Origin of the sequence: Pseudomonas sp. SWRI51, from assembly GCF_014268825.1 — a bacterium.
Classification (GTDB): Bacteria; Pseudomonadota; Gammaproteobacteria; order Pseudomonadales; family Pseudomonadaceae; genus Aquipseudomonas; species Aquipseudomonas farsensis.
Map to the genome: position 1 here is coordinate 1 of NZ_JABWRG010000009.1, position 52,946 is coordinate 52,946.

Annotated in this window: 69 protein-coding genes and 1 pseudogene (1 of these 70 running past the window's edge); 38 read left to right on the forward strand and 32 right to left on the reverse strand. The window is 60.6% G+C overall.

Going from position 1 to position 52,946, the window contains the following annotated elements; genetic code table 11:
* The 3 genes from HU720_RS05215 to arsH form a co-directional block, all read left to right on the forward strand.
* Positions 1-471, forward strand: a 471-nt coding sequence (locus HU720_RS05215; RefSeq protein ID WP_272968872.1) for an ArsB/NhaD family transporter, incomplete at its 5' end; no start/stop codon positions are given.
* Between the two features lie 27 nt (positions 472-498).
* On the forward strand, positions 499-969 hold the full coding sequence (locus HU720_RS05220; RefSeq protein WP_186517869.1) for an arsenate reductase ArsC: 471 nt from the start codon (positions 499-501) through the stop codon (positions 967-969).
* Between the two features lie 13 nt (positions 970-982).
* A complete protein-coding gene (gene arsH / locus HU720_RS05225; protein WP_186517871.1) occupies positions 983-1,684 on the forward strand; it encodes an arsenical resistance protein ArsH in 702 nt (233 codons plus the stop codon).
* Positions 1,685-1,818: 134 nt separating this feature from the next.
* Here the strand turns inward: arsH and HU720_RS05230 are convergent, their stop codons facing one another.
* Positions 1,819-2,040 carry a hypothetical protein gene (locus HU720_RS05230; protein ID WP_186517873.1) on the reverse strand — a complete coding sequence of 74 codons (222 nt, stop codon included), beginning with the start codon at positions 2,038-2,040 and terminating at the stop codon, positions 1,819-1,821.
* A 320-nt stretch (positions 2,041-2,360) separates the two neighbouring features.
* Here HU720_RS05230 and HU720_RS05235 point away from each other — a divergent pair, with 320 nt between their 5' ends.
* Together HU720_RS05235 and HU720_RS05240 are read left to right on the forward strand one after the other, a co-directional pair.
* The gene (locus tag HU720_RS05235) at positions 2,361-2,597 is read left to right on the forward strand and encodes a hypothetical protein (protein ID WP_186517876.1); all 237 of its coding nucleotides are present in this window, start codon (positions 2,361-2,363) and stop codon (positions 2,595-2,597) included.
* Between the two features lie 103 nt (positions 2,598-2,700).
* The gene (locus HU720_RS05240) at positions 2,701-2,955 is read left to right on the forward strand and encodes a hypothetical protein (RefSeq protein ID WP_186517878.1); all 255 of its coding nucleotides are present in this window, start codon (positions 2,701-2,703) and stop codon (positions 2,953-2,955) included.
* A 1,013-nt stretch (positions 2,956-3,968) separates the two neighbouring features.
* On the opposite strand, the gene HU720_RS05245 is transcribed toward HU720_RS05240, so the two are convergent.
* The 12 genes and pseudogenes from HU720_RS05245 to HU720_RS05300 form a co-directional block, all read right to left on the reverse strand.
* Positions 3,969-4,181, reverse strand: a complete 213-nt coding sequence (locus HU720_RS05245; protein WP_186518008.1) for a hypothetical protein — start codon at positions 4,179-4,181, stop codon at positions 3,969-3,971.
* A gap of 77 nt (positions 4,182-4,258) precedes the next feature.
* The gene (locus tag HU720_RS05250; RefSeq protein ID WP_186517880.1) at positions 4,259-5,053 is read right to left on the reverse strand and encodes a DNA adenine methylase; all 795 of its coding nucleotides are present in this window, start codon (positions 5,051-5,053) and stop codon (positions 4,259-4,261) included.
* Positions 5,054-5,159: 106 nt separating this feature from the next.
* The gene (locus HU720_RS05255; RefSeq protein WP_186517883.1) at positions 5,160-5,666 is read right to left on the reverse strand and encodes a DUF2514 family protein; all 507 of its coding nucleotides are present in this window, start codon (positions 5,664-5,666) and stop codon (positions 5,160-5,162) included.
* On the reverse strand, positions 5,663-6,292 hold the full coding sequence (locus HU720_RS05260) for a glycoside hydrolase family 19 protein (RefSeq protein WP_186517885.1): 630 nt from the start codon (positions 6,290-6,292) through the stop codon (positions 5,663-5,665). The genes HU720_RS05255 and HU720_RS05260 overlap by 4 nt, the downstream gene beginning before the upstream one ends.
* A 39-nt stretch (positions 6,293-6,331) precedes the next feature.
* Positions 6,332-6,781 carry a phage tail assembly chaperone gene (locus HU720_RS05265; RefSeq protein ID WP_238337634.1) on the reverse strand — a complete coding sequence of 150 codons (450 nt, stop codon included), beginning with the start codon at positions 6,779-6,781 and terminating at the stop codon, positions 6,332-6,334.
* Positions 6,778-7,548, reverse strand: a complete 771-nt coding sequence (locus tag HU720_RS05270; protein ID WP_186517886.1) for a hypothetical protein — start codon at positions 7,546-7,548, stop codon at positions 6,778-6,780. Before HU720_RS05270 ends, HU720_RS05265 begins: the two co-directional genes overlap by 4 nt.
* An 89-nt stretch (positions 7,549-7,637) precedes the next feature.
* Positions 7,638-8,147: pseudogene (locus HU720_RS05275) on the reverse strand (phage tail protein); the annotation flags it as partial.
* Between the two features lie 151 nt (positions 8,148-8,298).
* Positions 8,299-10,107, reverse strand: coding sequence for a terminase TerL endonuclease subunit (locus HU720_RS05280; RefSeq protein ID WP_186517888.1), 1,809 nt, complete (start codon positions 10,105-10,107; stop codon positions 8,299-8,301).
* Positions 10,067-10,396 (reverse strand): phage terminase small subunit P27 family, encoded by a 330-nt coding sequence (locus tag HU720_RS05285; protein ID WP_346656555.1) that lies wholly within the window; start codon positions 10,394-10,396, stop codon positions 10,067-10,069. Before HU720_RS05285 ends, HU720_RS05280 begins: the two co-directional genes overlap by 41 nt.
* A gap of 274 nt (positions 10,397-10,670) precedes the next feature.
* Positions 10,671-10,991 (reverse strand): HNH endonuclease, encoded by a 321-nt coding sequence (locus HU720_RS05290; RefSeq protein WP_186517890.1) that lies wholly within the window; start codon positions 10,989-10,991, stop codon positions 10,671-10,673.
* 104 nt (positions 10,992-11,095) lie between these two features.
* A complete protein-coding gene (locus tag HU720_RS05295) occupies positions 11,096-11,599 on the reverse strand; it encodes an SHOCT domain-containing protein (RefSeq protein ID WP_346656556.1) in 504 nt (167 codons plus the stop codon).
* Between the two features lie 116 nt (positions 11,600-11,715).
* Positions 11,716-12,039 carry a phage holin, lambda family gene (locus tag HU720_RS05300; RefSeq protein ID WP_010954710.1) on the reverse strand — a complete coding sequence of 108 codons (324 nt, stop codon included), beginning with the start codon at positions 12,037-12,039 and terminating at the stop codon, positions 11,716-11,718.
* 200 nt (positions 12,040-12,239) lie between these two features.
* Here HU720_RS05300 and HU720_RS05305 point away from each other — a divergent pair, with 200 nt between their 5' ends.
* Both HU720_RS05305 and HU720_RS05310 read left to right on the forward strand, forming a co-directional pair.
* Positions 12,240-12,473 (forward strand): DUF6555 family protein, encoded by a 234-nt coding sequence (locus HU720_RS05305; RefSeq protein WP_186518010.1) that lies wholly within the window; start codon positions 12,240-12,242, stop codon positions 12,471-12,473.
* A gap of 22 nt (positions 12,474-12,495) precedes the next feature.
* Positions 12,496-12,714, forward strand: coding sequence for a hypothetical protein (locus HU720_RS05310; protein WP_186517894.1), 219 nt, complete (start codon positions 12,496-12,498; stop codon positions 12,712-12,714).
* Between the two features lie 107 nt (positions 12,715-12,821).
* Here the strand turns inward: HU720_RS05310 and HU720_RS05315 are convergent, their stop codons facing one another.
* From HU720_RS05315 to HU720_RS05355, 10 genes are all read right to left on the reverse strand, one after another.
* Positions 12,822-13,211 (reverse strand): antiterminator Q family protein, encoded by a 390-nt coding sequence (locus HU720_RS05315; protein WP_186517896.1) that lies wholly within the window; start codon positions 13,209-13,211, stop codon positions 12,822-12,824.
* Positions 13,212-13,216: 5 nt separating this feature from the next.
* Positions 13,217-13,534, reverse strand: coding sequence for a hypothetical protein (locus tag HU720_RS24240; protein WP_238337636.1), 318 nt, complete (start codon positions 13,532-13,534; stop codon positions 13,217-13,219).
* Positions 13,531-13,755 (reverse strand): hypothetical protein, encoded by a 225-nt coding sequence (locus HU720_RS05320; protein WP_186517898.1) that lies wholly within the window; start codon positions 13,753-13,755, stop codon positions 13,531-13,533. The genes HU720_RS24240 and HU720_RS05320 overlap by 4 nt, the downstream gene beginning before the upstream one ends.
* Complete coding sequence (locus tag HU720_RS05325; protein WP_186517899.1) at positions 13,749-15,050, reverse strand: site-specific integrase; 1,302 nt, start codon at positions 15,048-15,050, stop codon at positions 13,749-13,751. Before HU720_RS05325 ends, HU720_RS05320 begins: the two co-directional genes overlap by 7 nt.
* Entirely contained in the window at positions 15,047-15,472 is a 426-nt protein-coding gene (locus HU720_RS05330; RefSeq protein ID WP_186517900.1) for a VRR-NUC domain-containing protein, read from the reverse strand. The genes HU720_RS05325 and HU720_RS05330 overlap by 4 nt, the downstream gene beginning before the upstream one ends.
* A complete protein-coding gene (locus tag HU720_RS05335) occupies positions 15,469-15,765 on the reverse strand; it encodes a DUF1364 domain-containing protein (RefSeq protein ID WP_186517901.1) in 297 nt (98 codons plus the stop codon). Before HU720_RS05335 ends, HU720_RS05330 begins: the two co-directional genes overlap by 4 nt.
* On the reverse strand, positions 15,747-15,959 hold the full coding sequence (locus HU720_RS05340; RefSeq protein ID WP_186517902.1) for a hypothetical protein: 213 nt from the start codon (positions 15,957-15,959) through the stop codon (positions 15,747-15,749). The genes HU720_RS05335 and HU720_RS05340 overlap by 19 nt, the downstream gene beginning before the upstream one ends.
* Positions 15,956-16,639, reverse strand: coding sequence for a replication protein P (locus tag HU720_RS05345; RefSeq protein ID WP_186517903.1), 684 nt, complete (start codon positions 16,637-16,639; stop codon positions 15,956-15,958). Before HU720_RS05345 ends, HU720_RS05340 begins: the two co-directional genes overlap by 4 nt.
* Entirely contained in the window at positions 16,636-17,364 is a 729-nt protein-coding gene (locus HU720_RS05350; RefSeq protein WP_186517904.1) for a DnaT-like ssDNA-binding domain-containing protein, read from the reverse strand. The genes HU720_RS05345 and HU720_RS05350 overlap by 4 nt, the downstream gene beginning before the upstream one ends.
* 241 nt (positions 17,365-17,605) lie before the next feature.
* Complete coding sequence (locus HU720_RS05355; RefSeq protein WP_186517906.1) at positions 17,606-17,815, reverse strand: Cro/CI family transcriptional regulator; 210 nt, start codon at positions 17,813-17,815, stop codon at positions 17,606-17,608.
* A 116-nt stretch (positions 17,816-17,931) separates the two neighbouring features.
* On the opposite strand from HU720_RS05355, the gene HU720_RS05360 reads away from it, so the two are divergent.
* The 6 genes from HU720_RS05360 (at position 17,932) to HU720_RS05385 (ending at position 22,129) form a co-directional block, all read left to right on the forward strand.
* A complete protein-coding gene (locus tag HU720_RS05360; RefSeq protein WP_186518011.1) occupies positions 17,932-18,714 on the forward strand; it encodes a S24 family peptidase in 783 nt (260 codons plus the stop codon).
* A 919-nt stretch (positions 18,715-19,633) separates the two neighbouring features.
* On the forward strand, positions 19,634-20,485 hold the full coding sequence (locus tag HU720_RS05365) for a ParB N-terminal domain-containing protein (RefSeq protein ID WP_186517908.1): 852 nt from the start codon (positions 19,634-19,636) through the stop codon (positions 20,483-20,485).
* Positions 20,486-20,488: 3 nt separating this feature from the next.
* Entirely contained in the window at positions 20,489-20,872 is a 384-nt protein-coding gene (locus HU720_RS05370) for a helix-turn-helix transcriptional regulator (protein WP_186517910.1), read from the forward strand.
* A gap of 19 nt (positions 20,873-20,891) precedes the next feature.
* Entirely contained in the window at positions 20,892-21,161 is a 270-nt protein-coding gene (locus tag HU720_RS05375; RefSeq protein WP_186517912.1) for a hypothetical protein, read from the forward strand.
* On the forward strand, positions 21,158-21,685 hold the full coding sequence (locus HU720_RS05380; protein ID WP_186517913.1) for a hypothetical protein: 528 nt from the start codon (positions 21,158-21,160) through the stop codon (positions 21,683-21,685). Before HU720_RS05375 ends, HU720_RS05380 begins: the two co-directional genes overlap by 4 nt.
* 81 nt (positions 21,686-21,766) lie before the next feature.
* On the forward strand, positions 21,767-22,129 hold the full coding sequence (locus HU720_RS05385) for a hypothetical protein (RefSeq protein ID WP_186517914.1): 363 nt from the start codon (positions 21,767-21,769) through the stop codon (positions 22,127-22,129).
* Positions 22,130-22,255: 126 nt separating this feature from the next.
* On the opposite strand, the gene HU720_RS05390 is transcribed toward HU720_RS05385, so the two are convergent.
* On the reverse strand, positions 22,256-22,762 hold the full coding sequence (locus HU720_RS05390; RefSeq protein WP_186517915.1) for a hypothetical protein: 507 nt from the start codon (positions 22,760-22,762) through the stop codon (positions 22,256-22,258).
* A gap of 153 nt (positions 22,763-22,915) precedes the next feature.
* Here HU720_RS05390 and HU720_RS05395 point away from each other — a divergent pair, with 153 nt between their 5' ends.
* Positions 22,916-23,698: a DUF2786 domain-containing protein gene (locus HU720_RS05395; protein ID WP_186517916.1), complete on the forward strand. Its 783-nt coding sequence runs from the start codon at positions 22,916-22,918 to the stop codon at positions 23,696-23,698.
* Between the two features lie 113 nt (positions 23,699-23,811).
* The gene (locus tag HU720_RS05400) at positions 23,812-24,090 is read left to right on the forward strand and encodes a hypothetical protein (protein WP_186518014.1); all 279 of its coding nucleotides are present in this window, start codon (positions 23,812-23,814) and stop codon (positions 24,088-24,090) included.
* On the opposite strand, the gene HU720_RS05405 is transcribed toward HU720_RS05400, so the two are convergent.
* Positions 24,078-24,326, reverse strand: coding sequence for a hypothetical protein (locus HU720_RS05405; RefSeq protein WP_186517917.1), 249 nt, complete (start codon positions 24,324-24,326; stop codon positions 24,078-24,080). The two genes, HU720_RS05400 and HU720_RS05405, sit on opposite strands and share 13 nt — an antisense overlap.
* Before the next feature lie 76 nt (positions 24,327-24,402).
* Here HU720_RS05405 and HU720_RS05410 point away from each other — a divergent pair, with 76 nt between their 5' ends.
* Positions 24,403-25,095 carry a Lar family restriction alleviation protein gene (locus HU720_RS05410; protein WP_186517918.1) on the forward strand — a complete coding sequence of 231 codons (693 nt, stop codon included), beginning with the start codon at positions 24,403-24,405 and terminating at the stop codon, positions 25,093-25,095.
* Positions 25,096-25,174: 79 nt separating this feature from the next.
* Here HU720_RS05410 and HU720_RS05415 read toward each other — a convergent pair whose 3' ends face one another.
* The gene (locus HU720_RS05415) at positions 25,175-25,474 is read right to left on the reverse strand and encodes a hypothetical protein (RefSeq protein ID WP_186517920.1); all 300 of its coding nucleotides are present in this window, start codon (positions 25,472-25,474) and stop codon (positions 25,175-25,177) included.
* Between the two features lie 522 nt (positions 25,475-25,996).
* Here HU720_RS05415 and HU720_RS05420 point away from each other — a divergent pair.
* Genes HU720_RS05420 through HU720_RS05435 form a run of 4 tightly spaced genes read left to right on the forward strand, consistent with a single transcriptional unit; the run spans position 25,997 to position 27,382 of the window.
* The gene (locus HU720_RS05420; RefSeq protein ID WP_186517922.1) at positions 25,997-26,320 is read left to right on the forward strand and encodes a hypothetical protein; all 324 of its coding nucleotides are present in this window, start codon (positions 25,997-25,999) and stop codon (positions 26,318-26,320) included.
* Positions 26,317-26,586: a hypothetical protein gene (locus HU720_RS05425; RefSeq protein ID WP_186517924.1), complete on the forward strand. Its 270-nt coding sequence runs from the start codon at positions 26,317-26,319 to the stop codon at positions 26,584-26,586. The genes HU720_RS05420 and HU720_RS05425 overlap by 4 nt, the downstream gene beginning before the upstream one ends.
* Positions 26,583-27,035: an ASCH domain-containing protein gene (locus HU720_RS05430; protein ID WP_238337637.1), complete on the forward strand. Its 453-nt coding sequence runs from the start codon at positions 26,583-26,585 to the stop codon at positions 27,033-27,035. Before HU720_RS05425 ends, HU720_RS05430 begins: the two co-directional genes overlap by 4 nt.
* The gene (locus HU720_RS05435; protein WP_186517925.1) at positions 27,032-27,382 is read left to right on the forward strand and encodes a hypothetical protein; all 351 of its coding nucleotides are present in this window, start codon (positions 27,032-27,034) and stop codon (positions 27,380-27,382) included. Before HU720_RS05430 ends, HU720_RS05435 begins: the two co-directional genes overlap by 4 nt.
* Positions 27,383-27,446: 64 nt before the next feature.
* On the opposite strand, the gene HU720_RS05440 is transcribed toward HU720_RS05435, so the two are convergent.
* A complete protein-coding gene (locus tag HU720_RS05440; RefSeq protein ID WP_186517927.1) occupies positions 27,447-28,760 on the reverse strand; it encodes a PAS domain-containing methyl-accepting chemotaxis protein in 1,314 nt (437 codons plus the stop codon).
* 706 nt (positions 28,761-29,466) lie between these two features.
* Between HU720_RS05440 and HU720_RS24245 the strand changes: the two genes are divergently transcribed.
* The 4 genes from HU720_RS24245 (at position 29,467) to HU720_RS05455 (ending at position 34,212) form a co-directional block, all read left to right on the forward strand.
* A complete protein-coding gene (locus HU720_RS24245; RefSeq protein WP_238337638.1) occupies positions 29,467-29,784 on the forward strand; it encodes a hypothetical protein in 318 nt (105 codons plus the stop codon).
* Between the two features lie 212 nt (positions 29,785-29,996).
* Positions 29,997-31,190 (forward strand): site-specific integrase, encoded by a 1,194-nt coding sequence (locus HU720_RS05445; protein ID WP_186517929.1) that lies wholly within the window; start codon positions 29,997-29,999, stop codon positions 31,188-31,190.
* Positions 31,191-31,210: 20 nt separating this feature from the next.
* Positions 31,211-32,797: an ABC-F family ATPase gene (locus HU720_RS05450; protein WP_186517930.1), complete on the forward strand. Its 1,587-nt coding sequence runs from the start codon at positions 31,211-31,213 to the stop codon at positions 32,795-32,797.
* A gap of 128 nt (positions 32,798-32,925) precedes the next feature.
* A complete protein-coding gene (locus tag HU720_RS05455) occupies positions 32,926-34,212 on the forward strand; it encodes an MFS transporter (protein WP_186518012.1) in 1,287 nt (428 codons plus the stop codon).
* Here the strand turns inward: HU720_RS05455 and HU720_RS05460 are convergent.
* Both HU720_RS05460 and HU720_RS05465 read right to left on the reverse strand, forming a co-directional pair.
* Positions 34,171-35,220, reverse strand: a complete 1,050-nt coding sequence (locus HU720_RS05460; protein WP_186517931.1) for a dienelactone hydrolase — start codon at positions 35,218-35,220, stop codon at positions 34,171-34,173. The two genes, HU720_RS05455 and HU720_RS05460, sit on opposite strands and share 42 nt — an antisense overlap.
* 121 nt (positions 35,221-35,341) lie before the next feature.
* Positions 35,342-35,953: an FMN-dependent NADH-azoreductase gene (locus HU720_RS05465; protein WP_186517932.1), complete on the reverse strand. Its 612-nt coding sequence runs from the start codon at positions 35,951-35,953 to the stop codon at positions 35,342-35,344.
* 136 nt (positions 35,954-36,089) lie between these two features.
* Here HU720_RS05465 and HU720_RS05470 point away from each other — a divergent pair, with 136 nt between their 5' ends.
* Both HU720_RS05470 and HU720_RS05475 read left to right on the forward strand, forming a co-directional pair.
* Entirely contained in the window at positions 36,090-36,992 is a 903-nt protein-coding gene (locus HU720_RS05470; RefSeq protein WP_186517933.1) for a LysR substrate-binding domain-containing protein, read from the forward strand.
* Positions 36,985-37,362 carry an MmcQ/YjbR family DNA-binding protein gene (locus HU720_RS05475; RefSeq protein WP_186517934.1) on the forward strand — a complete coding sequence of 126 codons (378 nt, stop codon included), beginning with the start codon at positions 36,985-36,987 and terminating at the stop codon, positions 37,360-37,362. Before HU720_RS05470 ends, HU720_RS05475 begins: the two co-directional genes overlap by 8 nt.
* On the opposite strand, the gene HU720_RS05480 is transcribed toward HU720_RS05475, so the two are convergent.
* Both HU720_RS05480 and HU720_RS05485 read right to left on the reverse strand, forming a co-directional pair.
* Positions 37,339-37,734 carry a DUF1294 domain-containing protein gene (locus tag HU720_RS05480; RefSeq protein WP_186517935.1) on the reverse strand — a complete coding sequence of 132 codons (396 nt, stop codon included), beginning with the start codon at positions 37,732-37,734 and terminating at the stop codon, positions 37,339-37,341. The two genes, HU720_RS05475 and HU720_RS05480, sit on opposite strands and share 24 nt — an antisense overlap.
* The gene (locus tag HU720_RS05485; protein WP_186517937.1) at positions 37,734-38,564 is read right to left on the reverse strand and encodes an undecaprenyl-diphosphate phosphatase; all 831 of its coding nucleotides are present in this window, start codon (positions 38,562-38,564) and stop codon (positions 37,734-37,736) included. Before HU720_RS05485 ends, HU720_RS05480 begins: the two co-directional genes overlap by 1 nt.
* Before the next feature lie 300 nt (positions 38,565-38,864).
* Between HU720_RS05485 and HU720_RS05490 the strand changes: the two genes are divergently transcribed.
* The 10 genes from HU720_RS05490 (at position 38,865) to HU720_RS05535 (ending at position 49,665) form a co-directional block, all read left to right on the forward strand.
* The gene (locus tag HU720_RS05490) at positions 38,865-40,499 is read left to right on the forward strand and encodes a methyl-accepting chemotaxis protein (protein WP_186517939.1); all 1,635 of its coding nucleotides are present in this window, start codon (positions 38,865-38,867) and stop codon (positions 40,497-40,499) included.
* Positions 40,500-40,603: 104 nt separating this feature from the next.
* Positions 40,604-41,170 carry a nicotinamide riboside transporter PnuC gene (gene pnuC, locus HU720_RS05495; protein ID WP_186517941.1) on the forward strand — a complete coding sequence of 189 codons (567 nt, stop codon included), beginning with the start codon at positions 40,604-40,606 and terminating at the stop codon, positions 41,168-41,170.
* Positions 41,167-41,718 carry an AAA family ATPase gene (locus tag HU720_RS05500; RefSeq protein WP_186517943.1) on the forward strand — a complete coding sequence of 184 codons (552 nt, stop codon included), beginning with the start codon at positions 41,167-41,169 and terminating at the stop codon, positions 41,716-41,718. Before pnuC ends, HU720_RS05500 begins: the two co-directional genes overlap by 4 nt.
* A gap of 298 nt (positions 41,719-42,016) precedes the next feature.
* Positions 42,017-42,457 carry a hypothetical protein gene (locus HU720_RS05505; protein ID WP_186517944.1) on the forward strand — a complete coding sequence of 147 codons (441 nt, stop codon included), beginning with the start codon at positions 42,017-42,019 and terminating at the stop codon, positions 42,455-42,457.
* A 1-nt stretch (position 42,458) separates the two neighbouring features.
* Complete coding sequence (locus HU720_RS05510) at positions 42,459-43,031, forward strand: adhesin (RefSeq protein ID WP_186517945.1); 573 nt, start codon at positions 42,459-42,461, stop codon at positions 43,029-43,031.
* Positions 43,032-43,082: 51 nt separating this feature from the next.
* Entirely contained in the window at positions 43,083-44,309 is a 1,227-nt protein-coding gene (locus tag HU720_RS05515) for a heme utilization protein (protein ID WP_186517946.1), read from the forward strand.
* Between the two features lie 61 nt (positions 44,310-44,370).
* Positions 44,371-45,060: a C39 family peptidase gene (locus HU720_RS05520; RefSeq protein ID WP_186517947.1), complete on the forward strand. Its 690-nt coding sequence runs from the start codon at positions 44,371-44,373 to the stop codon at positions 45,058-45,060.
* A 34-nt stretch (positions 45,061-45,094) separates the two neighbouring features.
* Complete coding sequence (locus HU720_RS05525; protein WP_186517948.1) at positions 45,095-45,835, forward strand: hypothetical protein; 741 nt, start codon at positions 45,095-45,097, stop codon at positions 45,833-45,835.
* A 45-nt stretch (positions 45,836-45,880) separates the two neighbouring features.
* On the forward strand, positions 45,881-47,152 hold the full coding sequence (locus HU720_RS05530) for a hypothetical protein (protein WP_186517949.1): 1,272 nt from the start codon (positions 45,881-45,883) through the stop codon (positions 47,150-47,152).
* 311 nt (positions 47,153-47,463) lie between these two features.
* Complete coding sequence (locus HU720_RS05535; protein WP_186517950.1) at positions 47,464-49,665, forward strand: sulfatase-like hydrolase/transferase; 2,202 nt, start codon at positions 47,464-47,466, stop codon at positions 49,663-49,665.
* Positions 49,666-49,669: 4 nt separating this feature from the next.
* Here the strand turns inward: HU720_RS05535 and HU720_RS05540 are convergent, their stop codons facing one another.
* Positions 49,670-50,809: a glycerate kinase gene (locus HU720_RS05540; protein WP_186517952.1), complete on the reverse strand. Its 1,140-nt coding sequence runs from the start codon at positions 50,807-50,809 to the stop codon at positions 49,670-49,672.
* A 207-nt stretch (positions 50,810-51,016) separates the two neighbouring features.
* On the opposite strand from HU720_RS05540, the gene HU720_RS05545 reads away from it, so the two are divergent.
* Positions 51,017-52,738 (forward strand): WG repeat-containing protein, encoded by a 1,722-nt coding sequence (locus HU720_RS05545; RefSeq protein WP_186517954.1) that lies wholly within the window; start codon positions 51,017-51,019, stop codon positions 52,736-52,738.
* Positions 52,739-52,780: 42 nt separating this feature from the next.
* Positions 52,781-52,946, forward strand: partial view of a hypothetical protein gene (locus tag HU720_RS05550; RefSeq protein ID WP_186517956.1) — the start only. 341 nt of this gene lie beyond the right edge of the window; 166 of the gene's 507 nt are visible here — the first part of the coding sequence; its start codon is at positions 52,781-52,783; its stop codon lies off the right edge, out of view.

A 52,946-nucleotide genomic window follows, 5' to 3' on the forward strand; every position in this document is an offset into this window, starting at 1 on the left:
CGCCGGGTACTGCGCGAAGCGCCCTGGCAGGTGGTGATCTTCTCTCTTGGCATGTACTTGGTGGTCTACGGGCTGAAGAACGCCGGCCTCACCGATATGCTCACCCACCTGCTCGATAGCCTTGCGCAGCAAGGACTGTGGAGTGCCGCCATCGGCACCGGGTTGATTGCTGCATTACTGTCCTCGGTCATGAACAACATGCCCAGCGTGCTGATCGGCGCCTTGTCGATCCAGGCCAGCGAGGCGCAAGGGTTGGTGCGTGAGGCGATGATCTACGCCAACGTCATCGGCTGCGACCTCGGCCCGAAAATCACCCCCATCGGCAGCCTCGCCACACTGCTCTGGCTGCACGTGCTGGAGCGCAAAGGCATACGCATCACCTGGGGCTACTACTTCAAGGTCGGCATCCTGCTGACGCTACCAGTTCTGTTGATCACCCTTTCGGCCCTGGCATTGCGCCTGAGCCTCTGATATCCCCCACGAAGCGGAGGAGCCCCCATGCGAGTCTTGTTCATGTGCACGGCCAACAGCTGCCGCAGCATCCTATCCGAGGCCATGTTCAATCACTTGGCGCCTGAAGGGTTTGAAGCTGTCAGTTCCGGCAGCTTTCCGAAAGGCCAAGTGTTGCCTCGCAGCCTGACCACCTTGCAACATGCCGGCATCTCGACCGATGGGTTGAGCAGCAAGGGCAATGACGCGTTCGAGGGTTGCCCTCCTGATATCGTCATCACCGTTTGCAACAAGGCTGCCGGCGAAACTTGCCCTGTGTATTTCGGCCCTGCACTGAAGTCGCACTGGGGGCTGGAGGATCCGTCCGATGTCGTGGGTGACGAGGCGTCGATTGATGCTGCGTTCCGCACCACGCTGGCCCGCATCGAAGCTCGCTGCCAGGCCTTCTTCGCACTGCCTTTCGATCACTTCGACCGTGAGCAGCTAAAGCTTGAACTGGATCGCATCGGCACGCTTTGAACAGGAGAAAAACATGTCCGAGCAACTGCCTAATCTCGACCTCGCGCTATTCGATATGCCGCCAGCGGCGATCCGTTCCAGCGAGCACAAGCCGCGCATCCTGCTGCTGTATGGATCCACTCGCGAGCGCTCCTTCAGTCGCTTGCTTGTGGAAGAAGCCGCACGCCTGCTGAAGCACTTCGGTGCCGAGACACGGGTGTTCAATCCATCGGGCCTGCCGCTGCCTGACGATGTGCCTGTAGAGCACCCCAAGGTGCAGGAACTTCGAGAGCTGGTGCAGTGGTCGGAAGGCCAGGTCTGGTGCTCGCCCGAACGCCATGGTGCGATGTCTGCGGTTTTAAAGGCGCAGATAGACTGGGTACCCCTAGCGCTGGGTGCACTTCGCCCCACCCAAGGCAAGACCCTGGCAGTCATGCAAGTATGTGGCGGCTCGCAGTCGTTCAACGTGGTCAATCAGCTGCGTGTTCTTGGTCGCTGGATGCGGATGTTCACCATCCCGAACCAGTCCTCTGTCCCCAAGGCCTACCTGGAGTTCGACGACGCTGGGCGGATGAAGCCTTCGCCGTACTACGACCGCGTGGTTGATGTCATGGAGGAACTGGTGAAGTTCACCGTCCTGCTGCGTGACCGCCAGGAATTCCTGGTGGATCGCTATTCGGAGCGCAAGGAAAACGCAGAGCAGCTATCCGCTCGTGTGAAGCAGCACTCAATCTGAAGCAATGCCAGAAATGCCCCTATGGTTCGATAGCCGACGTTCGCGGATGGTTTCTATCGACTCGAAGCTGACCGTGCTGTAACCCGCGTCCTACAAGCGTCGCCAATTCGATTCTGGAATCGTTTTTTGAAGTTTCAGTAGCTCGCCAGGCGGCGTTTCGGCCAGTTATATGCCAAATAACACCACCATTCGTGATGATGATTAGCATGCAGACGCCAATATATTTGAGCAGCCACCATGCTCGAATATGCTTGGGAAGCGTCCCCCGTGCGCTGCACCGCTGGAAAGCTTTCGACATAAGCAATGGAGTTGACCGTCTGGCCGATAAACAAGCGTTTCTGTTCTATTTCGAGCATTTAGGTGCAAGGTTGCGCGTATAGTGATTTTTCGGGTAGCTGGATTCCAGTGCCTCACAACCGAGTAACCTATATGTATCAGACATACCCTAGCCCAGCTCAGAAAGCCCATGAGCGCCTAAGCCAGCAAATAGATTTTTTCCTAGAGCGCGGCGGCCACATTCAGCACGTAGCTATTGGAGCAAGCGGCACTCCGGACGGAGTAACCACAGTTAAATGTAAAAAAGAGCGAACAGCCAAGCCCTAATGGGCATTGGCCCCTGCCGGTTTTGGCCACCCTTTCGAGCACTTAATAGCGCCTTTTTTAAGGGATAAAAAACGTGAGCGAAGAGCCAAGCGACTCCTTGTTAGCGATATTAATAGGCATTTCCGAAAAGCAGGTCACTCAGTACCGCCGCGAAACCCTCTTACTAGCGGACGGTTCATGGCTGGTGCATTTCGAATTCTTTATGCCTAAAGAGCTTCGCCACAAGCTGACCGGTAGCTTTACACTGTTGTTAAAACCTTCACACATCTACTCTGATTGTCGCAGCGACTCCCCCCTTGGGCAGTATTGAGTCGTAGAATACAGCCGCACCGGCCGTCAGATAAGTAGATGCTCACACAATAAACAGCGCACACTAAAAATAAGCCTAGGGTTTCTGGGCTCAAGAGGCGCTTATGATAACCTGGAAGAATTTCACAGATATTGAATTCCCTGGCACTGAAATGCCGGATGGCTGGCCGACGGGCGAGGACGATGATATTGACGATGAAAGCTCGCTCACAGATGACCGCGACGATAACCTCGAGGATTTCTCGCTCGATGCGCACGCCTTGTTCCGACAAAGAACGCCTTCTTCGGCAGAGCTGAACTTCCTCCCAGGCTTTACCCGGTGGCCATGGGTATATCTCAGAGGCACGCAGCATCACTGACATTTTCAGCGCCATATAGCATCTGCGTGTAACCAGACATACATGGTCACTCGACAGACTGACAACCATCTACATGAGAATCAAGCTCAGGTAACCTGAGTTTTGAGAGGTAATTATGTCTAACGAAATCAATACCGAACAGGACTCGCCTAAGATCGTTCCCCCAGGCGAGAACAGTCCTGAAGCCTCAAAAAGCGATGTCAAACCTGAGCAGGTTAGCGCTGGAGATCGAGATGACTACATCGACCCCGATACCCTTCCTGAAGATTCCTCGATTCTTGCAGAAAATCCTCCGGCGTCCAATGCATCAAAGTACAGCCGGCACACTGAGAATCGAGAGTCCCCATGGAGACTCAACTAGCTTGGGCTCCTGCTCTCAACCAGATCTTATAGGGGCAGATGACCCCTTAGGCTACACGCCCGACAGCGATGAAATCGGCTTGGACAAGGGCTTCAGTAAGCCTGGCCTATGATGCGAGTCTGCCAGTTCACGATATGATCTACCTAACCGCCCGAGGTTCTCATGAAAGATAACAAATCAAGCCAGAACGGCAATTGCTCAGGCGATGGCGACAACAAGTCGTCTCGAACGTCCTCCAAAGGTGACAACAGAGGTCCACTTACAGAACGAGCTTCAAGAGCTGAACTGTATAGCCGTCATGACAGAGTGGAAGTCAACACTACGAAGCCAGAAAAATCCTAATAAAAGTTTTCTGCTTCCTCCAGTTGAACCGCTTTTAATTTGCATGATAAAGCCTGTGGTGTGAATAGCCCTCTAAATCCAAAGCTTCTGCACCACGATAATGCGTCGACTTCTTACTTCTACGGCATTCTGCCGACCACGCCAGCTGATCTTGCTGGCGTCATTTTTTCCCAGTTTACAGCTCGAAATCGGTCCCCCTGGCACTCCCGTGTCGCCCTAGCAGCACATCATCATGATTGGCCGGCAAATCGGCCAGTGCAGCAGAGAGGGAGTGTGGGTGAATAGCGCGCTTGATCGCGGCAAGCTTCGATCAGTGGCGGGTAAGCGGCTGGTGGCCCAGCGCGTACAGCTGATAGTCAGTCACGGCTTGATATGCTGATTCGGCGATTAAACGTAGACGCTCAACCTGTGCTGGGGGTTCGCCGGCGGCCTGGGCTTCGTGGTAACGGCGAAGCGCCGCTATCGCCTCCTGAATCAGGGGTTCACCCGCCTCAATCATCCCTTCGATTGTCCGCTTCACAATTCCTTCCTGATGATTTCCTCAAAGCATTATAGGCAAAGGCAGCCTCAAGGCTTCCACGCTTCCCGCCCAGCGACAGATCAGAACAACTGACCCAGCTCGGCAGGCTTCCAGTTCATGATTACCAACTCACCAGTGACGTCCGCTTTTCCAATTCGCTGATTGGCCGTCGTGTAGCGGATATCCAGATACTCAAAATGGAAACCTTCAAACACACGTAGAATGTCTGGGTGGTCATTGATGCTGACCATCACCTTCCCTTTACAGCGTCGCATGAATTCGGACATGCGCTCGTACTCCGCAAACGGGAAGTCGACCCCGTACCCGGCTGTTTGCCAGTAAGGCGGATCCATGTAGAAGAAGGTATGCGCTCGATCGTAGCGCTCGGCGCAGTCACTCCATGCTAGATTCTCGACGTACGTTCCCGCCAACCTCTGCCATGCGGCGGACAGGTTTTCCTCAATCCGTAGGAGATTGATGGATGGCCCTGTGGTAGCAGTACCAAAAGTCTGGCCGGCGACCTTACCGCCGAAGGCATGCTGCTGAAGGTAAAAGAACCGCGCGGCGCGCTGGATATCGGTCAGCGTCTCCGGGCGCGTCATCTTCTGCCACTCGAAGATCTGGCGGGAGCTGAGTGCCCACTTGAACTGGCGAACGAACTCTTCCAAGTGGTTCTGCACCACCCTGTAGAGATTCACGAGGTCGCCATTCAGGTCGTTCAACACCTCGACCTGCGCAGGCTGGGGACGCATGAAGTAGAGAGCGGCTCCGCCCGCGAAAACCTCTACATAGCATTCATGCGATGGGAACAGTGGAATCAGGCGGTCTGCCAGGCGGCGCTTGCCGCCCATCCAAGGGATAATAGGGGATGTCATCTGAGCTCTCGTTGCTTGGGGTCCGGGTCCTGTTGGCTATCGAGTCGCTCAAGGGTGGGCCATGTAATTTAATGGGTGTGGTTAACTACCAGGCTCGCTTGTGGGCTTACTGGCTCGTTTGACGCATCAGGTCGTATTCGCTGGAGCACTGTAGCCCGGCTATTCGGGCGCGGTCATACGCTGCCGCCAGCTCTCCCGCTCGAGCATCAGCCCGTGCGAGCAGGTCGGAGAGCACCATGGCGGCGCGGGTGGCTGCCTGGCCTCTGGCGACAGCGCCGGGATCCGTGCCGGAGCAACTGACGTTGGCGGCGAGCTTTCCGGCTTCGTCACGCAGCCGCTGGCCAGCAGTATCAGCGCCAGCAGCGGCAATAACAGCAATCGTGCGTTGTTCATGAGCATCTGCCCTCACCTCCTCTTGCGCCTTTGCGCGTCTCTTTTCTTCTTCGCGTGCGGTAGCCTCTTCAACAGCCCAGGCCTGTTTGTCAGCCGCATCTCGTACAGCCCAGCGCGTCTGCCACTCGGCATCCTTGACCGCACAGCCGTGGCTGTAGGCGCCCCAATAAGACGCCACGACGAGCAGCAGCACGATCGCGCGCAGCCCCCAGTTGCTCACGCCAGCACCCGCAGCGCAAGGTCATACAACGCTTTGCGTTCAGCGGCGCCATGCGGCACGCGGCCAGGCTGCCCGGTGTTGATCACGCTGCCGATGTCCTGGATGCGGCCCGCGTCGGCGAGCTCGTTCAGGCCGTGCTTCGCCCACCACCAGGCCGCCGACTGCGCGGCATGCTCAGCCTGCTCGAGCAGTTCGGGATGATCCTCCAGCGGCAAGCCTAGGCCCAGGCCGGCGGCGCGGTAGTTGTCGCGGCCGGTGAGCTGGATCAGCCCACGGCCACGGAACCGCCAGCCGTCGCCCGAGGATTCGGGGCCATTGCCCATACGGTCGCCGTACACGCGGTTCGCGATCTTTTCCGGCTGACGAGCGTATGCGCCGGCGGCCTGCGAAGTGAACCGGCTTGGCCAGGTGCGCACCAGCGCCTCGGCGCTGTAGTTCAGGTTCTCCACCAGGTTGCGCAGCTGGCCTGATTCGTGGCCGATCTGGGCGAGGAAAGCGGCCATGCGCACCCGACTATCGATCTTCCAGCGCAGGGCGGCGCGGTTGAGCGCGGGCAAAAAAATGCCCGCAACTGGGCGGGCTTTGGGAAGTATGTGCAGCAACTGCTGCTCGGTGAGAGGCGTCATAGGTTCTCCAGGCAAGAAAAAGCCCCGACTGTGCGGGGCTTATTGAGATTGATCAGCGATCCATGGCGGTGCCACGGGGCGTTGCGTGCTGTCCGGGAAGGCGTCGGACTGGGGCCAGTCGCGCAGCTGCTGCATGTACATCAGCAGTTCCGTGAACTGATCAGCGCTGAGCGTTGTAGCCACTGCAATTTCCAATTGGTCGCGATGACGATCCCGCAACCAGGTGACAGCGGCCAGCTCGTTGTCGCGCCATGCTCGTTCCACTTCTTCTGCCGGCACCTCTGGAACGAGGCCTGCAAGGCTGTCGGGGATGGCAACCGGGTCAGGTGCTACTGGGCGCAGCGCCTCAAGAATCGAAAGAACGGCCGCACTGTCTAGGCCGGTGTCATTCAGCACCTGCTGGGGAATGTAGTGATTAAGGATGGTATGCCCCCAGTCAATGACCATGGTTCCCGATGCAGCATCTACAGACAAAACGGTGAAGGTCATACGATTACTCCCTTGAGCCGGTCGCTTTCGCCACCCGCGATAATTGTCAGGGCGTTGCCCGCCCGGTCGATGGCGTAGCCGCCGGCACCGGCGACCGAGGACGAGGAGACGCCCGCTTCACCCGGCGCGCCACCTGCCCCACCTTGATAGCCGGCGCTATAGCGCCCACCTATACCGCCAGCGTCATCAGTGCCTGCAGCAGGGTAGGTGTAGGTATAGGTGGTGTTCTGGTACATGCCGCCCCGCGCGCCGCCTGGCCGCCCAGCGCCGCCGCCGCCGCCCGCGTAGAGCGTCTGAGACACGTAGCGCCACCCGCCGCCGCCGCCGCCGCCAAACACGAGACCGGCGCGGTTATCCAAGGTAGCCGGGAACTCAAGCAACAATGCCCCTTTCCCTGGTGCTGCAGCCGCCGGATAAGCGCCGCTGCCGCCCGCGCCGCGAATCGCACCTTCATTGATGATGGTCAGCCTTGATCCCGCCGGAAACACGCCAGTGCGCAAGGCGAATCCAGCCGTACCGGAATTGATAGTTGCGCGGTTAATGAACGTGTAGTGCCGCCTTTTGGTAGGGCTGCCCATAAGCTCGAAAATACTGACGCCACTGCGGTCGACCGTGTTGATGAACTCCACGGTACGCACCCACACCTCCCGCCAACCGTCAGGGGTTTTAACAAACAGCACTTCCCCTTCACGCCAGCCGCTTTCGAGCTTGACGCGTGGCATGACACCTGCCGCAAACCCGTTGGCCAGCTTCACATGGAAATTCATCACAGCACCTCATGCTGCAGCCACAGGGTACCGACCTCACCGTCGGCGGCCGTGGGGGCATTCGATGAATACACGATTTTGCTGGCCGGAAAGGCATCAGTGATTCCATAGCCGGCCAAGGTGGTGGGGTTGCTGCCCGACGTAACCCGGCCCTGTTCATCCACCTTGACGCTGCGATACGTCCCTGCCACCACTCCACTTTTACCAAACATTCGCCGGAAGTTGAGCGCCGTGGTCCCCAATACCGGCGTCTCAGTGTTAGCCAGCTGGTAGATCGCTCCGGCGTTGTTGGTACCCGACTGAACAACGATCAGGTGCCCAGGGCCACACTCGGCGCTATCGTTGGCATCCTGTGCACGAAGCCAGGCAGCTTCCGATACTACGTAGATCCAGTTTTGCGACGCGGCTGCCTGATCCTTCACAAGCACCCGATCACCGACCGCGAGCGATACGTCGTCGATACTCTGCAGTCCACTCAAAGCAATAGGGCCAGTGGTGGCGCAGCGAACCGATTTTTTGAAGTCCGACGCCGCCATTGTCTGAATGGCGCGCAACAACTGGGCATTGTCGTCTTCGTCAGGGGCCATAGGCGCTGGGCGCGAACTGATGCTTTGTCAGCGAGCCAGGCCCAACCAAGCAGGCCGAGGCCTGCGGTGATGAATGCGCTCGGCGCATGGATCAGGGCGACACCCGCGACCAGCAAGCTGAAGCCAAGCAGGCCGGCGATCCAGGCTGCGATTGCAATGATGTTCAAACGCCTACTCCTTCGTCGTATATGGAAGTGCCGCTGCTACCAGCGGACACTGCGCCGCTGATGCCCGTTGCCATGATCGAGGCGATGATGCCGTCGATACGGCCTGTCGCCTTGGCCTTGTCCGCTTTACGGTTGTTCGCGGGGTCAGACACGATCACCGCGTTACCCGCGCACCAGGTCATCACGGGGTTGCCGTCATGGCGCAGCGACTCCACCGCTTCGGTTGGGTGTAATTCATCGAAGAGCTCTTCTACGTCGGTGTCCGTTTCTACAGGCAGCGTTGCCATACCGAGTAGGCGCCGTTCGAATTCGTCGACCGCTGGCCCCATGTCCTTGAAGCCCTGCCCGAACTCCACCAGCTCTGGCAAGGTGATGTCGTACTCGCTCATAAGCTGACGCATGTCTTCGATGCGCCACCGGTCATACGCAATTTTGTCGACTTGGAAGAAGTCGCAAATTGTTTGCATCCTGCGCAAAACGTGAAGCTTGCTGATGGCACGGCCCGGCGTCGTTTCAAGGTCGCGGGATTTGATCCACGCGGCGTACGGCACCTTGTCACGCGCTTCGCGCTTGTCCAGCTCGTGGTCGGGGATCCAGAAGTACGGGAGCAGCCGCCAATGCGGATCCTCGTAAGTCGGATAGAACAGCAGCACGAATGAGGTGAGGTCAGTGGTACTGGACAGGTCGAGCCCGCCGACGCAGGGCCGGTTTTTCAGCATCGACATCGGCACCCGCTCTTCGGCCTGGCTCCAGACATCCCAAGAAATCCAAGGTGATTCAGCGCCCGTCCATTCGCAGAAGTTCAGTCGCCGCACCATCGCCTCCTTGCTCGGCATGCCTCGGGCCTCTGTCACCTGCTCGCGCAGGTACTTCATGCCCGGCAGATCGGCGTCCTGAAGTGAAGGGTTCGATTTGAACCAGCAGCTTTCGTCCTTGATAGGATCGTCGCCCTCGTCCAGTGAGCAGATGTAGGCGAAGAAACCGTCATCAACGAGCGCACCCGAAGCGACCCTGGCGCCATACTCGTGGTACTCCCAGCAAGGCCCGCGCTTGTTGGAACCGCTGTTGGTGATCATGAAGATGAGTGCCTGCTTGCGGCTCTTGGTGCCGGCTCGCATCATTTCCACGACCAGGTTGGTCTTGTGCTCGTGCACCTCGTCAATCAGCGCCATGTGCGGACGAGGGCCGGATTGGCCGTCGTCCGAGCTGATGGGGCGGAAGAATGAACCGGCCTTAAGGTAGGCAAGGTTCCAGATGTTCTGCCCGGTACCGCTGCTGGTCAGGCGCTTGGACAGCTCCGGCGACTGCTGAACCATCGCGACAGCGTCGCGAAAAAGGATCATGGCCTGATCCTTTTTAGTTGCAGCGGCGTAGATTTCCGCTCGCGCCTCGTTGTCGCCGACCAGCCCTTTCAGCCCAACGCCAGCGGCCAGCGGCGATTTACCGGAGCCTTTACCGCTCTCTACATACACGACCCGGAAGCGGCGATAACCATCACTACCCTTCCAACCGAAGATGCTGCCGACGATGAATTTCTGCCAGGGCAGTAGCTCGAAGGGCAGCCCCTCGAACTCGCCGCCGTTCAGTTTGAGGACGTGGCGATAGAAGCGTATGGCTTTGTTTGCTTCCTCCAGATCCCAGAACAGGCCGCGCTTCGGCCCTTCCTCCAGGTCCCGCAGATGGCGGGCGCATGCGTTTCTGATATCAGGGCCGGCAATACGGGCGCCGGTATGCACCTCTCGGGCGTACTGGGTCGCAGGATCGTCAACCGAAGTGTTCCGCGAGCGGGTCTTCCTCGTCGTCATGCTGCTTAACCTGGACCTTTGATCGTGCGGCTGGAGTCAGGCCGAACTCGACGAGGTAGCTTTTGAAGCGACGGTCAACGTCGGCAAGCATCGCCACGGCCGGGTTTGCCTTGAGCACCAACTCTCCTTGAGTGCTGGTCGTTTCGTAGGTGCGACCTTGGGTGTCGACCATCTCGCGCAGGGCGAGGATCTCGGCGTAGCAGTCACAGAGCCGTTCGAGGGCAAAGCCATCGGCCTCAGTGAGTACACCCATGCGATCAAGCAAGACAGTGAGTCGGCCCCAGGCCACCTGTCCCTCGCTTGTCAGGTGAGCCGGCGTGCAGGGAACGCGCCTGGCTGGCTGGGGTTCGTTTTTGTTGATAGCCCGCTTACCGGGGTTCCCTCTGACAAGCTTCAGCTCCGTCGGCGTGGGTCGTCTCCCGGCCATTTTGAGGCTTCCAAAAAAAAGGTTTCATTTCGCGGCTTTGCGTAAAGAGGGGGGCGATCGGTCAGGAAAGGTTTCGCAAAAAACATTTTCACCCCCCCTACCCTTCGCCAATGGCCGTGGCGGGCCCGGAGGCGCCTCAGGCGGGGCGATTCCAGTGGTGCCGTGGGTCCACCGGCCTGCCGCTGACATCGCACCCAGCCTCGCGTCCGGACTTCTCCAGCCGCTGCTTGTAGGAGCTGTGGCAGTTGGTGCACAGCGACTGCCAATTGGCGCGATCCCAGAACAGAGTCATGTCACCGCGATGCGGCTGGATGTGGTCGACCACAGTGGCCGGCTTGTTCAGGCCTGACTGGTTGCAGCGTACGCAGAGTGGGTTCTTGCGAAGCCAGCCTTCGCGGGCCTGCTGCCAGCGATAGCCATAAAGCTTTGGCTGACCACCAACACCGGATGCAGTCATCGATTACCTCCGCTTAGGCTAAGGACGAAAAGAAAAAACCCCGGCATTTGCCAGGGCGGTAGAAACATAAGCCCAGCGCAAGCAGGGCATGAAAAGCAGCACGGTCAAAGACGGGCTAGCAGCTCGGCTTTCTTGGCGTTGAACTCATCTTCTGTCAGCACTCCAGCCGCTTTCAGTTCGCCGAGCTTTTCCAGCGCACTGAGAACATCGCCGCTACCAGGCGGCACAGAAGCAGCTGCCGGCTGCGGGCCATTACTACGGCCGTCCTCTACAGCCCACGCCAATGCCTCCTCCTGCGTTTTCTTGAAGGCAGTGAAGTCCAGCGCATCGTTCGAGGTGTGCAGTCGAATGGAGTAGCGCCCCATGAACGACTTCCGCTCGATGGAAGATATTGACTTGAGCGGAATGGTTTCCAGAACCTCACCAAAAAAGCCCTTTCGGTAGAAGGCCGCACGCGTGGGCGTCACAATCAGAGCGCCAAGCGTTTGGGCATCCCTTCCTTTACCCATGGGCTTGCCGATATATCCAGCACCCCAAGCGACTACCTGCTCACCTGGCTGAAGATGCTTCTCTTTAAACTTTCGGACGTGCTTCGATTCGGCAGCCACTGGCTTGCTCCTTGTGTATGGCGTCGGCCGGATCATATCGAACCGACATCACGCACACCACTGACGGGTATCTGAGGGGCTGAGCTACTAGGTAGCAGAGCCGAACCGGGTGACGGCTAGCCCTGCGCCTTTCGGGACAGGAACAAGTCCGAGTAGCCACGCAGCTTCTCTACGCCCATGAAGCCAACAGCGCCGCCGGCGAAGGTAGCCATGCCCTGCGGCAGGCCCATCCATTCGAGCAGCGGGACCAGGGCCAAAGTGATCAGGCCGCAGAGCGCGCCTTCCAACATCATCTGGCGTCGGGTTCCACCGCCGTATACCACTCGCAGAGCGGCGATCGCGACCGACAGTCCGGCCGCGTACAGCTGAGGCTGGTGAGCAAGCACCCAGGCGAGCACAGCGGCCCACAGGCCAGGATCCTTCTCGGGCATGTTTGGCATCTCGATTCCTCCCGTTCCGGGGAGCGCAAATGGAAAAGGCCCTGCTTAATGGCGAGCCCTTGGATAATCTGATGACGGCCTCTCCCCTCGGTCCGGCGAATGTGAAATGGATCACATCAAGCGAAATAGTGAGCGCTAGCTCTTGTCCTCAGCAGAACAAGGCTCTAAAACTCGATAGTTTCCGCGGCCAAGGAAAGGCAATGCCGAATAATGCGCTATACGTAATCGAGTATTCTCTGGGTAATCAAACGCGAAAGTTTATCGTTCGATCAGACAGGATGGATAACGCCGAGGCGTGGCACTGGGCCGCCTGCGATGCAGGCGTGGCGGTGATTCCACGTTTTGGTCAGTTAGCCATTCGACAGGTGAGCCGCCTCCAGGCTGAGCGTTACGGTATTAGGGATGTCGGGTGGCGCTTGACAGGGTCTCGCTGAAGGAAAACAACCGAGATGAGCCATGAAATACCGTATTGAATACAGTTTCAGAGGAAAACCCGTGTTCTGGGTATGTGACGCTTCGCAAGGGTTTAGCCAGAACGAGGCACTCATCGCTGTTCTCCGGCTGACAATTGCCGAAAGCGGCTTGACACAGCAGCTTCCAGAGAGCCCGGAGGACCGAATGGAAATGGCTCGTGATCTAGGGATTTCGGATGTTCGCTTCCAGGCCAAAGAATGACCGTTTAAACAGCAACCCCGGTTAGCCGCCAGGGTTGTCTGTGTCGCGCTGCTTGGAAGCTGGACACGCTGCTATGAAAACAGGTGTTTATCCGCGCGGAAAGTTTTTTATGCGGCCTCGCGCAATTGCTCCAGCGCGCAATCAATCCAGGCCACTCCAGTGTTGATCAGTTCACGCGCCTTGGCCTCACCCATATTGTGCTGGCGGGCGATCCGCAGCGCCGGCCACTTGGCGCCGAAGTAAAGCCAGACGAATCCGCCCATCTGTGGGTTGCGCTTGTTCAGCCTGGCTACGGCGCCATCCACAGCAAGCGCCAGGTCGTCCGTGATCACGTATTGCTTCAACCCACCCTCTACTTGGGCATGCTCCTTCATCAGCGCATATAGAGGGCACACATACGCTGGCATCCCCATGCCGTCCATGCGCCACCAGCCCCACTGCTCCAGCATGTAAGCGGTATCGCCCAAGGCCTTGTCGACGTAGGTTCGTTTCTTCATGTTTATTAGTCCCCGGTGTAGTTGGTGCCGCCGGCGCCGCGCCGGTTGCCTCCCTGATATCCCGCCCCAGGCCCGCCGGCCTGGGGTCTTTTCAACTGCTCGATCTGCCGTGTCGCGGCCTGCAGCCTCATGCTGAGCTGGGTCACCAGTTCATCCAGGGGCAGCGCCTCGCCTGTTGCAGCCACTACCCAGCCCGAGGCGTTGCAGTGGTCGCATGGCAGTTCGTGAAATAGGCCCTGAGTGACCGCTCTCCCACGGCACGAAGGGCACTCACTAAGCTCGATCACGGCCTTCTTGAAGGCTGGGCCGTGGACCCTCCTCAATTGCACGCATCCAACAAGCGCTGATGCAGCGCAACCACTTCCGACGGGCTCCCATCAACTGTCAGCTGCTCGCCAGTCATCATTTGAATCGTCAACGCATAGAGCGTGTCGCCCTTATCACCAGCCCGCGCATTCCGAACCCGCAGCTCACAGCGGCACATGCTGCTGATACCCTCTGGATTCACCGCGAGGCCGCGGGCCTCATCGATCAAAATCAGCATTTCGGATCCTCGCTAGTAACAAATTCGGTAAGGTTGCTCGAAGCCACGCCATCAGCGGGCTGCGCGCGATTGTGTGAAATTTCGGATAAGGCCTCGGTAAGGCCGTGGATGACACCAAAGCCGATGCCGTCGAGCCAGGCGTGCCACTTCTCCAGGGCCGCTCTGCGCTGCTGCATCGCTTGGGTGTGGATGTAGGTGCTGGCGATCTTGCCCAGCGAGTGGTTGAGCAGCATCTCGCCGATGTGCCCGTCGATGCCGAGGTCGGTCCAGGTGCTGCGGGATACCTTGCGCAGATCGTGACTGGTCCAGGCGCCCTGCCCCAGCCGGGTGAATACCTTGCTGGCCTGTGCTTCGCTGAGCGGCAGCCCGCGGCGACTCGGGAACAGGTAGGCGCCTTCGTAGCCCTGACCCTGCTGAATCGCCCGGTATCGCACAAGCAGCGCCTTGAGCTGGGCCGTCAGTGGCAGGCGGTGCTCGGTGCGGGTCTTGGCGTTCGCTGCCGGGATGAACCACTCGGCACCGGCCAGCGAGATATCAGCCCACCGCGCCATGCGGGTTTCACCGATCCGGGTGCCGTGGGCCAGCATCATCAGGGCCAGCATCCCGTCGCTTGGGCTCTGCGCGAAGGCCTGGGCCAGCAGTTGCATCAGGTCGGCCAACTGCACACCACGCAGGCGCGCTGCCTTGGGCAGGATCTTGGCCTTGGTGAAATCGTTGAAGCGCATCCCGGCCATGGGATTGCGGTCGATCAGGCCCAGCTGCAGGGCCTGGCGGAAAGCAGTCAGCAGCAGCGCGAACATCTGGCGCAAGTACGACAGCGACACCTCGGCCTGACACGGCCACATCAGGTGCTTGTCCAGGGCGTCAGCAGTGACGTCGACCACAGCGAGTTCATCCAGGCGCGGCTTGAGGTGCTGGGCGATAGCCGAGCGGGCGCCGGCCTTGCGCTTGGCCGACAACGAGCGGTCCCGCACCATCCGGTCGCCGTACCAGTCGAGCAACTGCCCCACCGAGACCATGCCGGACACCACAGGTGCTGTCGCCGGACTACGCAGCAGGCGCTGACGCAGCGCAGGAAGCTCAGCCAGCACAGCCGACACGCCCAGCTCTGGCCAGCGCGCGACTGGCACCCACTTCTTTCCGCGCACCAGGTGCCAGGTGGCGCGCTCGCGGTTGCTCCAGAAGCGCAGGTACAGCCCAGGGTGGCGAGAGTCGCGCAGATCCCGCACGGACTTGTCGGCAGACTGCCGGCGAATCTCGGCCTCGCTGAACTTCACTTCCCGGGTGGCACTCATGCAGCCACCGTCGCTGGCAGCATCAGATAGGCCCGCAGCTGCTCCATGGCGTCGAAGTGACCGCGGCACACAATGGCCAGATAGCCCTGCTCGTTCAAACGGCGCAGGCAGTCGCGCTGGCTGACCGAGACAGGCGCCGGCTCTACCGTTGCCTTGAATTCGATGTACAGCCCGAAGTAACCGCCGCGCGCCATCGGCAGCACCAAGTCGGGAATGCCGGCCTTGACGCCTTGGGCCTTGAGTTTGGCGGCAACGGCTTTGACCCGGTGCCCGCCGTTCGGGACGTGGTAGATCAGTTCGTGCACATCGGGATGCTTCAGGCGGATTTCAGTCATCAGCGCGGCCTGCTCCTGGCCTTCGCGGTCGATGGGCTTGGCGCGAGGGGCGCGCGGTTTAACTGAGCGGACACCGAGCGGTTTCATGCGACCAGTACCCCTTCGTTGAGGAGTGCGGCCTGGGTGCGCATCACGCCCTCGGCGTGGTACTGACGGGCGGTGTCGCGGGCGATGACACGGCTGCGGCCATCGCAAGCATCGTGGCAGGCGCTGCAGCACCAGGCGCCCTGCAGGTCGTGCGGTTTCTTACCTACACCGCATGTGCCAGCCAGGCGGTAATGCGCCAGGACGGTAGTTTCTGGATTGCCATTGCAGACGCCGGGAATACGCACTTGGCATTCTCGACCGCGCGCGGCCTTGGTCAGCTTCGATTGCCGCATGGGCTGTCTTCTCCGTGAAGATCGATAACGGTGTAGGCGCTCGGCCACATGTGTTGGCCATGGGCAATGGCCGAAGCCTCATCCCGGTAAAGCGCGATGGGTGGGTGCTCGGCAACTGCGAGGCCGAACAGATCGCCACGGCAGTACAAGGCCCAGCGGTACTCGACGAGGTCAGGCGCCGGCAGCTTGATCATTGGCCTGCCATCCGGGCACGGAGGGAGGCAAGGGCCGCGCGGCCAACTTCGGGCGTGCTTCGGGCGGCAGCCTCGGCCGGGAGTGCCAGCGGCATCTTTTGCAGCGGCTCGCCCGCCATCAGCCGGCGGACAGCGATGCTGTAGTTCCGCTCGAACAACTTGCTGCTCAGGTTCTCGGCGAGCTTGTTCAGGCTTTCGAAGCCGCACTCCTTCGCCGCATGCCATACCGCGTCATGGCTCCACTTGCCCTTCCCTGCCATGGCGGGATGAGCATTCCGGCAGGCCTCGCGGAACGCAGCGCGCAGCGGCGGCAAACCGAGCATTTCCGGGGATGGCTGGCACCACTGGATGAACTCACCGGGCGGCGGGATGAAGGCGGCCCCTGACTGGCGGCAGCGCATCAAGCCGAACTGCAACTGCTCTGGACTGCTGATGCCGGCCTCAAGGAAAGCGGTGAGCCACTGCTGCTTGGATGCGTTGTAGGTGGCTTGGTCAGGCCAGGCCTGCTTCCAGGCGGTACAGATCGAGCGCAGGTCGCGGAAAAGGTCGTTGATCACCGCCGCGGTCTTTCGATTGAGCTCCGCCCTAACATCCTCCGGGAGCTCGTAGCCAGTCGGGATCTGCTGGCCGGCCTGCACCTTGGCCCACAAGCCGTGCGTCACAACGGCAACTGGATTCATCGGGCAACTCCCGTGTCGTTCCACGACGTGTCGCTATCATCCAGCGGCGAACCACCCGCGCCAGCACGCAACGGAACCACCTTTGCGGCATTTGCGAGATCGCGTTTTCTCCAGGCGATCAGATCCGCTATCCACTGGCTCTCGGTCTTAGCCAAGCCCTTGGCGTCGTGATGAACGACGAAGCCCGCAATGGCGTCTATCGAGAGCTCCGAGAGAGGGACCCCGGATCGCATGGCATATGCCTGGAGCTGCACCGGATCAGGGGTCCAATCCAAGTGCATCGCGAACGGCTCGCGCGGAGAGTGTGTATTACTTCCCTTCCCTTCCCTTCCGGGGGTGAGGCCTCGATCATCGCTAGACGAGCCTTCGTCGATGCATCGGCGATCACTCGGCGATGGCTCCACGAAGTTAGGGTGCTTGTAAGTCGGGCGATCGATCTTCTGGTGGTGCCAGCCGTTGACGTGCAGATACTGCTTCGACGCAGACTCGTAGAGTGCGATCAGGCGGTTCTCCACCAGCTCGGCGAGCAAAGCCTCGACCGCCAGTGCAGTGATATCGTCACCAGGGAAAACGAGAGCCTTGATGGTCTTTGGAGACATCGGGTGGTTGCCGGCATCGTCACAGAAATTCCAGATGCCGATGAACAGGAGTCGAGCCATCGCCGAGCACTCCATGACCTGCTCGCTCGTCCAGAACTCCGGCTTGATGGTGCGGATTCGAGCCATTAAGAGTGCCCTCCCTGACGGAAATCCTGACGCGTCAGTTTTAACGAGAAGCCGGAAACTGACGCTGCGTTCACGGTATTGCCTGCATCGACTTGGCGGTGCATAATCGACCTCGATTTGAGTTGTGAAGAAGCCGCCCTGCCAGGCGGTTTTTTTTCGTGTGCGATTCAGGTACTGGATGGATCAGCAGGTGTTTCTGTCATCTACTGGCTCATTGCCAGGTCGCGCATAATTGTCTTCGTCAAGCAGCCGGGCGGTGTGCTTTGGGTCTAGCTGGGACCGGTCGCTGCTCATAGGCCTCAATACGGCCGTCGTCATGGATGACCACATGAACGCACCGGCCGGCCCGCACCATTTGCGAAACGGCGCTTTGATTCATACCCAGAGCCGCCGCCAGATCGGCCTGGGTTCCATGGAGCTCTAGATATTCAGTAAGGGGGATCGTCTTCATGTCCGTTCCAGCGTGCGTATATGCATATCGATAGTAGCAGCGCTACTTTAATCAAACAAGGAAATACTAGCAGCGCTGTTTGTGACACCATCAGCACAGCTAATATTCTTCATGACATGAAGACACGACGCCCACTTACACCCGAAGAAATCCAAGAGAGCCAGCGCCTCAAAGCTATCTATGAGCAGCGGAAGCAAGCGGCAAAAATAGCCGGTAGATCCCTCAACCAGGCCGATGTCGCAGACGCTTGCGGTTGGTCCGGCCAAAGCGCGTTCAGCCAGTATGCGACGGGAAAAGTACCGCTGAATCTCGAGGCGTTGCTGAGGATGGCCAAAGCCCTAGACTTCTCACCAGCTGAAGTCAGCCCCAGGCTTTTGAAAGGCATTGCAGAGCCTATGCAGCCCTCGAAAGATATGGAGCTGAAGCCAATTCGAGCCTGGGATGAAAAGACGCCCGTTGATGATGACGAGGTGGCCGTGCCGTTCCTGAAGGAAGTGGAGCTAGCTGCGGGCTCGGGCCGCTTCGGCATTGAAGAAGATGACGGATCCAAACTAAGGTTCGACAAAGCGAGCCTTCGGGCCAACGGGGTTCAGTTCGAAAAGGCGAAATGCGTAAGGGTCAGAGGCAATAGCATGACCCCTGTGCTCCGAGACGGCGCCACGGTTGGCGTGAATACAGGCCTCACGTCGATAACAGACATCACTGACGGTGAGCTGTACGCGATCAACCACAGCGGGCAACTCCGCGTGAAGCAGGCATACCGAATGCCTGGCGGCATCAGGTTGCGAAGCTTCAACCGAGATGAACACCCCGACGAAGACTACAGTTTCCAGCAGATGCAAGATCAAGAAATCAGCATCATCGGCCATGTATTTTGGTGGGGAATGTACGCCAAATAGCCCGCACCTAGCCCGCCATCCAAGCCCGCCAAGCGCGGGCTTTCTTATGCCCAGCGAAATAAATATTAGCACTGCTATTTACAACGCATATCAGCGCTGCTACTTTTCATGCATGCCGGATCGACACCGGCCAGCAGTGAAGGCAGCGATGGACAGGCCTAAACGGTCCAGAGGGGTGGCAACTGCCCCAGGCGTGCAGCGTAAAGCGCCAAGAACAGTTATCCAGCGGGAGAACAAGCCGAAAGGCCCGCGGCTGGAGTCAACAACACGTAAATTGCCGAAGACCGACGCCAGTTGCGGGTCGAGGCAGATTTCACTGGCTGGCCTTGGCGACAGGGCCAGACGGGAAATCAACTGGAGGAAGGGCATGAGGCGTTTGATTTGTGCAGGTGTTTACTGGCTCATTGAGCCCCTTCTTGATCGGCTTGATCGCAGGCAAGCAGAGCGCGACGAAGTTGTCCGCCGCGCGATTGCCATCAGGAATGATTAGCGCCCTGGGAACGATGGAAACTTAGGGGAAATCGGGTTTGTGATTTTGGCGAACACCCCATAGATATGTCCGCATTCTGCGCAGTGTGCCACCTGAAACCAGGCATCACCGCTTCCATGCTGCTGAACGCTGTCCTGGCTGACAATGCAGTTGAGACCGACAGCAGCGCAGCTTGGGCATTTGGGCTCAGCGAGTTTCTTTTGTTCCATCAAATTTGCCTCAACAGTCGTAGGGACTTGCGAGGCTACCACGGCCCGGCGTGGCTAAACATCCGGGCACCATCAATTCGCCACCACAGCTGGCGGCCCGATCACCTGGTACTCCCCAGCACCAGGCTGTATCGGTCGTGACGTTCGCCCTCCCGTTGGTCCGGGAGGTCTACGGCAGCGAGCGTCACGACCAATGCAGCCCCAACGGAAGTGAATTGCGATGACCAAGTCATTCAAGCAAATGATCAAGGATGGCGATGTGCGCCGCGCAGACGCCATGCGAGTGAAGCTGGAAGACCTCTACGAGGAACCCGGCTTTAACTTGCGCATTGAGGGTGATGCCCTCGAAGCAAGCATTGAGCTTCTGGCTGAGTTCATTGCGAACGGCGGCCAAATCCCACCGCTTGAGGTTCGTCCCCGACCTGCGGGCGGCGTTTGGATTGTGGATGGGCACCGCCGACGCCGAGCAATGCTCAAACTGGATAAAGCCGGTCGCCTGCCCAGGACGCCTAACAGGGACAATCCCGAGATACTCGAAGCTTGGGTGCCAGTGGTCGCGTTCGAGGGCAGCGATGCCGACCGCGTTGCTCGGATCATCTCAAGCCAGGAGAACGAAAAGCTCTCCCCGCTGGAGCTGGCAGAGGGTTACAAGCGGTTGCGGGCCTTCGGCTGGATGCCCGAACAGATCGCGAAGAAGGTCGGCAAGACGCGGCAGCATGTTGAGCAGGTGCTCACAGTAGGCGACGCCAACACCGATGTGCAGAACCTGGTCGCCGCTGGCCATGTATCCGCAACGACCGCCGCACAGGTGGTTCGCGAGCACGGCGACGGCGCCGGCAAGGTGCTGGGTGCCGAGCTGGAGAAAGCCCAGGCCAGCGGAAAGAAGAAGGTCACGGCGGGCACGATGAAAGGCCCGACGATCCCTAAGCCACGTCTTGAAGCCGTGCACACCGCCTCTCGCAATTTGATTGCATCGCTTGGTGCAGTCGACGAAGACAGCAGATCCCTCACCTTACCCACCGCGCTTGTCCTTGAGCTGCGCAAAGCCTTGGACGGCGCCCTACCGAGATGAATCATGGACACGATCACCTGCGGCTCATGGATTGGCCAGCTCGGCAAGGCGCTGGCTCCCCGTGAGCTTGAAGCGCTGCTGTGGGTGGCCCAAGGCCTAACCACCAAAGAAATCGCCCGCCAGATGGCAGTCAGCCCAGGCACCGTCGCCAATCGCATCGAAGCCGCTCTCTTCAAGCTGGAAGCCGGCCGGCGCATCGAGGCGGTCACCAAAGCCATGCGCCAGCAAATCATCAGCCCGCTGTGCATCGCGCTCGCTGGGCTGGTCGCCATGCATTCCGCCATCAGCGACAGCGACCCGATGCGCCGTGATCGCCGCGCACCAGAGCGCCGTGAAGCGGTGTTCCGCATAGCCCGCAAAGCCGAATCCTTCGACTACTACGCCTGATACTCACGAGGAGCACACCATGCACCCACGCCTTCAAGAACGCGCGGCCGTTTTGGCTGATATGCGTGCTCGTACCTTCATAGCTACCACCGAGTTCTACGAGAAGATCGGGCGCCCTGCTCCACCGCAGGGGCCTCGCTTCCAGGCGGTCGCCAAAGGCAAAGCTTGGCATGTCATCGAGATTTCCACGGGCCTGACAAAGGGCTTCTGCTTCAGTCATCGCGCAGCGATGCGCTTCGTGGATGCGATGGAAGCTGGAGTAGCCAGCAAGCGAGGCGCACTGCAATGAACGGAGCACCCACTCACGACCCGCGCGAGGCGCTGCTGGCACAGCTCAATGCGAGCATCGACAACTTCTTCGGCAGTGGTGGCAGCGTCCAGGTGCTGCAAGGCTTTGAGCCGGTGCCACGTCGTCCTCACCACGCTTCCGATCTGGCTGCAGGTGATCACTCGATCACTGAGCGCCTACGTGCTGAGCGCGAGCAGCTCCAGCGGGTCAAGGAAGCAGCCAAAACGATGACACTTGGTGAGGCCGTCCGCGAGCCGGGTATCGGCCGGACAGAGCTTCACCGCATTTCGAAGGCTCACGGTTTCCTGTTCAGGTCGAACAACAAAGAGCGCCAGCAGCGCGAGGTTGCTCGCCAGGCAAGAGCCGCTGAAAAGGCGCGGATTGTCGATCTGGTGCGCGCCAACAGCGGCAAAGGCTTGAGCCGCCACTTCGTCGCCGGCCGTCTTGGCATCAGCGACGGATACCTCAAAAAGATCATCGAGGAGAACGGCCTCGACTTTCCGCTATACGGGGACCGACCTTGACACGCATCACCGCGCGCGTTCGGCATGGCCGGCGCCAGCAACACATCAATCTGCCGCCCAGCGGCTTGGGAGGTATCGGCCATGGCCGAGAAGAAGACCGGCAGCGCGAAGCACTCAGCGGACTACCGCGCCCGGCAGAAGGCGGAAGCCGAGAAGCTGGGCATCGAGGACGTGACAATCACGATGCCGGCTGGGATCAAGAAGGCGTTCGCGGCCGAGCTCAAGCGTCACGGCTACAAGCAGGTGCAGGAGCTGTGGCAGGACATGGCCCTGTCATGGATCGCCCAGGAGCCGGAAGAGCGGGCGCGACGACTCGAAAAGCCTGACGCGCCAGCTTTCTACATATCGCCGAAACTGGCGCGACAGTTCAATGAGGCCAGCATGGCTGAGCTGAGGCGTGATCCGGGCGATGAAATCTGCCCCCCAAGAACCGACCCGTGCTAGCTGGTCTTTTTCTCGGACTTTGGCGGCTTCACCTTAGGCATTGGAGTCCCACTTTTTACAGGGGGCAGCCCATGATCATAGGTTGGAACTCCTCGGTTTTTGTCATTCGATCCCTTTCCGCTGTCTTTACTCATCATCGGCACCCACGTAGAAGTTGTTGAAGTAGTATCTCATTTTGCTTTCGGCTTGAAGCATCAAGTCAGCAGCTTCAGGCAATGATGTGCTGGCGAAAGACGACTTCATAATTGCCGATTTCTTGCTGCGAACTTGAAATCGCTTTTCGTTAATTTCTTTTGCTGTCAAGACCTCTTCCGCAACATCATGCCAACCGCGCTCTGCTTCATCCGCCAAAGAAAACAGCTCAATGGAAGCAACGGACAATGGCTTGATTCTCGTCTTGAAGGGTAACAGCTTGTAAGCAACCGACACTACTTGGCTTACCGCGATGATCGAGCCCCAAACCATCGAGGCATCCTTCCACATAGCCCAAGCAGCAATACTTGCAGAAGATGTGAGGGCCAGAAATATTCCCACTCCAGTATCAATGCGCTCACTGCGCTGCTGGTAAAGCTCCAGATAGTAAGCGTGAGCCCTGAGCTCTTGCATCTCAGTCCAATACTGTTGTTGGTACATACGATCCTTCGCTTGATGTCTCGAATCCTAACTTAATACCCCACCACGAAGTGAATTTCCACTACGACTTCGTTGCCTGTTGAAACCTTTTAATCGAAACCAACGAACCACGCCACCCCGGCGAGGGCGGCGCCTGCACGCAAGGACAACGACATGACCGAGCAAGAGCACGACGAAAGCAAACTCGAACGGGTGATCCGCAAGATCAAGCGCTGCCTGGCCCTCTCCAAAAGCTCGAACGAGAACGAGGCCGCCACCGCAATGCGCCAGGCCCAGGCGCTGATGCGTGAATACCGCCTGACCGAGCTGGACGTGCGTCTGAGCGATGTCAGCGAGGTTGAGTCGGAGAAGGCGCGCGCCAATCGCCGCCCTACCTGGGATCGTCACCTGAGTGGCATCGTGGCCCAAGTGTTTGGCGTCAGGCCTCTGTCTTATCAGCACTGGTGCAAATCGTCCGGCCGCAGGGTTGATCGCGCGCTGTTTGTCGGAGTTTCTCCAGCCCCGCAGATCGCGATTTATGCCTACGAGGCTCTTCTGGTGAAGCTGACCTTGGCGCGCCGTGAGTATGTGGCGCTCGTCCGTTCAGGCAAGCGCCACAGCTCCTACTCCCCCGAGACCGCCGGTGATCATTTCGCTCTCGCCTGGGTGTCCGCAGTTCACGGCAAGATCCATGAGCTGCTTCCTCGCGGAGAGGAAGATCCAGGGCTTACCCACCACTCGGATGGTCGCGACCTGGTCGCCATTGAAACGCAGGACAAGGCATTGATCGACCAGTACCTGGCAGGCCAGGAAATCGGCAAAGCCCGAAAGGCGCCAAAGGTTGAGTTGGATCTGGACGCACAGATCGCCGGGTTGCTGGCGGGCCAGCGCGTCGAGCTGAACCCAGGCATGGCACACAGCGGTCAGGCCCAAGCACAGATCGCAAGCGGTCAGTGAGGAGAGCCCTATGAGTACATTCGCAGTGTTCGGAATGACCCGCGACGTAGCGCTGGCCGAGGCCAAGAAGCGCGTCAAAACCAGCAAGCCCGGCAAGCCTGGCGCCCCCCCCCTTGCAACTGACGCCAGCCCAGTGGCACGAAGCCGTCGCGAAATACGCTGACAAGCTCATGAGCGGCGAGCGAGTGAAGCAACTGAGCAATCTATTCGACGCCCCTCAGTACGCGCAGCAGTTCATCGAACTGGCAAAGAAGCACAGCGAGTGCCGAGATTTGCGCATCCGCGCCCGCTGCGCGCTAGTCGACGCCAAGGGCAAGCCGGTGATCAATCCAAAGACCAAGATGCCGAAGATCGGATGGTCTGACTACCAGGCTGGAGCTCACGCGGCCTGAAGCGTCTGCCCTCCTTTCAATGTGATTACGTTCTGATCATTCACAAACTCGACCTGTTCGACAACATCCATAGCCACTCGATGAGCCTCCTCAAGGGTGGGATAGCTGGCTTCCCTGAGCACGGCATACGCAGGCCTCTCCTCGCCCCGCTGAACACTCAAGATCGGGTAATAGCCGCCCTGCAGCTGCGAGGCGCCCGACCAAATAAACGCTTCCCCAAAAACTTTCGTACCCACGGCAGTGCTCCTGTTGTGAACTGGACCAATAGGAAAGCACGGGTATTCGCTCAATTCCAGGATCCGAGATTTCAACATGCCCACAGAAAACCGATCCATCAACACCGATATGGTCAGCGAGATGTTGCCGTGCCCCTTCTGCGGCCAGCAGGACTTTCTTATCGAGCGCCTAGACAGCGACGCCTCAGTGGTGATCTGCCAAGGCCTGACTGGGCCGCATGAGGCTTGCCTGGCCCGTGGCCCAGTTGGCTTGGTACAGGATGAGGGCGAAGAGCAGCCAGGGCGCGACAAGGCGATTGAGCTGTGGAATGCGAGAGCCGAGCAGCACCACGCCGAGCCAACCGCCTGGTATGACCCCACCCACCGAGACTTTATCACCGCCGAAGGGCGAGCAGCGACCCTGCGCATGGGCGACGGTGACTGCCTAGCGCGCTACAGCGTTCGGCTCTTCGCCGCTCCCACGGCAGCAGAGGAGCTTGATTCGGTGCGGCACTGGCGTGGAAAGCATACCGATGTGATGCGGGAGCGTGACACGCTGCGCGCGCAGTTGACCAAGCAGGAGGAGCTGCTCGGCGCGATTGCTGGCTGGACAACCGAAACCCGGGCGGCCGTGCTGGAGGCATTCCAAGACGAGCTCAATGAGAGCGCCAGTTACGCCTGGTACGACGCTGCCATAGCTGACCTGATGGCGCTCGTCGGGGCCTATCCCACAGCGCCGAGCCAGTTGTTCGTGACCACGAAATCCCAGGCACCTCATTCCAACGCCTGAAGATGCGGGCCAACCAGGGCGAATAGCTCAACGGCCCGATAGAGCACATTTGTACTCTATCCAGCTTTCACCCCTCCCTCTATCGGGAGGAGGCAGCAGCACCGCCAGCAGATAAGCCTTGAACGGCCGCGCGCCGCGCCTTGCCAACGCCCCAGGCCATTGCTCGGGTCATCGACTCTCCTGGGCGAGAGTCGAAAGCTTCCTCATGGACCGCCACCCCATCCGGAGCGTACACGCCGATGAACATCTGCGTGGCACCGGTGGGCGACAGCCTCACCTGCACCTCAATGTAGGTGCCGTCATCAAGGGTCTCTTCGTGAGTTCGATGGTGGAGTGTCGGGTCCGACCAATCCCAAAATATCTCGCCGCGAATTCTCATACAGCCCTCCTGCAACCGTTCGTTATGTCTAGCTACGAAGGATAAAAATAGCGCAAGCAAGACGCGATGCAACAGCTCAAGGCCAAGGCTGTGAGCCGAATCGGACAATCGGCTTTCAAAGCTGTACCTACCCCCTCCCCTGTACAACTTTTTGCCCGCGAGATGGGGCAGAGCAGACGTGCGGTTGACCTACGCCTCAGTGTCGGGCGCGCCGATCGATGCTGCAAATTCCATCCATTCTTCGAATGCTTTTCGATGCTCGCTGCAGACGTATTCCCAATCCGCTCCCGAAATGTGGCCATAAGCCACGCGACTCATGGCCGCAGTGGTTAGAACATCCAGCTTCCGCAACAGTTCGTAGGCACGAAACTGCTCCTCCCTGTTTACTTTTGCCAATTTCGCCACCGATGTGTGAGGCCAGCCGATTGGCGGGCCTAGTCGGTGGACCGCTACATACCCTCATAGGTCACTAATCCCCCCAATTAATTCGGAAAGCCGCGATATGGCGGCCAAGGAATCGTCATGCCTGAAGAAAATCAACGGATTCAGCCGATCGCTGTTGAGCGTGATGAGCACGGCTTCTGGACCCACCCTGCGTGGCCCTCAACGGATGAGGAGCTTATTCCGTATTCCTGGTTCGATGATCACGGCCTAGCCATCAAACAGGTCGATTTCGAATATGACGCGTCCGAAACCCTCCAAGCGGCTTGGTACCACGACGGCATCGCAGACTGCACCACCTGGAACCCGAGCCAACCAGCAGGTGATGACTGGTTCATCTTCTCCATCCATGACACAGAAGACGGACCGATCTGCGTATGGGTCCGCCACAAGGTGACTCCATGACCCGCCTCGTCCTCTGCCTCCTGCTGCTGGCCACCGGCGCCAGCGCATCGCCTTTGCCGTATGGGGTTCGCGTCTTCCATGACGATGAGCGCGGCGCCAGCTGCTGGATCTATCAGCCCGGAAGTGGCGTAGGTATCAGTTGCATCCCCGACAGCCAGCTGCAGGCCGGCAACGAGCGCCAGCTCTCCCCGCACGAACAGCAGGACAATGGGCCAACCCCGGCCGGCGCACAGGCGCAGCGGATCGAAGAGAGGTATTCGCTATGAAGGCACTTTCGATTCGCCAGCCATGGGCCTGGCTGATCATGAGCGGTGGCAAAGATATCGAAAATCGCACTTGGCACACGAAGTTTCGAGGTCGTTTCTTGGTGCACGCCGCTGCCGGTATGACTCGCCGTGAGTTTCTGTCAGCGTTCGATTTTATGGCCCAAAGGGGGATCAAACCGCCATTCCCGGTACCGCCTGAGAACCTGTTGCGAGGCGGAATCATCGGCTCAGTTGAGCTCGTCGACAGCGTCGATCACAGCGAGTCGCCTTGGTACATGGGTGAGAAAGGCTTCGTGTTGCGCGATCCGAAGCCGCTGCCGTTCTCCCCTATGAAGGGGCGCTTAGGGTTCTTTGAGGTGCCTGGGGAGGCGCTGTGCACCTGCCCATCCGGCGACGGCTCACTGCGCTGGCCATGCCCTGTTCATCCACTAACGGAGCTGACGCCATGAAGACACTCGGCGAAATTATCGAAGCCGCGAAATCAGGCGAGCGGCCGGAATACGACGACTTGAGACTTGCTGTCTGCGCAATGGATGCTCTTATGACCTTCGACCGCCAGGCTATCTGGAAGCTGGCCGAAGGTGAGCAGCAGGGCAAGAAACAAATCCTCATCTGGAGCAGCCTCTGGCAGCGAGAGGAGCAGTTCCAACGCGTCAAGCGGGCCATGGCCGCCACACCGAAGGTGTGGCTTGGCCCTGACAACGACCCCGATAGCGCGGATGTCCAGGAGCGGCGCCGCGTGTCGATCGCCATTATGGGAGGCGTAGCACGGCAAGCTCGAGAGAAGAGCCCATGAAGGAGCGCAAGCCGGAACACCACCCGACTCCAGCCCCCTCCATTCAAAATCGCTACTGTCCGGGCTAGCTTACCTCGTTCGCAAAATGCCCAACGGCTTGGACCACTTGCTTCGCACCGTTTTGAATTTCAAGAATCACGGTGCCGGCTTCGTTCGCTAGAACTAAACCTTCCTCGGCTTTGGCCCGGCTATTGAACATTTCGGAGACAGCTTGATCTGCAAGGGCCTGGTTCTGTTGGGCGACAATAACGATCTCCTCGGTAGCCGAGCTAGTGTGACCTGCTAGCTTGCGGACTTCATCGGCAACCACGGCGAACCCCCTTCCATGCTCTCCAGCGCGCGCGGCTTCAATCGCTGCATTGAGGGCTAGAAGATTGGTTTGTGAGGCGATACCGCCAATGGTTTGAACAATCGAGCTGATTATCGCGGATTGCTTGCCAAGGGCCTCGATGCTTTCGGTAGCCGACTTCATCTGCTCGGCAATACTGCGCATTGTCCCTACTGTGCGCGTCACCACTACCGCTCCGTGCTCAGCACTAGCGTCAGTTTTTCGAGAGACCTCAAAGGCAACGCCAGCCGCATCTTTAACTTCCTGTTCGCGCGCAACTTGGTCAGTAACCACGCTCGCAAACTTCACCACTTTGGAGAGATTACCTTCGGTGTCGTGAACCGGGTTGTAGGTAGCCTCCAACCAAATGTCGTTTCCACGCCCGTCGATCCGCTTGAACCGATCTGCCACATACTCCCCACGGTTGAGCTTCTTCCAGAAACTTTCGTACTCGTTAGATGAGGCTTCCTCAGTAGAGCAGAACATGCGGTGATGCTTGCCCACGATTTGGCCAAGTGAATAGCCCATGGCATCGAGAAACTGCTTGTTGGCCGCGATAACCGTACCGTCGAGTTTGAATTCAATAACAGCCGTCGACCGCAGCAGGGCTTGGATTAGCGCCTCGTTCTCCTTGGATTGCTCCACGGTGCGGGTAATCTCGCTACCGTATCCCTGAACATAGGCAAGTCGTCCATCTTCACCACGAATGGGGAGCCAATAGATTTTCAGCCACGCCAGGCTGCCGTCTGCCCGGAGGTAGCGATACTCATCATGCACAGGATCAAACTGGGCCACAGCCCTGTTGAAGGCATGAAAACATGGTAGGTCTTTGACATAAGGTGGAACGATTTCAGAGAGAGGCCGCCCGAATAGGCGCTCGTCGGGGTAGCCCAAACTCTGCTTAAACGCCTGGTTGAAAGCGCAGATTCGAAACTGCTCATCGAGCCTGATGGATAACATCCCTCGATCCATCTGCTCGACTTGCTGACGCAGCAGACTCAGCTCCCTGTTGAGTTCTAGAACATTCTTTTTCAGGGTGCGGTTGAACATTTACAGGCTCCGGATTGCTAAGTAGGGCGTTATGGACTTATGTCGTTTTTTCTTGAGCGGATCGGCGTTTTACGTGGCAGTCCTTAGCCCAAAGAATCCAAAGCAGTGCAGCCCTAACCTGAGTGAACGGCCACCGGCGGGGAGACGACCTGAGGAAGAACCCCTAAACTGGCCAGAAAGAATAGGCTGTCGACACTCCGTCCTTACCGGCCTGGTTAGCTCTGATCGCGTTGGACCGCGTCGATAAGACCAGCTACGTCGTCAGGCGGGGAGAGATCCAGCGGCTCTGCAACCGACCCCGATGCTGGATTCAACGTAGCCGCGTGTCGCATCCATTTCTCGAAAGCTTCTCGATGGGCTATTTGAGCAGCCTCCCACGAAGAGTCTCGAAATCGTCCGTATGCAACTTGGCTCATTATGGTCGAGGTAATGGCATCAAGCTCTCTGAGCAATTGGTAGGCGATGTATCTCTCGTCAGGTAGCGGCATATCAGTTCTCGCAGGGTTGCAGCAGCCCCAAACGTCAGGACAGCAGTATAGATCCAATAGACCGCAATGATGTCATTTTGATCCCTGTTTGAGCGGGCGACCTGTCCAACTCGCTTCTTTCCCCTGCATCAGCAAGCCACAGGCTAGAACCCCAGCACTGACCTAGCCCCTATCCCTATAGCTAAAGCCCGCCGACATGAGCGGGAATGGAGAGACTCATGCTCAATTTTCTGGCTCGCCTGTTCAAGCGAAGGAAGAAGACCAACCCGCGCCCAGTGCTAGCACGTACAGCATCTGCGCGCGGCCACAGCCGGGCAACTGGTAGGCAAGACCCGGTGCTTGATCCGCTCAACCCGTTGAGCCCTGCCAGCCCGGTGCATCCAGCCTACCAAGCCGACACCTACGAACCATCGCGTAGCACCAGCAGTTCCTGCTCCAGTCGTGACTACAGCAGCCATGACAGCGGCGGCAGCTACTCGTCGGGCGACAGCTGCAGTTCAAGCGACAACGGGTCCAGCTCCAGCAGCTGCGACTGACCAACAAACTGCCGCCATTGGCGGCGTGGAGACCATCCCATGGAAACCGAAAGCACTGGCGACGTCGACAAGGTCACCGAACAACGAATGGCTGATCTTCTCGGCTGCACCAAACGAGCCTTGGAAGGCCGTCGACTGCGGGGAGGAATCCCCGAAGGCGTCTGGATCAAGCACGGCGGACGGATCATCTACAGTAAGAAGAGGTATGACGAATGGCTGGAAAGCCAATGGATTTTCCCCCTGGCATCGACGTCCACTACGGCTCGCTCCGACTCAGGTTCATGTGGGAAGGTACTCGCCGAAGTGAGACCCTTCCCTACCCCCCGACACAAAAAGGGATCAAGGCTGCATCCCAGCTTCGCGATAAAGTAACCAGCCTGATCAAGCTCAACCTCCTCGACCACGACAAATACGCCGAGCTGTTCCCGAGCTCCGCCGCTGTCGTGGGTGGTATTCCGACATTTGGCGAGTACGCCCAGCTGTGGCTGGATAGTCGAGAGATCACCGCAGGCACCAGGCTGAACTATAAAGGCACCTTGAATCTGTACTGGGTGCCCCACCTTGCGTTGGTACGTATCGATCTGATCACATCAACGCTGCTGAGACGGATCGTTGCCGCGATCACCTGGACATCGCCGTCGGTCAAACGCAATGCGATGGTGAAGCTTTCAACCATCCTACGTTCGGCGGTGCTGGACGGGCTGATAACAAGGAATCCCGCAGAGGCCATCCAGCTACCAGCGCGCTCAAGGAAGGAGGTCGATCCATTCACCTTGGACGAGGCGAATGCAATCATCGCTGAGCTTTACAAACACCAGCACTGGCCCAGCCAGATCTATGCGGCGTTTTTTGAGTTCATGTTCTTCACCGGGCTTCGTTTGTCCGAAGGCTTGGCGCTGCGCTGGGACGCGGTGGATAGGAAGAAGAAGACCGCTCACGTGCGTCGGACAATCGCGCTGGGTGTGGTGGAAGAAAGGACAAAAACCGGGCGAGATAGATTTGTGCTGCTCAACGACAGGGCATTGCATGCCTTGGACTTCGCCGAGCAATATGCCGAGCGCCGAAAGCGAGGGAAGGGAAAATTCACCGAATCACCGTTCGTCTTCCCGCCGGGGAAGAATGGTGAGCACGTCAAGCAGACCTCGGACCTACACCACCAGTGGCGCCCGATCTTGCAAGGTTTGGGGGTTAGGTACCGCCCCCCGTATAACTGCCGTCACACCTATGCGACAATATGCTTAATGTCAGGTCTCAACCCCGCATTTATCGCCCAACAGCTCGGGCATAGCGTGCAGATGCTCTTATCGACTTATGCGCGCTGGATTAACTCGTCCAACGACTGGCAGGAGCTGGAAAAGCTCCAGATTGGTCCGAAATTGGTCCGCAGCTGCGACGAAGCCACTTAAGTTATTGATAGGTAAGCTCCTTGATCTCCACCGCTAATATCACCATGCAGTTCGGCGCCAAGCCGCTGTTCGAGAACGTTTCGGTCAAATTCAACAACGGCAACCGTTATGGCCTGATCGGCGCCAACGGTTGCGGCAAGTCGACCTTCATGAAAATCCTCGGCGGCGACCTGGAGCCTTCCGGCGGCCAGGTGATGCTCGAGCCCAACACCCGCCTGGGCAAGCTGCGCCAGGACCAGTTCGCCTACGAACACTTTACCGTGATCGATACCGTGATCATGGGCCACGACCAGTTGTGGAAGGTCAAGGCTGAGCGCGACCGCATCTACTCGCTGCCAGAAATGACCGAAGAAGACGGCATGGCCGTCGCCGAGCTGGAAACCGAGTTCGCCGAAATGGACGGCTACACCGCCGAATCGCGCGCCGGTGAGCTGCTGCTGGGCCTGGGCATTCCGCTGGAGCAACACTTCGGCCCGATGAGCGAAGTTGCCCCTGGCTGGAAGCTGCGCGTGTTGCTGGCCCAGGCGCTGTTCTCCGACCCGGACGTCCTGCTGCTCGACGAACCGACCAACCACCTGGACATCAACACCATCCGTTGGCTGGAAACGATCCTCACGGCGCGTAACAGCACCATGATCATCATTTCCCACGACCGTCACTTCCTCAACAGCGTGTGCACGCACATGGCTGACCTTGACTACGGCGAGCTGCGCCTGTTCCCAGGCAACTACGACGAGTACATGACCGCGGCCACCCAGTCGCGTGAGCAACTGCTGTCGGACAACGCCAAGAAGAAAGCCCAGATCGCCGAGCTGCAGACCTTCGTCAGCCGCTTCTCGGCCAACGCCTCGAAAGCCAAGCAGGCCACCTCGCGGGCCAAGCAGATCGACAAGATCCAACTGGCCGAAGTCAAGCCGTCCAGCCGCGTCAGCCCGTTCATTCGTTTCGAACAGACCAAAAAGCTGCACCGCCAGGCAGTGGTCGTCGAGAAAATGGCCAAGGCCTTCGACGACAAGGTGCTGTTCAAGGACTTCAGTTTCACCGTCGAAGCCGGCGAGCGCGTGGCCATCATCGGCCCCAACGGCATTGGCAAGACCACCCTGCTGCGCACCCTGGTCGGTGAAATGACACCGGACAAAGGCGCGGTGAAGTGGACCGACAGTGCCGAGGTTGGCTACTACGCCCAGGACCACGCCCACGACTTCGAAGACGACGTGAGCCTGTTCGACTGGATGGGCCAGTGGACCAGCGGCGAGCAAGTGATCCGCGGCACCCTGGGGCGCATGCTGTTCTCCAACGACGAGATCCTCAAGTCGGTGAAGGTGATTTCCGGGGGTGAGCAGGGCCGCATGCTGTTCGGCAAGCTGATCCTGCAAAAGCCGAACGTACTGGTGATGGACGAACCGACCAACCACCTGGACATGGAATCGATCGAGGCGTTGAACCTGGCGCTGGAAAACTACCCCGGCACACTGCTGTTCGTCAGCCACGACCGGGAGTTCGTGTCCTCGCTGGCCACGCGCATCCTGGAGCTGACGCCGAACGGTGTGATCGACTTCAGCGGCACCTACGACGACTACCTGCGTAGCCAGGGCGTCGTGGTCTGATCTGACAGCCCGCTCCCACGACGAGCGTTGGGGCACAGTAATGTGCAGGCCTGCGCCGGCCTCATCGCAGGCTGGCGCAGGGCCACAAAGATTCGACATGCTGGCTTGCCGCGCTTTCTGCCTGCCCCATTTTCGGCTACCATCCAGCGCTTAATTCGTTAGCCTGCTTTCTTTTATTCCGCACAATCGCCATCATTGCCCGTACGCCCAACCGCCTACCCGCGAACGAGCCCATGACCGCGCCAGTACCCTCCCCCAGCAATACCAGCAGCATCACGCTGCAAATCCTCGCCATCGTTTTCTACACCTTCATTGCCTTCCTGTGCATCGGCCTGCCGATTGCGGTGCTGCCAGGCCATGTACATGACCAACTGGGCTATGGCGCAGTGATCGCCGGCCTGACCATTGGTTTGCAGTACCTGGCAACGCTGCTCAGCAGGCCGTTCGCCGGCAAGGTGGCAGACACCCTGGGCGGCAAACGGGCGATCCGCTACGGCCTGTATGGCATCGCCGGCTGCGGCCTACTCACCCTGCTCTCGGCCTGGGCCTTGCACCTGCCCTGGCTGAGCCTGGCGCTACTGCTTGGCGGGCGCCTGTTGCTGGGGATCGCCCAAGGGCTGATCGGCGTCGCAACGCTCAGCTGGGGCATCAGCCAGGTGGGCCCGGAACACACCGCACGGGTTATCTCGTGGAATGGCATCGCCTCATATGGCGCCATCGCCATCGGTGCCCCGGTGGGCGTAGTGATGGTCGATGCGTTCAACTTTGCAGCCCTCGGCCCGGCGCTACTTGTCTTGGCCGTGCTAGCCCTACTGGCACTGCGCAAGCGCCCGGATGTGCTGGTGGTGCGGGGTGAACGCCTGCGCTTCTGGTCGGCGTTTGCCCGTGTGGCGCCGTGCGGCCTGGGCCTGACCCTGGCTTCGATCGGCTACGGCACCCTGACCACCTTCGTCACTTTGTACTACCTGGAGCGCGGCTGGAGCGGCGCAGCGCTGTGCCTGAGCGCGTTCGGGACATGCTTCATCATTTCCCGGTTGTTGTTCGTCAACGCCGTGAACCGCTTCGGTGGCTATAACGTAGCCATCGCCTGCATGGCCACTGAAGTGCTGGGGCTGGCCTTGCTGTGGCTCGCACCCTCCCCGCTGTTTGCGATGATTGGCGCCGGGCTGACGGGCTTTGGGCTGTCGCTGGTATACCCGGCGCTGGGCGTCGAGGCGATCCGCCAGGTGCCGAGTAGCAGCCGCGGCGCCGGGCTTGGCGCCTATGCGGTGTTCTTCGACCTGGCGCTGGCGATTGCAGGGCCAATGATGGGCGCGGTGGCGGTGTATCTGGGCTATGCCTCGATCTTTGCCGTGGCTGCGTTGCTCGCCCTGTCAGGGGTGGGCTTGACGCTGTTGCTCGCCCGTCGCGGCTGAGCGCTCGGCGGGCTCCGGCGCACCGAGGGCCTGGCTGAAGAAGGTAGTGGTTTCGCTGCGCAACGACCGGTGGATGTAGCGCCGGTCGACGCCATCGGCGTCCTTGCACAGCGCCGGCATGCGCTGGTGCTGCTCTTCATCGCACGGGGCCATGAACACAAAGTGCCCGGCGCCGGCGAGCAGCCTATAGTCAGGCGTGACCGGCAACTTGCGCGCCAGTGCATCGGCGTTGTGCTCCAGCGCAAGCAACTGGTCATGGTCGCCGCTGTAGATCAGCGCCGGTACCTGCACCCCAGCCAAGGCGTGCCGCCCGAACATCAAACTCAACGGCGCCATCAGCATCACCGCACCGACCCGAGGGTCCGCGTGGGCGGTGAGTTCGCTGTGGTCGGCGATCAGTACGCCGTGCGTCTTGCAGGCATCGGCATCCTTGGGGCGCTCATCGCAGTAACGGCGCAGGCGCTCAAGGTCAGGCTGGGCGCCAGACAGGATCAACGCCGTCTCGCCCCCGGCCGAATAGCCGATTACACCGACCTTGCCGTCATTGAGGTACGGGGCGAGCAGTTTGTCCGCGCGTGCTGCAGTTATTGCTGCGCTGATCTGCAACGGCCGGCCATAAAGGTTGCTCACAGCCCCAAGACGGCTGTGATCGCGGCTGTTGTCCCCAGGGTGAACCACGGCAACCACCACAAAACCCTCCCGCGCCAGACCATTGGCCAGGTCATGCAAGGCCATGGGGCTACCGGTATTGCCGTGGGAGATTACCAGCAACGGAAACTGCCCAAGGGCAACCGGCCCCTCTTCGGCAACCCGCGTCTGGTAGCCCTCGATGCGCACGGGGTGCGCCTGCCCGCTTGAGGGGTAGAACACCAGCGCCTGCATCGGCTTGGCATCGACGGGGTCGGCCAATGTCAGACGGTGCAGGCCCGCCGACCACGAGGCTGCCTCGGCATTGGCCAGCAGGCCGCCGAACAGCAACAAAGTGACCAGGTTCTGCAGTCGATTCATGGCAATAATCCCGGATGTCGTCTGAGCTTAGAACCGTCTTGAAGCCTGCTGGATGAAAAAAGCATGAAAAAAAGCCGACTGGCGCGCGTGGCGACAGTCGGCTGGGGTAAAAACCTGCAGGTCAGGCAGCGACGAACAGCTCGTCGGCGATCTGCGCCTGGGCGGCATCGATGGCCTTGGCACGGTGCTCGGGGCCGTAAGCCAGGCCGTGGGCACGTACGAACTCAAGGTCGGTAATGCCGATGAAGCCCAGGAACACCTTGAGGAAGTCCTCATGGCCAACGCCGGTTGGCTGGCCTTCATGCAGGCCGCCGGCCGTCGATACCACGATCACCTTCTTGTCACCGCACAACCCCTGCGGGCCGGCTTCGGTGTAGCTGAACGTCTTGCCGGCCACCGCTACACGGTCGATCCAGGCCTTGAGCTGGGTGGGTACGCTGAAGTTGTACATTGGCGCGCCGATTACCACGGCGTCTGCTGCCAGGAACTCTTCGAGGGTTTCCTGGCTGAGCTTGGCTTCGTGTGCCAGTGCCGCGTCACGCGCCTCTTCAGCGGTGCCGGCGGCAACCAAGGTAGCGGCGGAGAAATGGCTGATGGCATCGGCAGCCAGGTCGCGATACACCACTTCTATGGATGGGTCGGCTGCCTTCCAGGCTTCTACCACTTCGCGGCTCAACTGGCGGGAGGCGGAATTGTCGCCCAGGATGCTCGAATCGATGTGCAACAGTTTCATAGGACTCTCCAGTGTTTTTGAAGACCGCTGCGGATAAGCGATCACGATGGGGAGAATCCTACCGACATGACCAATGACTGAAAAGTTAGCAAAAATGCGTTAGTTTGTTCCACTGATGGAACAATGAGCCCTTTGCATGCAAGACCTCAACGATCTGTTTTACTTCGCCCAGGTGGTCGAAGCTGGCGGCTTCGCTGCCGCCGGGCGCCAGTTGGGCATCCCCAAATCACGGCTGTCGCGGCGCATTGCCGAGCTTGAGGAGCGGCTGGGCACGCGGCTGTTACAGCGCACCACGCGCCAACTCAAGCTTACCGCCGTGGGCGAGCGCTACTTGCACCACTGCCAGGCCATGCTGCTTGAGGCCGAAATGGCTGATGAGGTGGTTGCCAGCATGTCCAGCGAGCCTCGGGGCCGCTTGCGGGTGTCATGCCCGGTGGCGCTGGCCCACGCTTTTTTGCCTGAGGTGATCGCCCGTTTCCTGGCTCAGTACCCGCTGGTGCAGTTGGACATGGTGCTGCTCAACCGTCGGGTAGATCTGATTTCCGAAGGCATCGACGTTGCCCTGCGGGTGCGCGAGCTGGGTGATGAGGACCCGGCGCTGGTCACCCGCCGCCTGCGCCAGGCGCAGATGCAACTGGTGGCGGCGCCCGGCTTTGCCGACCATGTGCGCCACCCTTCCGAACTTGCCGGCCTGCCGGTGCTGGGCGCGGCGGAGGCTGACCGGTTGGTGCATTTTCGTTTGTTGGGGCCCAATGGTCGCACCGAAGATATTGCCCTTGAACCGCGCCTGGCCATTGATGACTTCGTGGTGCGCAACGCAGCCGTGCGCGCGGGCCTGGGTTTTACAGCGCTGCCGGCGATGTTCTGCGAAGAGGAACTGGCGCGGGGCGAGCTGGTACGGCTACTCCCGGACTGGTCGCTACCGGGCGGTTATCTGCAAGCGGTATACCCGCACCGGCGTGGCCTGTTGCCAGCGGTGCGGGCATGGATTGATCATCTGGCGGCTTCATTCGAAGCCTGTGGAGAGCGCTATGTCTGACCAACGCATGACTCAGGCGCAGGTGGCGGCGTTTTGCCTGGCCCTGCCGGGGGCGCGAGAAGACTACAAATGGGGTGGGATCCGCGTGTTCTCGATTGCCGGCAACAAAATGTTCGCGGTCATGGACCTGGCCGGTGCAGGGTTGTCGTTCAAAGTGGCCGATGAGCTGTTTCTGGGCTATTGCGACCGCCCGGGCATTCGCCCGGCGCCTTATCTGGCGCGGGCCAAGTGGGTAAGCGTGGCGCCGCCCTACCCCATGGGCGGCGAAGAGCTACGCGAGCTGCTCAGCCGCTCGCACCAGTTGGTGGTGAAACGCTTGCCCAAGCGCACGCAGGTGGGGCTGCTGCTACAAGAGCCCTGCGTGCCATAGATGATTGAACCAGAACACCTGGTGCACCAGCACGATGGCCCAGCACACCACTTGGTACGACACCTTGCGCGTTTTGTGGCGAAACAGTTGCTGGGCCAGCAATGCCCCAGGCCAGCCGCCCAGCAGTTCGCTGGCATGCAGCACCTTCTCCGGCGTGCGCCAAACCTGGGTGCGGGCCTGCTGTTTGTCCTGCCAATACAGCAGCAGGCTGATCAAACTCAGTGCCGGGTACATTGCCAAAGGCACCCATGACTGCCCGCTAAGCCCAACCTGCAAGCTGCCGCCCAGCGGTAGCAGGCACAGGCCAGCCAATACCAAGCCCTTGAGCCCGGCATTGCGAATACCCGGCTGAGCAGCCTGCGCGCGAGCCATCAGGGTTGCGCCGTCGCCCAGTCAACCCAACCAAACTGCCAGGTGGCCAGAATCAACAGGCCGAAGGCAATGCGATACCAGGCAAACACCGCGTAGCTGTGGTTGGCGATGAACTTGAGCAGCCCGCGCACCGCGATCATGGCAAAGATGAACGACACCACGAAGCCTAGCGCGAACACGGGCAGGTCTGCAGGCTGGAACAGGTCGCGGTACTTGTAGCCCGAATACACCGCCGCCCCGACCATGGTCGGCATCGCCAGAAAGAACGAAAACTCGGTGGCCGCCTTGCGCGACAGGCCAAACAGCAGGCCGCCGATGATGGTCGAGCCGGAGCGCGAGGTGCCTGGAATCATCGCCAGGCACTGCACGAAACCAATCTTCAGGGCGTGGTGCCAGCTCATTTCATCGACATGCTCGACCTCGACGCGGTGCACGCGACGCTCGGCCCAGAGCATGATCAACCCGCCCACCACCAGCGCGACCGCCACAGTGATGGGGTTGAACAGGTAATGGTGGATCAGGTCGGCGAACAGCACACCCAGCACCACGGCCGGCAGGAAGGCAATCAGCAGGTTGGCGGTAAAGCGCCGCGCCGGCACCTGGGTCGGCAGCCCCACCACCACATCGAAGATCTTGCGACGAAACTCCCACACCACCGCCAGGATTGCGCCCAGCTGGATGATGATGTTGAACGCCATGGCGCGTTCGCCGCCAAAGCCGAGCAGGTCGGCAACGATGATCTGGTGCCCGGTACTCGAAATGGGCAAGAACTCGGTCAACCCTTCGACCACGCCCAGGATGATCGCCTGCAAGGCACTCCAAAAATCCATCATTCCCCCATGGGGGACCGCGCCATTGGCAGGCCCCTCTGTTTTGATATGCAAATGTATACCGCACGCGGCGACGCCGTTTTACAGCGACCCTTGGGTGCAATACCAGCAGAAAAGTTCATCGCGCTAAAGGTTTCATCCAGAGCGGCCGAGATCCTAGCAGAGGGACTGTTTCCGTTCCCGTATTACCTGCAACACGGAATGTCACTTCATACCCATTAGCCGTTGGTCGGGTGGGGGCCTAGGCCAAAGCATGCTTGGATGCCTTCTATAAAAAGAACAACACTGGAGTAACGCATCATGAAGACCCTCAGGTCGATGTCGATCAGCCGCCGTCTCTGGCTGATCCTGCTGGTCGCTGTGGCCATGCTGGTAGTACTGGGCTTGTTGATGCTGCGCCAAATCCATGGCGACCTGTACCAGGCCAAGGCCGAAAAGACCCGCCACGTGGTGCAGACCGCAGCCGGGGTGCTGGCCTATTACCAAGGCCTGGAGGCCGCCGGCACGCTGACCCGTGATGCCGCCCAGCAGCAGGCGCTGCAAGTGGTGCGCGGCCTGCGCTACGAGCAGAACGACTATTTCTGGATCAATGACCTGCAGCCGAAGATGGTCATGCACCCCGTCAACGCCAAGCTCGAAGGCCAGGACCTGTCGTCGATCCGCGACCCTGACGGCTTTGCCCTGTTCAACGAAATGGTCACGCTGGCCAAAAGCCAGGGCGCAGGCCCGGTCGACTACCGCTGGCCCAAGCCCGGCGCCAGCGACCCTGTGCCAAAGACGTCCTACATTCAATTGTTCAAGCCTTGGGGCTGGATCATCGGCTCGGGGGTGTATGTCGATGACGTGCAGGACGAGTTCGCCCGCCAGCTGTGGCACGCCTCGCTGGTCGGCATCGCCATCGCGGTGCTGATGGCGCTGGTGGTATTGCTGATCGCCCGCAGCATCTCACGTCCTTTGCACGAGGCGGTGCAGGCCATGGGCAACATCGCCAGCGGCGAAAGTGACCTGACCCGCCGCCTGGACACCCATGGGCGCGATGAAATCACCCACTTGGGCGAGCACTTCAACCGTTTCAACGGCAAGCTGCAAGGCGTGGTTGGCCAACTGCAAGGCGCAGCCCATGCCCTGGCGCAGTCCGCCGGCCATGTCGGCGACAACGCCGGTGCCGCCCAGGCGCGCAGCGCGCAGCAATCGCTGCAGATGGACCAGGTGGCCACCGCCATCAATGAAGTCAGCTACGCCGTGCACGATGTCGCCAAGCATGCCGAGCAGGCCGCCGGCGAGATGCGCAACGCCCAGCAGCAAGTCGATGAGGGCCAGCACGCCATCCATGGCAGCCTGGAACAGATCGACCGGTTGTCGGCGACCATCGAGCAGGCAGTGCAGGTCATCCGCGAGCTGGCCAGCCACAGCACACGCATTGGCGGCGTACTGGAGGTGATCCGCGCCATCGCCGAGCAGACCAACCTGCTGGCGCTGAACGCAGCCATCGAAGCGGCCCGCGCCGGCGAACAAGGCCGCGGCTTTGCCGTGGTAGCCGACGAAGTGCGCCTGCTGGCCCAGCGCACGGCGCAATCCACCGCTGAAATCCAGACCATGATCGAGCATCTGCAGGGCCAGTCGGAGGCCGCCGTCAAGGCCATCGATACCAGCAGCGAGGCCTCGCGCCAGACCGTCACCCAGGCCCGTGAAGCCGGTACCCGCCTCGATGCCATCAGCCAGGCGCTGAACACCCTGGGTGCCCTGAACGCCTCGATTGCCAGCGCCACCTTGCAGCAGTCGCATGTGGTCGAGGAGATCAACCGCAACGTCACCGAAACCGCCGGGCTGTCCCAGGAAACCGCCGAAGCCGCGCGCCAATCCAGCGAAGCGGGCAACGCCCTGGGCCGCCTGAGCGAAGAACTCGAGCAACTGCTGCGCCAGTTCCGGGTTTAGCCAGCGGCTAGCTTCGAGCTGCAAGCCGCACCGCTCGCTTGCAGCTTGCTGCTTGCAGCTCGCTGCTTGTAGCATCCCGCCCTTTACCCTTGGAAGGCGCGCCGATGTCCGGGCTTGAACTCTTTGCCGCAGCGCTGGGCGTGGTTGCCGTATGGCTCACCGTACGGCAGAACCCCTGGTGCTGGCCGATCGGGCTGGTGATGGTGGTGCTCTACAGCTGGATCTTCTACGAAGTGAAGCTGTATTCGGACATGCTGCTGCAACTGTTCTTCGCCGTGCTGCAGGTGTATGGCTGGTGGCAGTGGACCCGCCCAGACAACCAGAAAGACGCCCGCCAGGTTTCGCGCCTGGCCTCAGCGCCCATGCTCAAGGGCTTGTCCGCAGGCCTGGTGTTCAGCCTGCTGCTGGGCGCCGGCATGGCCCACTACACCGACGCCGCACAACCCTGGCTAGACGCCGCGTTGACAGGTTTCAGCCTGGTGGCGCAACTGTGGATGGCACAGAAACGCCTGCAATGCTGGGCGCTGTGGGTGGTGCTGGATGTGATCTTCGTGGGTTTGTTCCTGTACAAAGGCCTCTACCTTACTGCCGGGCTGTATGCCCTGTTCACCGTGATTGCGGTGCGCGGCTGGCTGGAGTGGCGCCGCGACCCGGCGCTGGCCTACGCATGAAAACCCTGGTGTTGTGCGGCCCCGAATCCAGCGGCAAGAGCTGGCTCAGCGGCGAGATCCAGGCCCATTTTGGCGGTGTGGTGGTGGGTGAATACGTTCGCCACTTCATCGAGCGTGAGCAGCGAGACACCTGCTACGAAGATATATCCGCCATCGCCGAAGGGCAGTTGCAGTGGGAGGATCAAGGCCGCATGCAGGCCCCGCCGTTGCTGATTCTAGATACCCACCTGCTAAGCAATATCCTCTGGAGCCGCACCCTCTTCGGCGATTGCCCAGCCTGGATCGAACACGCCCTCGCCGCCCGCCACTACGACCTGCACCTGCTGCTGCGCCCCGAGGGCGTGAGTTGGGTAGGCGACGGCCAGCGCTGCCAACCAGACCTGGCCCAGCGCCAGGCGTTTTTCAATGACAGCCTGGGCTGGCTGCAGAGCCATCAGCGCCCGTTGCAGGTCATTGAAGGCGACTGGTCGCAACGCAGCGCCGCTGCTCTCGCTGCCGTAGCACGGCTGCTTAGTGGCCAGCTGCCAGCTTGTGCTACCGAGTGTTAACAGCGTAAGACACCTTTGGGCGGCGCAAGCCCCGGATTAGCGGGGCGAGCGGCAAAACCCGGGGACCTGTTTCAGCGCTGAGACAGCGTTTCACGATCTCTTCACATCCCCCGTACTACGGGGTTTTCACCGCTTGCCGCGAGCACTGCGTTTCAGCGCTGATACAACTGCCTCGACCCGCTCCCGCGATTCCCATGCAAGCTGTTGATCTATAAATAAAAAGTAAAACTGGCACGACTTCTGCCCTCCTTCTGTCAACGCTGACCCCGGCCAGCACCGATCAGAAGGAACCGCCACCGTGCACACACTCGACTCAGGCACCCGCATCACCCGCCTCCTGTTGCTGGGTTGTGCACTTGGCGCGGCCCTTAACCTGCCGGCGCAAGCCGACGATGGGCGCATCATCATCCTGCGTGACGTGCAACCGCGCATGGCCACCCGCGCCCCGGTCATCCCCGACCCTAACCCGGTCACCGTCAACACCAACCCTTCTGCATTCATTCTGCGCCAGACCGGCGAGCTGAGCGACGGCGATTTTGCCGGCGTTCGCAGCGGCGCCGGCATCAACAGCATGGTGCTGCAACAGACCAACAACCTGGGCGGCAACGTCAACACCCAGACCCAACTGCCCAACCTTGCCGGCGGGCGTGGTTCGGGCGGCGGCAGCAGCATCGCCAACATGGTCAATTCCAGCGTTCAACAAGGCATGGGTGCGCTGAAAGTACTGGGGGGCAAATAACATGAAGCCTGCACTGCTGATGCTCACCGCGCTGATCTCGCTGCAAGTGAACGCCGACCCGCAAGTGGTGAATACCGCCACCATCGACAGCTCCGGCGCCCGCTACCAAGGCGTGCTGTCGGTCAACCAGGCCGCAGGCGACGGCCAGCAGCAAGCCAATGCCCGCGCCATCGCCCTTGGCCATGACGCCAGCGCCACCACCCAGATTCGCCAACAGGCGCACACGCAGGTCGATGCCTCGATGGCAGCCGGGGCCACTATCCAAGGCAGCGCTTTTAGCGGCGGCAACGGCATTCTGGGGGTCAACCAGAGCGCCGGTGCCGGTAACCAGCAAGCCAACGCGGTGCGCCTGAGTGTCAGCGCGCAACCGCTCAGTCTCGACGACAGCGTCCTCATGCAACAGAACGTGGCGCTGATCAACAACTCAGGTGCAACGGACACCCCAGCCGGCTATCGCCAGGTCAGTACCAGTGACCAGGCCTTCACCGGTAGCCGTGGGGTGATCCAGTTGAACCAGAGCGCCGGGGTGGGAAACCGAACGGCCAACACCCTGAGCGTGCGGGTCGCCAATTGACCCAGGCAGTCAGGAACAACACTTAACCTAAACCGAGCACGGAGAATCACCATGAAACCTTCGATGGCAATCAAGCCTCTGGTTTTCGCAATTGCTGCGATCATGGCTGTGGCTGCACAGGCTGGGCAAAACGACCGCCGCGACCGCAACCACGGGCCAACTGTTGTTCAGACCAGCGCTGCGGCGACTGCTGTGGACACGCAAAACAGCACCGGCAACCGCATTCTCAATGAAGGCACGGTAAACCGCGCCGAAATCAGCAGCTCCGCCAGCGGTGCCAGCGGCAACGTCGGTATCAACGTGGCCTCCGGCAGCGGCAACCAGCAGGACAACGCTGCCGCCATTGCCAACTCAAACGCTGCTGGCATCGACAACGCCTTCGTGTTCGGCGCAGCCACTGCGACGGCCTACGTCAAGCAGTACAGCAACGACAACAAGGTCGACAATTACAACACCACCTCCTCAGCCGTCATGAGCGGCTCGGGTAACGGTGGCTCGGGCAACATGGGCATCAACGTGGCCGGTGGCGACCTGAACCAGCAGAAAAACACCATGGCGATTGCCAATGCCACCTCGCCACAAGGCGGCAACTCGGTCGCCAACGCCTCGGCCGAGCAGAACAGCCCAGGCCTGATCGTCAACAACAAGTCCGACCGCAACATGAGCGTCGACACCGTTTCGCTGACCACCACCCAAAGCGGCACTGCCAGCTTCAGCAAGGCTTCGGTGGCCAACGTCGACAAGACCTCCTCGGGCAACTGGAGCAATGAAGGCGCCTCACATGCCCAGGCCAGTGGCAGCAAGTCGGGCGAGTCCAATGCCACCAGTAACGCAACCCTGACTGCCAGCGGCGACGGCGCGCTCAACACCAACCGTACCGTCACCTTCAACAACGGCAATGGCGACCGCACCCGCAGCGTGAGCACCAGCGACTCGTTCAACGGCAACCTCAACGGCAGCATCGCCACCACCCAAGGCAGCACGTACGACTCCTCGTTCGAAAAAGCCTACGACTCGTCGTACAACAATTCGGGCCAGTCGGCATCCGAATCCCACGACAACGTCACCAAGAGCTACAGCGAGTCCAGCGCCTACGACCTGAGCAACACCATCTCGTTCCAGGTGCTGCGGCCTAACGGCTGGTCGAATGTGGTCAACAACACCGCAACCCTCAGTGGTTCGGTGACTGGCAGCTCGGGCAACCTGGGTGTCAACGTGGCGGCCGGTGTAGGCAACCAGCAAAGCAACTCGCTGGCGATCTCCAACACCTCGTACTGATCGTGTGCAGCCAAGGCCCCTTGCGAGGGGCCTTTTCCACGTAACCAGAAGGCGTTCGATCATGCGCATACCTGCCATGGCGTTGCTGCTTTGCCTGACCGGCGTTACCCCAACCAGTGAAGCGGCGCAGATGCCGCTTTCGGTGCTTCCGGGTGGTGCCGTGGTGTTCAAGCCGATCCAGAGCGTGCGCGAACGCAAGTTTGCCGACCTGGTGCAGCAGAAAACCGACTTCAGCTGTGGCGCGGCAGCGCTTGCCACCATCCTGCGCCAGGCCTACTGGCTGGATGTGACCGAGCACGACCTGATCGAAGGCATGCTGGCCCACGCCGACCAGGACCTGGTACGCACCCAGGGCTTTTCCATGCTCGACATGAAGCGCTACGTCGAAAGCATCGGCATGCGCGCCCGCGGCTACCGGGTGGCCCCGGAAACCCTGCACGAAGTGCGCATTCCGGTAGTGGTACTGATGGACATCCGTGGCTACAAGCATTTTGTGGTGCTGCAAAAGGTCGAGAAAGGCTGGGCCTACATCGGCGACCCGGTGCTGGGCCACAAGCGTTTCAAGGTCGAGGACTTCGTCAAAGGCTGGAACGGCATCATCTTCGCGGTGATCGGCCAGGGCTATGACAAGGACAACGCCCTGCTCGACCCGCCGCAGCCGCTAACCGCCAAGAACCGCATCAACAACTTCTCACCGGTCAAGGATTCGGAGCTGATGGATTTCGGTTTTATCCGCAGCGATTTCTTCTAACTACAAAGCGGGCATGACGCTTTAGGAGCATTCCATGAAGACGCAAGCCTGGCTGACCCTGATGTGCCTTGCGGTCAGCTTGCCAACCCAGGCACAGGTATTCCAGCCGATCGAGCTCAAGGACCAGGAACTGGCCAACCTGCGGGGCCGCTATGTCATGCCGGGGCGTATCGTCAGCTTCGGCATTGTGATGACCAGCACCTGGCAGAACGCCAATGGCGAGGTGATTGGCGCGACCTCCACCATGCAGATCCAGCAATCCACCCTCAAGCCGCAGTTCTACGTGACTGTCATCGACGAGAAAGGCAGTGGCGGCACGCCGACCCCAGGCACCGGCACGGTGACCGGTGGCGGCGGGCTCAACACCACCAGCGGCGTGACCCAAGTGGTACGCGCAGCCGGCGACAACAATTCGGCATTGAACAACGTCGATATCAAAGTCACCAAGGGCAGCCAAGCCACCGATGTAACGCCACAAGGCCAGGTGCTGGCACCCGGCTCGACCTTGGTCGGCGCCAATGGCGCCGGTTCCATGAGCGTCACCAGCAACGGCACCGGGGTGCAGATGAACATCGTCGCCGGCAGCAACCAGGGCAGCACGGTGCAGAGCATCGCCCAAGGCGGGCTGATGCAGAACACCACTTTGCTCGGTAATGGCAACCACGTCAGCAATATCACTTCGCTCAACGTGATGCTGCGCGACAACATCCCCTCGGGCGGTGCGTTGACCAACAATCTTGACCAGCTCAAAGGCCTACGCGCACTCGGATACTGATCTACGCTCTGTTTCATTCCATGTAGCCTGAAGGGACGGCTTCCCATGCATCGATCGTTGAGATTCAGCGCTGTCGTCTGCCTGACCACCCTGGCCCCCGCCATGCAGCTTCAGGCTGCAGCCGACCCTCAGGTCGAGGCCCTCAAGCAAGAGTTGATGGAGCTCAAACGCCGCTATGAAGCGCAGCAAAACGCGCTGATGGTGCTGGAACAGCGGGTTCGCCAGGTCGAAGAAACACCCGCCGCGCCCCAGCCCAAACGCCTGGTCAAGTCCCCGGCCGCCAGCACCCGCGGCGGCCAGGCTGTGGCTGCCAATGGCTCGGGCAGCTCGTATGGGCAGTCGCTCAAGGACGACTCGGAGCCGGCGCAGAGCGTATCGAACCTGTACGACGAGGCCAGTGGCTTTTTCGGTGGCGGCAAGTTCAGTATCGAAACCGGCATCACCTACACCCACTACGACACCCGCGCCCTTGTGCTCAACGGCTTTCTGGCGCTGGACTCGATCTTTCTCGGCGATATCAACATCGACCGCATCAAGGCCGACAACTGGACCCTGGACCTGACCGCCCGCTACAACGTCGCGCAGCGCTGGCAGTTCGACATAAACGTGCCGGTGGTTTACCGCGATTCCAGCTACTCCTCAGGCGGTGCCGGTGGTTCCGGGCAGTCTGAGTCCACCGCCAGCGTCAAGCGCGACCCGACCCTGGGCGACGTCAACGTTGGCGTGGCGTACAAGTTCCTCGACGAGACCGAGAGCCTGCCCGATGCAGTAGCAACCCTGCGCATCAAGGCCCCCACAGGCAAGGACCCATACGGCATCAAGCTGCGCGAGGTGCCAGGCAACGACAACCTGGCGGTGCCGGAAAGCCTGCCTACCGGCAACGGCGTATGGTCGATTACCCCCGGAATCTCGCTGGTCAAGACCTACGACCCGGCCGTGTTGTTTGGCAGTCTGTCCTACACCTACAACATGCAAGACTCGTTCAGTGACATCAGCCCCGAGCAGGGCAGCAAGGTGCCGGGCAAGGTCAAGCTGGGTGATTCCTGGCAGATCGGTGGCGGTATCGCCTTTGCGCTGAACGAGAAGATGAGCATGTCGTTCTCGGTTACTGACCAGTTCGCTAGCAAAAGCAAGATCAAGCGCGACGGCGGCGACTGGCAGTCGATCACCAACAGCGACTACAACGCCGCCAACTTCAACATCGGCATGACCTTCGCGGCCTCGGAAAACCTGACTATCGTGCCCAACCTGTCGATAGGGCTGACCGACGATTCGCCTGATTTTTCCTTCAGCCTGAAATTCCCGTATTACTTCTAAGGCGCAAAGCCTCGCAGTGCCGCCCCGGTGTTTCAGGCAAGCCGCTTTTGATTGTGTAGGAGCGGCCTTGTGCCGCGATGGGCTGCGAAGCGGCCCCAGGATCTGAGCCCCATACAGAATTGCTGGGGCTGCTTCGCAGCCCATCGCGGCACAAGGCCGCTCCTACCCTGACCGCGTAAAACCTCATCGATGCAGCGGCAAGCCCGCCCGCACTTTTGGTAACCGGTGTTTTCATTCGCAACGCACCTGCCCGCGGGCTGATATCATCCAGCACTTTTGTATGTCAGTTTCATGGCAGAAGGATCGCTTACGTGAAAAACATGCTCGGCCAGCCACGCGCCCGGTTGATTGCCCTGTGCGGGTTGGTGCTGCTCATACCGCTGGGCGTGCGCGCCCTGCTGGGTTGGTCCGACCCCTTGGGCTACCTGTCAGACCTCGCCATCGGCAGCCTGCTGGTGATGCTGTTGCAACGCCGCGCCTGGTGGCTGGCATTGCCTGTATTGCTGGCCTGGGTCGTGCTGTTCGTGGCCTCGGCTGAGCTGGTCAGCGCTGTAGGCCGTCTGCCGAACGAGGCCGACCTGCATTACCTGTTCGACCCGCAGTTCATGGAAAACTCAACCGGCGGCGGCCTTGCCCACCCCTGGCTGCCCGCGCTGCTGGCCGTTGGCCTGCTGGCGTGGCTGGCGGGCGCCTGGTATGGCCGCGGTCAGCACCGCGCCGCGCTGCCGCGCAAAGCCTGGGCGGTGCCTGCAGTGCTGTTGCTGACGCACTGGGGCACGCAACACCTGCTGCCGTCCGATGCCGACCAATGGCGCCAGTACAACCTGCCGCACCAGTTGCTCAGCGCCGCCACCGGCAGCCTGCAGCAACGTGCCGAGGTGCTGGTCTATGGCCCAACCCCCGTCACGCCGCTGCCCACCAGCGGCCTGACCCAGGCCGACCTCAGCGGCCAGCGCCTGTTCAAAGGGCGCGGCAAGGCCCGCAACCTGCTGGTGATCACCGTCGAGGGCATTCCGGGCGCGTATGTGCGCACAAACCGCCAGGCGCTGGGCAGCCGTTTTGACGAAGACCTGATGCCACGCCTGAGCCAATGGGCCGAGCGCGGCATGAACACCCCGGATTACGTGCTGCATACCCACCAGACCATCCGTGGCCTGTACGCCATGCTCTGCGGCGACTACGACAAACTGGCCAACGGCACCCCCAAAGGCGTCGAGCTGCTCACCCAGGAGGTGCGCAACCAGTCTTGCCTGCCCGCGCAACTGCGTCAGGCCGGGTTCTCCACCCACTACCTGCAAGGCGCCGGGCTGCGCTTCATGGCCAAGGACCGGATCATGCCACACATCGGCTTTGCCTCGGTGCATGGCCAGGAGTGGTTCAAGAATGACAACTACCTGGAATTCCCATGGGGCAAGGACGACCGCGCCTTCTTCGAGGGGGCCTTGGGCTACGTCGGCAAGTTGCGCAAACAAAGGCAGCCGTGGATGCTCACCCTGCTTACCGTCGGCACCCATCAGCCCTATTCGGCACCTGATGACTACCTGGAGCGCTACGACACGCCAAAGCAAGCCGCCGTGGCTTACCTTGACGATTCGCTGGGCGATTTCCTCGACAAACTCGAACGTCAGGGCGTACTGAAGGACACCTTGGTGGTGATTACCTCGGACGAATCCCACGGCATCGACGGCGTGCGCCTGGCGTCTTCCTGGGGCTTCAACCTGACCTTGGCGCCCGAGCAGGCGAAGTTACCTACGCTCAAACACGGCACCTACGGCCATATCGACCTGGCGACCTCATTGCTCGACTACTTTGCCTTGCCGATCCCGGCAGCCTTGGGCGGGCGTTCGCTGTTCCGCAACTATGACAGCGGCCGCGAAATGATCTCCTTCACCAACGGCGTGCTGCGTTACCACGACGGCCAGGGCACGTTCACCGAGTGTGATTTCCAGCAGCGCTGCCGGCGTTATGCCAGCGAAGGCTTCATTGCCGACCAGGCGCGCTTCATCGACCGGGGCACCAGCACCCTCGGCCCGCAAATCAGCCTACTGGCCAACACCCTGGACCAGTCGCTGCTGCAAACTCCGCTGAACCTGCGCTACCAGTTCGGCGGGCCATCGCCGATTGCCCTGCAAGAGCACATCCGCGACGACTGGGCCGACAACCTGATTGGCGCGCAGTACCTTGAGATGCCCGAAGGCTCGCGAACCAAGGTACGCATCAAGGTGCGCGCGCTCGACCCGCAGCACGAGGCGTATATCCGCCTTAAAGCCAAGGAATTCGAGCAGGACGTGCAGCTAGGCCTGCCCGAGGAGGTGCTGGTAACGGCCGATCAGCCGATGGAAATGGAGTTCGACTTCGACAACCCTACCGAGCGCAAGGCGTTTTCGTTCCACTTGCTCGGCTATGGCGGTGGTGAGGTCGAGGTCAGTGACTTCAGTGTCATCACCGCCCTGCCGGGTGAAGAAGAGCCCAGCCAGGAGCCCGACGAGCACCCGCTGGCCCACGCCGGCTAAGGCCTTAGCCAGAGCGGGCTACCCGCCACACCCGCGCCACGTCGGCGGCCCGCGCCTTGAGCAACGGGCCGGCGTCGGCGCAAGCCTGCTCCAGGGTCATCGGCCCGCTTGCGATAGCAAACGCGGCATCGATGCCGTGGGCATATAACTGCTCATAGCCCGCCCCCAGCGTGCCGGCCAACACCACCACCGGTACCCCGTGCCCCTTGGCCACCCGCGCGACCCCGAATGGGGTCTTGCCGCGCAAGGTCTGGGCGTCGAAGCGGCCTTCGCCGGTGATCACCAGGTCCGCGCCCTGCACCAGCGTATCCAGGCCGGCAAGTTCAGCCACCACCTCTACACCCGGGCGGAAGCGTGCGCCCATGAATGCCTTGGCCGCAAAGCCCATACCGCCCGCTGCGCCGCTGCCCGGCTCGTCGCGCACATCGCGGCCCAGCCACTGCGCACAGTGGTCGGCAAAATGGCCCAGTGCGCGGTCCAGCTGCTGCACCTGCTCAGGGTTGGCCCCCTTCTGCGGGCCGAAAATCGCCGAAGCGCCATTCGGGCCACACAGCGGGTTGTCGACATCTGCCGCCACTTCAACCTGCACCTCGGCCAGGCGCGGGTCCAGCTCACTGGCATCGATACGCGCCAACTGCGCCAATGCCAGGCCACCTTCGGCCAGCGGCTCGCCGGCAGCATCCAGCAAGCGCAGGCCCAGGGCGCGCAGCATGCCGCTGCCGCCGTCGTTGGTGGCGCTGCCGCCAATTGCCAGGACAATGCGCTGGGCGCCAGCGGCCAACGCCGAGGCGATCAGCTCGCCAGTGCCCCAGGTGCTGGTCCGGCAGGCATCGCGCTGGCCGCTCGGTACCAGTTGGATACCGCTGGCCTGGGCCATTTCGATCACCGCCGTGCGGCTTTCGGCCAGCCAGCCCCAACTGGCTTCAACGCTGGTCCCCAATGGCCCACGTACACGCTGGCGACGCTGTTCGCCGTGGCTGGCGGCGACGATCGCCTCCATGGTGCCCTCGCCGCCGTCGGCCATCGGGCACTCCAGCAGTTGCGCCTGCGGCCACACCTCAGCCAGGCCACTGGCGATGGCACGGGCAACGCCTGCGGCGTCGAGGCTGTCCTTGAACGAGTCTGGGGCGATCACGATTTTCATTGGGGGGTTCTCCTGTCTTGTACTGCGCATGCTGACAGTTGCACGGCAAGCCAGCCTCGGTCGAATGCACAAAAGCGCATGGCGGTTGTTGGGCAGATGCCGCGCCTGGCCCTGCGCTGCTGAATGCACGCAAGGCTTGAACTTGCGACAGTACTGGGTTATCAAGCCAGCCGCCTCCCTTCACCGCGTAACTACAAGGACGTCCCCATGGGCAACCGCGCCTGGCTGTACCTGCAGACAGACCAAGACGGCGACACGCAATCGTGCGAAATCGCCAGCGCCAACAACAACCTGCCGACCCTCTGGCAGGTGCTGCTGGCTGTAAGCGAAACCACCCAGGCAGACACCCGCCAGCGGGTCTTCGGCGATGCCGGCAGCGACGGCCTGCGCGCCTCCGCCCACGCAGCGCGGGCGCGGTTGTACGAGCTGGCCGCGTTCTTGATTGGCCGCGAACGCGCCAAGCAATCGCTGTATTGCCTGCAACTCGAAGGCGCGGCTCTGTGGTTTGAGCAGTTGCTTGAGGCCGAAGATGACGGCGTGGAGTGCTGGTTAAACGCCAACCTGGACGAGTTGTCCTGGCTCTACAACGGTGAGCCCGAGCAGTTCATCGCGGCCGTGCGCCAGCAATGCAACGAACGCTGGCAAGCTTTGCGCGAGCGCATGGCCGCCGACGATGTCGCAGGCGTGCTGGCCTTGTTGAACGTGAACGGCGTGCAGGACGAGGACGGCTGGGCCTGGCAGTTCGGCCTGAGCGGGCTGGACCACCCTTACTTCGCTGAGACCGATGAGCCGCTACAGGTGCGGTTCGATGAGTTCGAGGCCCAGAGCGCCATCGACAACGCTCACCTTGGCCACAACCTGTACGCGTTCGATATCGGCGAGCTATGGGGCGTACGCAACGGCCGCGAGCCTGAGGCGCCAGTGCTGGTACCCGCGCAGTACGAAGGCATCTGGCCGTTTGAAAACGGTTTGGCGGCGGTCATGAAGGACGACAAGTTCGGCTTTATCGACCTGACCGGCAACCTGGCGCTGAGCCCGTGCTTTGAAAACGTAGACGACTTTTCGCCCGCCAACCTCGCCCCTGCCTGCGAAAATGGGCTGTGGGGGTTGATTGACCGCCAGGGTGACTGGGTGGTGGCGCCTGCCTGGGATGAAATGAGCTGGAGCGCCGATCTGTACGCCTGGGTCCCCGAGCGCAACGACGGCAAGGGCCTGCTTACGGCCCAAGGGCGCGCGCTGCTGCCCCCTGACTATGAGGCGCTTGGCGCGTTTGTCAGTGACATCGACCCGGCCAGGCAATGGAGCGATGCCAGCATGCGTATCGTGACAAGGCGCGAGGACAAGGTCGGCATGGTCGATTGCGCGGCCCAGCCACTGATCCCCATGGTTTATACCGGTCTGGGTAAATTGGTCTGGGTACCCAGCGATGACCCCACCGAGCTCGCCCCAGCGCCCCCAGGCGTGGCCGGCCGCTATGTGCGCACCAGCCTGTGTGTCGAGCATCCCGAATGGTACGAATGGTTCGAGAGTGTCTATGACCTGCACGCCCAGCGCCAGGTGCTGCCCGACGTGCACGAAGTATTCGGGCTGAAATGGGCCGATATGTACGGCTGGCTGTGCACGATCGCACCCGACGACCCGAGCGAATACTGCACCGAGGGCCTGCAAACCGGTATCGCTCACGCCGATGGTAGCTGGCTGCACGAGCCCATCTACGCCTGGATCGCCCAGCCCAAGATGGTGGTGTGGAGCGCTGAGCCTATCGCCGAGCACTGGAACCGCGATGCAGGAGTGCCTGCGCAACGGGCAGAAGATGGCGCAATGGTGCTGCTGCATGCCGATGGCCGGGTGGAGCCTGCCCCCGCTGCAACACTGGACCTTCCAGGCATAGCGCGCCAGTTCATGGGCTGGGTAGGCAAAATCCGTTAGAATGCTGCCCCCAGCAAATACGGACATCGGCTGCCCCGCCCCATGGAACTGCACTTTTGCATCACCCCTGCTCACACCGACGCGCGCCTGGCCGAAAAACTCGCGCAGCAAACCCAGGCCCATGACCGGGTAATTGCCGCCGTCGAAGACTGGCAAAACCGTGTGCTCGCGCCACTGCGCCGGGTGCTGCCAGCGTGGCTGATCGGCA

What these genes read in the sequence shown, in the direction of transcription:
- HU720_RS05220 (WP_186517869.1), top strand. Translation starts at nt 499, where the DNA reads ATGCGAGTCTTGTTCATGTGCACGGCCAACAGCTGCCGCAGCATCCTA.
- arsH (WP_186517871.1), top strand. Translation starts at nt 983, where the DNA reads ATGTCCGAGCAACTGCCTAATCTCGACCTCGCGCTATTCGATATGCCG.
- HU720_RS05230 (WP_186517873.1), bottom strand. Translation starts at nt 2,040, where the DNA reads ATGCTCGAAATAGAACAGAAACGCTTGTTTATCGGCCAGACGGTCAAC.
- HU720_RS05240 (WP_186517878.1), top strand. Translation starts at nt 2,701, where the DNA reads ATGATAACCTGGAAGAATTTCACAGATATTGAATTCCCTGGCACTGAA.
- HU720_RS05250 (WP_186517880.1), bottom strand. Translation starts at nt 5,053, where the DNA reads ATGACATCCCCTATTATCCCTTGGATGGGCGGCAAGCGCCGCCTGGCA.
- HU720_RS05260 (WP_186517885.1), bottom strand. Translation starts at nt 6,292, where the DNA reads ATGACGCCTCTCACCGAGCAGCAGTTGCTGCACATACTTCCCAAAGCC.
- HU720_RS05265 (WP_238337634.1), bottom strand. Translation starts at nt 6,781, where the DNA reads ATGACCTTCACCGTTTTGTCTGTAGATGCTGCATCGGGAACCATGGTC.
- HU720_RS05270 (WP_186517886.1), bottom strand. Translation starts at nt 7,548, where the DNA reads ATGAATTTCCATGTGAAGCTGGCCAACGGGTTTGCGGCAGGTGTCATG.
- HU720_RS05280 (WP_186517888.1), bottom strand. Translation starts at nt 10,107, where the DNA reads ATGACGACGAGGAAGACCCGCTCGCGGAACACTTCGGTTGACGATCCT.
- HU720_RS05290 (WP_186517890.1), bottom strand. Translation starts at nt 10,991, where the DNA reads ATGACTGCATCCGGTGTTGGTGGTCAGCCAAAGCTTTATGGCTATCGC.
- HU720_RS05300 (WP_010954710.1), bottom strand. Translation starts at nt 12,039, where the DNA reads ATGCCAAACATGCCCGAGAAGGATCCTGGCCTGTGGGCCGCTGTGCTC.
- HU720_RS05305 (WP_186518010.1), top strand. Translation starts at nt 12,240, where the DNA reads ATGCCGAATAATGCGCTATACGTAATCGAGTATTCTCTGGGTAATCAA.
- HU720_RS05310 (WP_186517894.1), top strand. Translation starts at nt 12,496, where the DNA reads ATGAAATACCGTATTGAATACAGTTTCAGAGGAAAACCCGTGTTCTGG.
- HU720_RS05315 (WP_186517896.1), bottom strand. Translation starts at nt 13,211, where the DNA reads ATGAAGAAACGAACCTACGTCGACAAGGCCTTGGGCGATACCGCTTAC.
- HU720_RS05320 (WP_186517898.1), bottom strand. Translation starts at nt 13,755, where the DNA reads ATGCTGATTTTGATCGATGAGGCCCGCGGCCTCGCGGTGAATCCAGAG.
- HU720_RS05325 (WP_186517899.1), bottom strand. Translation starts at nt 15,050, where the DNA reads ATGAGTGCCACCCGGGAAGTGAAGTTCAGCGAGGCCGAGATTCGCCGG.
- HU720_RS05330 (WP_186517900.1), bottom strand. Translation starts at nt 15,472, where the DNA reads ATGAAACCGCTCGGTGTCCGCTCAGTTAAACCGCGCGCCCCTCGCGCC.
- HU720_RS05335 (WP_186517901.1), bottom strand. Translation starts at nt 15,765, where the DNA reads ATGCGGCAATCGAAGCTGACCAAGGCCGCGCGCGGTCGAGAATGCCAA.
- HU720_RS05340 (WP_186517902.1), bottom strand. Translation starts at nt 15,959, where the DNA reads ATGATCAAGCTGCCGGCGCCTGACCTCGTCGAGTACCGCTGGGCCTTG.
- HU720_RS05345 (WP_186517903.1), bottom strand. Translation starts at nt 16,639, where the DNA reads ATGAATCCAGTTGCCGTTGTGACGCACGGCTTGTGGGCCAAGGTGCAG.
- HU720_RS05350 (WP_186517904.1), bottom strand. Translation starts at nt 17,364, where the DNA reads ATGGCTCGAATCCGCACCATCAAGCCGGAGTTCTGGACGAGCGAGCAG.
- HU720_RS05355 (WP_186517906.1), bottom strand. Translation starts at nt 17,815, where the DNA reads ATGAAGACGATCCCCCTTACTGAATATCTAGAGCTCCATGGAACCCAG.
- HU720_RS05360 (WP_186518011.1), top strand. Translation starts at nt 17,932, where the DNA reads ATGAAGACACGACGCCCACTTACACCCGAAGAAATCCAAGAGAGCCAG.
- HU720_RS05365 (WP_186517908.1), top strand. Translation starts at nt 19,634, where the DNA reads ATGACCAAGTCATTCAAGCAAATGATCAAGGATGGCGATGTGCGCCGC.
- HU720_RS05370 (WP_186517910.1), top strand. Translation starts at nt 20,489, where the DNA reads ATGGACACGATCACCTGCGGCTCATGGATTGGCCAGCTCGGCAAGGCG.
- HU720_RS05375 (WP_186517912.1), top strand. Translation starts at nt 20,892, where the DNA reads ATGCACCCACGCCTTCAAGAACGCGCGGCCGTTTTGGCTGATATGCGT.
- HU720_RS05380 (WP_186517913.1), top strand. Translation starts at nt 21,158, where the DNA reads ATGAACGGAGCACCCACTCACGACCCGCGCGAGGCGCTGCTGGCACAG.
- HU720_RS05385 (WP_186517914.1), top strand. Translation starts at nt 21,767, where the DNA reads ATGGCCGAGAAGAAGACCGGCAGCGCGAAGCACTCAGCGGACTACCGC.
- HU720_RS05390 (WP_186517915.1), bottom strand. Translation starts at nt 22,762, where the DNA reads ATGTACCAACAACAGTATTGGACTGAGATGCAAGAGCTCAGGGCTCAC.
- HU720_RS05395 (WP_186517916.1), top strand. Translation starts at nt 22,916, where the DNA reads ATGACCGAGCAAGAGCACGACGAAAGCAAACTCGAACGGGTGATCCGC.
- HU720_RS05410 (WP_186517918.1), top strand. Translation starts at nt 24,403, where the DNA reads ATGCCCACAGAAAACCGATCCATCAACACCGATATGGTCAGCGAGATG.
- HU720_RS05415 (WP_186517920.1), bottom strand. Translation starts at nt 25,474, where the DNA reads ATGAGAATTCGCGGCGAGATATTTTGGGATTGGTCGGACCCGACACTC.
- HU720_RS05420 (WP_186517922.1), top strand. Translation starts at nt 25,997, where the DNA reads ATGCCTGAAGAAAATCAACGGATTCAGCCGATCGCTGTTGAGCGTGAT.
- HU720_RS05425 (WP_186517924.1), top strand. Translation starts at nt 26,317, where the DNA reads ATGACCCGCCTCGTCCTCTGCCTCCTGCTGCTGGCCACCGGCGCCAGC.
- HU720_RS05430 (WP_238337637.1), top strand. Translation starts at nt 26,583, where the DNA reads ATGAAGGCACTTTCGATTCGCCAGCCATGGGCCTGGCTGATCATGAGC.
- HU720_RS05435 (WP_186517925.1), top strand. Translation starts at nt 27,032, where the DNA reads ATGAAGACACTCGGCGAAATTATCGAAGCCGCGAAATCAGGCGAGCGG.
- HU720_RS05440 (WP_186517927.1), bottom strand. Translation starts at nt 28,760, where the DNA reads ATGTTCAACCGCACCCTGAAAAAGAATGTTCTAGAACTCAACAGGGAG.
- HU720_RS24245 (WP_238337638.1), top strand. Translation starts at nt 29,467, where the DNA reads ATGCTCAATTTTCTGGCTCGCCTGTTCAAGCGAAGGAAGAAGACCAAC.
- HU720_RS05445 (WP_186517929.1), top strand. Translation starts at nt 29,997, where the DNA reads ATGGCTGGAAAGCCAATGGATTTTCCCCCTGGCATCGACGTCCACTAC.
- HU720_RS05460 (WP_186517931.1), bottom strand. Translation starts at nt 35,220, where the DNA reads ATGAATCGACTGCAGAACCTGGTCACTTTGTTGCTGTTCGGCGGCCTG.
- HU720_RS05465 (WP_186517932.1), bottom strand. Translation starts at nt 35,953, where the DNA reads ATGAAACTGTTGCACATCGATTCGAGCATCCTGGGCGACAATTCCGCC.
- HU720_RS05470 (WP_186517933.1), top strand. Translation starts at nt 36,090, where the DNA reads ATGCAAGACCTCAACGATCTGTTTTACTTCGCCCAGGTGGTCGAAGCT.
- HU720_RS05475 (WP_186517934.1), top strand. Translation starts at nt 36,985, where the DNA reads ATGTCTGACCAACGCATGACTCAGGCGCAGGTGGCGGCGTTTTGCCTG.
- HU720_RS05480 (WP_186517935.1), bottom strand. Translation starts at nt 37,734, where the DNA reads ATGGCTCGCGCGCAGGCTGCTCAGCCGGGTATTCGCAATGCCGGGCTC.
- HU720_RS05485 (WP_186517937.1), bottom strand. Translation starts at nt 38,564, where the DNA reads ATGGATTTTTGGAGTGCCTTGCAGGCGATCATCCTGGGCGTGGTCGAA.
- HU720_RS05490 (WP_186517939.1), top strand. Translation starts at nt 38,865, where the DNA reads ATGAAGACCCTCAGGTCGATGTCGATCAGCCGCCGTCTCTGGCTGATC.
- pnuC (WP_186517941.1), top strand. Translation starts at nt 40,604, where the DNA reads ATGTCCGGGCTTGAACTCTTTGCCGCAGCGCTGGGCGTGGTTGCCGTA.
- HU720_RS05500 (WP_186517943.1), top strand. Translation starts at nt 41,167, where the DNA reads ATGAAAACCCTGGTGTTGTGCGGCCCCGAATCCAGCGGCAAGAGCTGG.
- HU720_RS05510 (WP_186517945.1), top strand. Translation starts at nt 42,459, where the DNA reads ATGAAGCCTGCACTGCTGATGCTCACCGCGCTGATCTCGCTGCAAGTG.
- HU720_RS05515 (WP_186517946.1), top strand. Translation starts at nt 43,083, where the DNA reads ATGAAACCTTCGATGGCAATCAAGCCTCTGGTTTTCGCAATTGCTGCG.
- HU720_RS05520 (WP_186517947.1), top strand. Translation starts at nt 44,371, where the DNA reads ATGCGCATACCTGCCATGGCGTTGCTGCTTTGCCTGACCGGCGTTACC.
- HU720_RS05525 (WP_186517948.1), top strand. Translation starts at nt 45,095, where the DNA reads ATGAAGACGCAAGCCTGGCTGACCCTGATGTGCCTTGCGGTCAGCTTG.
- HU720_RS05530 (WP_186517949.1), top strand. Translation starts at nt 45,881, where the DNA reads ATGCATCGATCGTTGAGATTCAGCGCTGTCGTCTGCCTGACCACCCTG.
- HU720_RS05540 (WP_186517952.1), bottom strand. Translation starts at nt 50,809, where the DNA reads ATGAAAATCGTGATCGCCCCAGACTCGTTCAAGGACAGCCTCGACGCC.
- HU720_RS05545 (WP_186517954.1), top strand. Translation starts at nt 51,017, where the DNA reads ATGGGCAACCGCGCCTGGCTGTACCTGCAGACAGACCAAGACGGCGAC.